The sequence below is a fragment of the Bhargavaea cecembensis genome (genome assembly GCF_001619585.1).
Classification (GTDB): domain Bacteria; phylum Bacillota; class Bacilli; order Bacillales_A; family Planococcaceae; genus Bhargavaea; species Bhargavaea cecembensis_A.
In genome coordinates, this window is the sequence record NZ_LQNT01000009.1 from 748,003 (window position 1) to 805,673 (window position 57,671).

Sequence of the window (57,671 nt, forward strand, 5' to 3'; positions counted from 1 at the left end):
GTGTGCCCAGGGTCGTTTTGCCGTTTTTGACAGTGACCGTGGCATTGGCTTCCGTCTTGCCCGATACGGATTTATCATTGTCATCGACAGCATTGACCTTCGGAGCCGCCGGAGCCGTTTTATCTGCTACTGTGACGGTCGTCGGTTTGCTTTCATAGCCATCCTGATCGGTCGCCGTTGCCTTTATTTTTGTACCGGCTTTTATTGGCTTGATGTTGATCTTGAAGTTACCCTTACTATCCACTTTTTGAGACCCCAGCGTTGTTTTTCCGTTATAAATTTTGACGGTGGAACCTTTTTCCGATTTACCCGTGATCACTTTGTCATTGTCATCAATGGCATCGACCTTAGGGGCATCGATAACATCCAACATCCCGGCCATCATAAAGTAGTACTCTCCCCAGCGCTCCCCGTAATAGTCGAAAGCAAGTATATAATAATCGCCTTTCTTCACGGGGACAGCCTGATAGGAGAGACCATCCTCATATGCATAAAACTCCGGTTCAATGAAATTATAGTTGCTGTCGACAACCCCATAAATCAACTCATTGACGGGAAACTCAAACTCATCGGTCATCCCCAGAACGAGCAGGTACTCCTCAGCAGTGGTCACTTTTACCTTGTATATATCAATGTCTAAGTAGTCCATATTCGCAACCATTAATGATAATAGCGGAAGGTTGTCTGCCAAGTAAAAGTCATCATTGGGTTCGACTTCGTAGTAGACATCATCTTCGGCGGCCTTTTCAATTACGGGACGGCCAGATTCCTGGCTAAATCGGCCTTTGGTGTTGAATTGGTTTAGATTAAATGGCTTTAAATTGATCTTATCCAGCAACTCCTGGTTGGGGTCCACTTCTCCCGGCAACTTAATCTTTTCTTTTAGATCCTGTGGTGCATCCGCATACACACTTCCCCCAAACATACTCGTCATCAATAACGCGGCTGCCATGACACTGACCATTCTCTTCCTCACCATTTCAACTCCCTCTCCAATTTGGTTGCTTGCAATGTAAACAATTACATTCCCTTCATGGGAAATCCTCCCCAGACTTAAACTATATTTCTGGTCCTTTGTTATCATGCCATGCTGTTGTAAAAACAAAAAAATCCCCCCTTCCAAAGACATCGGGTCTTTGGAAGAGGGGGTTAATGCAACAAAATCGGACTGAAGTCAGGAAAAATGTCACAGTTCGACGTTTGCGCCTCCTAAAATTATTTTGCTTTTTGCAATCTCTTCAACGTTTCCCCCCGCTTCGGCATGCCGCCCTGGGCGCCGAACTGTTCGACGGACAGTGACGCCGCAGCGTTGGCGAACCGGATGGCGTCTTCCAACGGCATTTTTTCCGCCAGGGCAACGGCTAGAGCGCCATTAAACGTGTCGCCGGCACCGGTCGTGTCGACCGCCTTCACCCGGATACCCGGCACCCGGACATGCTGCTTCCCGTCATAGTAGCGTGCTCCGTCCCGGCCGAGTGTCACAATCAGCCGGTTCGGATGTGCTTCAAGTGCCCGTTCCCAGTTCTCGCCGAAGATTATCGCTGCTTCGCTCTCGTTGGGTGTCAAAATTGGCTCATATTGCAGAAACTCATCGATGAATCCGTCAGCCGGCGCTGGATTCAGGATGACCGGAATCCGGTTCCTGCGGGCGATTTCAAGTGTACGGAGAACGGCCGGGATGGGAATCTCCAGCTGCAGGACGACAAGGTCGCTCGATGCAATAATCGATTCGCCTTTGTCGATATCTTCCGGCGCCAATTCATGATTGGCACCCGGAACGACGATAATCCGGTTGTCACCTTCCGAGAGCAGGATATTCGCAATGCCGCTCGGACCTTCCACGCGCTTTACACCGCTGACATCAATGCCCTCGTTCTCCAGATTTGCAGCGAGTTCATCCCCGAACGGATCGGTGCCGACCGCCCCGATCATGCCGACCTTGCTGCCAAGGCGCACGGCCGCCACCGCCTGATTAGCCCCCTTGCCGCCGGGAACCGTCGTATGCAGATTCCCGAGGACAGTCTCCCCCTGTTTCGGAAACCTTTCTGCCCCCACCACAAGATCCATATTGATGCTGCCGACAACTGTAATCATGTTGACACCTTCTTTTATACGCTTTTTCTAAGCGTACCAGACCGGCATCGAGGTTGAAATAGTTGGCTGGGGTGCCGTGAATTTATCAGGTGCGGATACGAAATGGACTGATGCGGTCGCGAAATTGAACGATGCTGACGCGAAATTGAACAGTGCCGACGCGAATCGGACTGGTGCAGTCGCGAAACCGAACGATGCCGACGCGAATCGGCCTGGTGCGGTCGCGAAATTCAACGATGCCGGCGCGAATCGTGCTGTGGCGGTCGCGAATTCATCCGTTGCCGGCGCGAACTGCCCCAAAACAAAAAGCGGCTGCATAGACTGCAGCCGCTCCACCCTCATTGTTCCTCTCCCAGCCATTCCCACGCTGCTTCATACTCACCCGGATTGAAATGCCTCGTCTTAAGCCTGGCGATTCCTCCCATTCCAAGTCCCTCGGCAAACTGGAGCCAGTTCTGCTCGCTCATGAGGGCAACCTTATCGAAAGCCATCAGGCGTTCCATGTCGAATTGGCCCCCCCTGAGGGCATCGGGGATGGAGGCGAGGTCAACCGTGCCGACTTCGGCGAAGATATTAAACGAGCCGTCCTCTTCGTATTTTCTTGAAATCGCTTCGTTCAATTTTAACGCATCTTCCTTTGTAAGGGTCCCATCAAACTTCAGCGCGATGGTCCGTTCATCCTGGCTCGGTGTGAATGTCAGCACTTGATCTCCTCCTGATTGGTCCGTTTCCCCTGTTCTTCCCTTCCTTCCTTTTCACTAATCCATTATAGAAAATGTTGTGGCCTTATCCTTTTGGCCCCAATAGAAAACGCCGGCGGGTAGCCGGCGTTCACTTCAATGTTCAATTACCAGACGGCAATGGAGCCATCGGTCCGGGATTCCGTTCCTGCTTCGAGCACGCCGGTTTCCGGGTTTCGCCATATGATCTGGCCGCGGCCGAAGCCGCCTGAGTCTGTCGCAATCTGGATGTCGTGTCCTTTCCGCTGGAGGGCTTGCGCAAGATGGAGCGGGAAGTCGGGTTCCACCTGGACGGTCTTGCCGCCAACCCACTGCCAGCGCGGCTGGTCCAGTGCGGCCTGCGGGTTCAGTCCGAAGTCGACCGTGTTGGAGACCACCTGGAAATGGCCCTGCGGCTGCATATAGCCGCCCATGACGCCAAATGGCCCGACTGCCTCCCCATCTTTCGTTAGGAATCCAGGGATGATTGTATGATATGTCTTCTTGCCTGGCTTCAGGTAGTTCGGATGTTCCGGATCAAGAGAGAAATCGGCACCACGGTTCTGGAGCGCGATTCCTGCACCCGGCACAACAATTCCGGAACCGAAGCCCATGTAGTTGGACTGGATAAAGGAAACCATATTGCCTTCCCCGTCTGCTACTGCTAGATAAACTGTCCCGCCCTTCACCAGTTCTAATGGCTTGGGATCAATCGCCCGTTCACCGATGACGGCAGCACGCTTTTCCGCATATTCAGTCGACAGAAGATGTGCCGCTTCGACCGGCATCTCGTCAGGCTGGGTGATGAACGCCTTGCCGTCGGTGAATGCCAGTTTCATCGCTTCGATCTGGCGGTGGATTGTCTCGGCGTCTCCATAGGCCGGCTGCTGGCCGACTGCCGAGTGGATATTCATCGCCATAAGGGCGACCATGCCCTGGCCGTTCGGCGGAATCTCCCAGACGTCGTAGCCGCGATAGTTTGCGGACACCGGCTCCACCCATTCAGGCTGATAAGCCGCCAGGTCTTCTTTGCTCAGGAATCCGCCGTGTTCCTGTACCGCATCGGCAATCTGCCCCGCGAGCGCTCCTTCATAAAATGCCCGCCCTTCTGTCTCGCCGATCTGGCGAAGCGTATCGGCATGTCCCGGGGAACGCCACATTTCACCGGTCTTCGGCGGACGGCCGTCCGGGGCGAATGTGTCAAACCAGGCCTCGAAGGCTTTCCGCTCTTCTTCACTGCCTTCGGAAAGGTTCTTGAATTTGTTATAAGCGACTTCCCAGTACTTTCCGAGAATCGGCGTTAGCGGGAAGCCTTCCTCCGCCAGTCTTACCGCAGGCTCGAGCGTTTCCGAAAGGCTCAGCTTCCCGAACCGGCGGGAAACTTCCGCCCATGCGGCAGGAGCGCCGGGGACGGTCACCGGAACCGCGCCGAACACCGGCATCTTCTCGTGTCCGAGCCCCTTCACTTTATCGGCAGTTGCGTCCTTTGACGCCGGGCCGGATGCGTTGAGTCCATGGAGATTGCCTTCCGTCCAGATGAGGGCGAATGCATCCCCGCCGATGCCGTTGCTGGTCGGCTCGACGACGGTCAGTGCCGCAGCCGTGGCAATGGCGGCGTCGATCGCATTGCCCCCACGTCGCATGATCTCAATGCCTGCCTGTGCCGCGAGCGGCTGGCTTGTCGCCACCACACCATTTTTTGCGAATACCGTATGCCGCTGCGAGCGGAACGGATGATACAAGTAATCCATGAATCATTTCCCCCTTCTTTAAATGTGCAGATGGCTTAGCCGCCGAGAAAGATCGCGCCGTAGATGAGCGCCCCTAGAACGACCCACGTCGGGCTCACTTTGCGTACTTCAAGCAGGATGTAACCTGCGACAATCAGGATGAGCGTGTGGATCCAGCCCGACCCGGTGAACGAATCGAAGAAGAAATCATAGGTCATCACGCCGAGAAGAACGGCGATCGTCGGACGGACAACCTTTGTCAGCCGCTTTACCTGCGGGGCATCCTTGTGCCGCATGAGGATGCCGAGCAGGACGACCATCAGGATCAGTGACGGGGCGACGGTTGCGAAAGTAGCGATGACAGCCCCCGGAATGCCGGCGACGTCATAGCCGATATACGCGGCCATCTTTGTCGCGATCGGGCCGGGCAGCCCGTTTCCGAGCGCCACGATTTCACTGAATTCTCCATTCGACATCCAGCCATACCGGTCGACCACCTCATGCTGCAGGAGCGGAATGGTTGCCGGACCGCCGCCGTACCCGAGAAGGTTGGACGTGAAATGCGCCCAGAACACCTGCCAGTAGAGCATCATGACGCATCCCCCTTCCTCTTCCATGGGATGAATGCAGACACGATCAGGACCGCGATGATAATTGCCGGATGGACACCCGCAAACTCAGTAAGCGCCAAGCTTGCCACGACAAGGACCACAGTCAGCGGCCAGCCGAGGCCGAGTCCTGCTTTTTTCAGGAAGTCGATTGCGAGTACCCCGATCATGACGCCTGCAATCGGGATGACCCCTCTTGCCATTCCCTGTACCCAAGGTTTGTCCTTGAACGCATTAAGGAGCGACAGGAGGATGACCATCAGGAAAGCCGTCGGAAGGACCGTGGCGGCCAGGCTTGACAGCATCCCCGTCCAGCGGTTCAGCCGCCAGCCGATATATCCGGACAGCTTCGTGTTGATCGGACCCGGGAGCGTGTTGGCCAAGGCCAGGACGTCTGAGAATTCATCATCGTCCATCCACTTGTACCTATCCACGACTTCCCTCTTCATGAGTGGGATGGCTGAAAGGCCGCCTCCGTATCCGAGCATCCCTGCCCGGAAAAAAGCGATGAACAGATCTTTATTCATGTGCAGCATCAACTCATTTCTCCAAACTAGTATTTAGTATAACGAAAAATCAGAGCAATCGGAACATAGGATTGTCGATTTATGCGGACATGTCCTTCCGCTCCGCTTCATAAGATGTCCAATAGCCTGAAGTAAAGGAGCAATCGACGTGACCACCGGCCTCCTGATCATTCTCCTGCTTGTCCTCGTCCTGCCGTTTGCCGTGAAACCGGTCGAGCGGCAGCTGGAACTGTTCCTTCTCGTTATGGGGATCGCTGCGGCCATCACCGGCGGTGTGATGAATCGCGGACTGCTCGGACAGGCATTTTCTGACCCGCTGCCAATCACGCTGACCGTGCTTGTCGCCGGCATCATCTTCCGCCTGTTTTACCGGCAGCTTACGGGAGGGATCCGCCGGCTCCGGACTGTCATGCCCGACCGGCTTCTTTATGCGATGCTTGTCATCCTGCTCGGGCTCATCTCGAGCATCATCACTGCCATCATCGCGGCACTCGTACTCGTTACGGTGACCGGCACGCTCGGTCTCGCCCGGCGCTCCGAGATCCGGCTCGTCATCCTTGCATGCTATTCGATCGGACTCGGCGCCGCACTCACCCCGATTGGTGAACCCCTCTCCACTATTACGGTGCAGAAACTGGATGCCGAGTTTTCGTTTCTATTTAACCTGATCGGACTGGATGTCCTCACTGCCATCCTGATGTTTGGAATGCTCGCGGCTGTCTGGGTCGACCCGCCGGGAAAAGAGGCGGGCGGAACCCCTCCGCCGCCCGAGCCTGTCTCCTCAATCTTCACCCGCTCGTTCAAGGTCTACCTTTTCATCATGGCGCTCACGATGCTCGGTGCCGGATTTGAACCGCTCATCCGAGAGCACCTCACAGATATTGCACCGGGCACACTCTACTGGATGAATATGCTGTCCGCAGTCCTCGACAACGCCACGCTGGCCGCAGCCGAAATCAGCCCGCTGATGCAATTTGACGCCATCCGGGCGATTCTTCTGGGCCTCCTGATCAGCGGCGGGATGCTGATTCCCGGAAACATTCCAAACATCATCTCTGCCGGCAAGCTCCGGATCACAAGCGGAGAATGGGCCAGGTTCGGGGTCCCCGTCGGACTGGTGGCTCTGGTGGTTTACTATATCATCGGGATCTGGTGACCATAAAATGAAACGGATGCCCCAAGCCTGGGGGCATCCGTTTCATCGTTTCTTCTTCTGTTTTTGTGCACGGCGCACAGCTTTGGTCAGGTCCTTGCGCTGCTTTGCGCTGGCCATCCTGGCACGGGCATCGGATTTCTGCTCAATGTAGGCGATTTCCCGCTGAAGCTTGAAGTAGCTTGCGAGCCGATCCTCCGGGAGCCGGCCCTCTTCGACCGCCTCCCGGACCGCGCAGCCCGGCTCCTGTCCGTGGCCGCAGTCGCGGTAGCGGCAGAATTCCGCCAGTTCATCAATATCACTGAAACCGGAATCGAGTCCCTCACTCTGGTCCATCAGCTGAAGTTCCCTCATCCCCGGTGTATCGATCAGGCAGGCGCCTCCCGGCAGCGTAATGAGTTCGCGATGGGTCGTCGTATGTCGTCCCTTTGCGTCATCTTCCCGGATATCCTGCACGGCCATCCTCTCCTTGCCAGCCAACGCATTCGTCAGGGTCGATTTGCCTGCGCCGGATGAACCGAGAAGCGCTGCCGTCAGCCCTTCGCGGAGCAAGGCGCTGACTTCGTCCAACCCTTCCCCGGTCACGGCACTCACGAGCACCGTATCCACGCCAAATGCGATACCTTCCAATTCTTCCAGGTAGCCGGCCGTATTTTCGCACAGATCCTTTTTCGTCAGCACGATCACCGGCTTCGCTCCGGAATCCCAAGCCGCGACCAGATAACGCTCCAGCCGGCGGGCATTGAAGTCCGCATTCAGGCTCATAACGAGAAAGACAATATCCACATTCGCCGCGACAATCTGTTCCTCTGTACGCATCCCTGCTTCCTTGCGCGTAAAGACCGAAATACGGTCAAGCAGCGCATGGATGATGCCTTTCTCCTCTCCGGGCATCTGCTCCACGAGCACCCAGTCCCCGACCGACGGGAAATCCATCCGCCCCGCAGAATGGAACGCATAGCTTCCCGAAACGGTCGAGAGCCATTCCCCCTGCTCTGTCACCACGCGGTACATCCGCTTGTGTTCAAGGATTACCCGGCCCGGGATACACCGGGAAAAATCAGGGGTTGCCATCAGGCTTTCCGCCTGCGCCTTGAACGGATCTTTAAAACCATATTGGGTCATATTCAAATTCGTTTCCTCCTGTTATGTCCGTGACCATAAGAAAAACCTCCGACAGCATACCGGCAATCCGGCGGCTGTGGAGGTTCTCAGGCACGCAAAACAGGAGTACGCGTCAAAACGCGCCCCGCAGGCGTGTGAGTCCAGGCCGACCGGATTGTTTCATTGCAATCTCTACTTTCGCCATCTCACATCACCTGCTTTCCGTTGTTTGGTAAAAACAGAATACCAAGACGAGGCATGTCCCGTCAATCGCTTTTGGAATTTTAATTACTTAAACAATTGAGGGATTCCATTGATCAGGGAATACCCGCCCATTAAGGCCATTGCGATAACCGTGATCACGCCGACAACAGTCAGCCACATCGGGTGTTTGTAATCCCCGACAATCCGTGCTTTATAGGCTGCAACTAGCATGACGCCAAGTGCGAGCGGCAGAATGAGACCATTCAGCGAGCCGACGAGGACCAGGATTTTGACAGGTTGTCCGACAATGACAAAGACGAGTGTCGAAATCAGAATGAATCCGATGATAAACTTCTTCGCATGCCGGTCGATCCACGGGCTAAACGAGCGGATAAAGGAAACGGATGTGTAGGCCGCTCCGACGACGGATGTCACTGCGGCGGACCACATGACGACACCAAAGATCTTATATCCGACGTTTCCTGCCGCATGCTGGAAGACGGATGCCGGCGGATTGCCGGGATCCAGCTTCAGCCCCTGTGAGACGACACCCAGGACGGCAAGAAACAGTAGGACCCGCATCAGCGAGGCGACCCCGATCGCGGTGACCGCACTTCTGGTAACGACGGGCAGGTATTCTTTCCCCTTGATGCCGGCGTCAATCAGCCGGTGGCCGCCCGCGAAGGTAATGTAACCGCCGACGGTTCCTCCGACAAGCGTGACGATGGCCAAAATGTCCAACTCAAGTGGTGCCACGGTCCGCAGCGCCGCTTCTCCATAGGGGGGCTGCGCCGTGAACATCACATAAAGTGTCAGGGCAATCATGACAAAGCCCAGAATTTGTGTAAACCGGTCCATGGCACGGCCCGCTTCCTTGACGACAAAAATGCCGACAGCCAGAATACAGCTGATGATGGCGCCGGTTTTTGGATCAATGCCGAACAGCACATTCGCGCCGAGGCCCGCACCACCGATATTGCCGATGTTAAAGGCGAGGCCACCCATCACGACAAGCAACGCCAGCACATAGCCGAGGCCCGGGAGTACATCGTTTGCGATATCCTGGGCCCGCTTGCCGGAGACGGCTATAATTCGCCAAATGTTCAGCTGCGCGGCAATGTCGATCAGAACGGAAATGAGGATGACGAATGCGAAACTTGCCATGAGCTGCTCGGTGAAGACGGTCGTCTGCGTGAGAAAGCCGGGTCCGATGGCCGAGGTGGCCATCAGGAACGCGGCACCGAGCATCACGCTCCGTAATTGTTTTTTCTCCATTGTCTGATTCATTTATGTCCCCCTGAATGATGTATGATTCTTTCTTCCTCTTGGACGTTCCTGTTCCTATTCATGAAAACCTGTTTCCGATCTTCTCCACCCGGACCCCTTCTTCCGGCAACAGGCCCTTAAGCCGCCGGGCAAACTCGAGTGCGGTCACACCGTCGCCGTGGATGCAGACTGTTTCCGCACGCAGGGCGAAGTCCATATCATCCACCGTTCTCACCTTGCCTTCCGTCACCATGCGGACCACCTGTGCGGCTGCTGTATCGGGGTCTGTGATGAGAGCGTTTGTTTCACGGCGGTTCGTGAGAGATCCGTCGGGCTGATAAGTGCGGTCCGAGAAAACTTCGCTTGCGGTCCGGAGCCCAATTTTTTCCCCCGCCCTGACCAGTTCGCTGCCTGACAGGCCGAACAGGATGAGTTCCGGATTGACGGCATACACCGCTTCAGCGATCGCCTCAGACAGCGAAGCATCCTTCGACGCCATGTTATACAGGGCTCCGTGCGGCTTAACGTGCTGCATCTCGCCGCCCTCCGCCCGGATAAAGGCATCAAGAGCACCGATCTGGTACATTGTCAGGTCATACGCCTCTTCCGCTGAAATGGCCATTGCGCGCCTGCCGAAACCGGCAAGGTCCGGCGTTCCCGGATGGGCACCGATGCCTACTCCTTTTTCCAGTGCCATCCGGACCGTCTTCTTCATCACGGAAGGGTCGCCCGCATGGAAGCCGCAGGCAACGTTCGCGCTTGTGATGAGATCGAGGATTTCCTCGTCATTCCCCATCTTATAGGCACCATATGATTCTCCCATATCGCAGTTCAAGTCCACTTGGTAATCCATTATTTATACCCCTTTCAATTTCAGCTCTATGGACAGTTTTAACTCTGAAAGTTGTTTCTTTTGTTGGGTGAGCTGTTGCTGCGCTTCTTCAACAGATACTTCTTTGAAACGGAGTTTGGCACCCGGCTGCATCTGAGCGACGATCGGGAGGTCGACGGCTGCAGCCTGTCCGATTTTTGGATAGCCCCCGGTGGTCTGGCGGTCGGCCATGAGCAGGATCGGGCTCCCGCCGGAAGGCACCTGGACCGCTCCGGCCACGACCCCTTCCGAAAGAAGCTCGCGAGGCTCTGATAAACGGAGCGTGTCTCCTTTTAAACGGTAGCCCATCCGGTCCGATTCCGAAGATACGGTGAAGATTCCACCGAAGAATGCGGCCAGGCTTTCTTCGTCAAACCAGTGATGCTGCGGCCCCCTCATCATCCTGATTTCTGCTTCCTTTCCGTAAAGGGGGATCAGGTCGTCCGAGACCGACCAGTCCGCAGCACAGAATTGCTTGTCGCCGGCTTGGGATAAGACTGTCGCTGTCCACTGCTTGGCATGAACCGACGGGTTGCCGACCGGCAGGCGGTCACCCTTCTCCAGACACCTTCCATCCAGGCCGCCGATGCGGGCTTTTGTGTAAGTCGACCGGCTACCCATCACTTCCGGCACATCAATTCCTCCGGCGACCGCCACATACACCCGGCAGCCCGAGACCGCCATTCCAAATGCAAGAACTGCACCTGCCTTTACGGCAACCGGCCGCCACATCGGGACTGGCTTGCCATCAATGTTGGGAGACAGGTCACCGCCTGCCAGCGCGATCAGACTGTCTGTCTCAAAGCGGATGGTTGGCCCGGCAAGTGCCGCTTCGATTGTGGCACAGTTTTGGCTGTTGCCGACCAGCAGATTTGCCACCCGGTGTGCATATGGATCCATCGCGCCGCCCGCGACCACCCCATACTGCTGAAATCCCGGGCGGCCCAAATCCTGTACGGACGTCTGGAGGCCCGGCTTGTCAATAATAAGCATGGCGGTCCGCCTCCATCTTTTCGTATTCCTCGGTTGAGATCGGCTTGAACCTGACTTGATCCCCCGGCCGAAGAAGGCTCGGAATCTCTTCTTGAGGCAAAAACAGTTCGACCGGCGTCCTTCCGATCAGTTGCCAGCCTCCGGGCGTTCCGATCGGATAAACGCCGGTCTGCGCACCTGCGATTCCGACAGTCCTTGCGGGAATCTCCAGCCGGGGAGACGACCTCCTCGGGGCAGCGATCCGTTCATCCATCCCTCCAAGGAAAGGGAACCCGGGGGCAAACCCGATCATTTTTACGTCATATGTATTTCCGGAGTGGATCCGGATAACTTCCTCCTCGGTCAGCCCGTTGTGTTCTGCGACAAACGAAAGGTCAGGCCCGAAATCACCGCCGTAGCACACGGGAATCTCTACAATACGCCCTTCTTCTTTTCCGGCCGGACTGATATCCGAGAGAATCTCCCGCAGTTTCTTCTCCATTTCTTTGTACGTGATCCCGGCTTCCGCTTCATAGCAGACCGTGACGGTGACATAGGCCTGGATGATGTCAGTCACGCCGCGGATTTTTTCATGATTGATTCTCTCGGCAATCGCTCGTACAAACGCGGTAGATTCCTCACTGATTGAATCTCCTGCCGTCACTACGATTGCTCCATCCCCGAGCGGGTGAAATTTCAACTCCATAGACATCCCTTCTTTCTACCCTGACTCTTTTGACAATTCGTGTCGAAATTCCTCCCTAAAAACCGAATCCTTTGCATTCCATTTTTAAACAACAAAAACGCCCCGCCGGAGCGGAGCGTTTCAGGTCAGTTACTTTTCTGCTGGTGAAGCGGCGGCGTCATCAGCCAGCCCTTCTGCTTCGTAAGGCGGAGCAGCCTCGCGCCTGTAGTGGCGCGGTCAGCGTGGAATCGTGCAAAATGAGCGGCCACATCTTCCCGGCTGCATTGTCCCATTACCTGGCTGCAGGACACGAGGCCCTGGCCGGCATTGACACCGAGAATTGCAGCAATTTCCTGATCGGAAAACTTGGCACCTGTAGGAATATCCTCGGAAGAGGCTTTCCCGCGTGATGGCAGTGCCGGTGGCGGTGTAACGCCATTTTCCTTAAGAATCTTCTCGATAGGCGTGTTTTCTGCCTTCATCATCTTGATGGTGTCCTCGATCAGGCCGATCAGTTCTTTGTCCCCTGCATGATTCACAAACGCTTCGTACATGCTAATCAGACCATTGTTCGCAGCGACGTAAGCCCAGAGACCGACGACTTCACCGTAATGCAGCGGTTCATTTTTCGGATTGTCACTCATGACACCCATTGGCGAATCCCCCATCCTTTTCGTAATCACAATCAGTATGGGGAGAATCGGCCGCCTTTATGCACACGGAAATCAATCATCCATATTTTTTCTGATGTTCCTTTTTGCGCCCCAGATAGTCCTGGTCTTCACGGATCCGGTCCCAGTATTCCTTGAAGATCGCGGCAGACTCCGCCTTCACCGGGTCTTCGATCCGCTCATGGGTTGTCCCGTCTTCCCTGTATTTCCTGCCGCCCTTATAGTTCGTATAGCGCCGCGCCCTTGTATAGCCCATCTGAATGAATTTGCGCGCCATGTCCATGCCGACAAAGTCATCGTCCTTCCGGTAGTCCTCGAACATTTCATAAAGCGTTTCGGCAGATTTTTTGGCAATATCCGGTGTCCGGAAACGCCAGTGCGGAAGCAGTTCGCTTTTGTAGGGTTCGACGAGGAGCACTCCCTGTTCACCTTTTCCGACCCGGTACAGTTCCGGCCGTTCCCTGAAATCGATGTGGTCGTAATCCAGATCATAGTCAAATGCCATCTTCATTCCCGCCTTTCTCCAGGAAGTCAGTACGGCTTTCTCCAAGCCGTTCTGAACCGCCTTCACCTTGCAAGTGAAGGACACCATCGACCATCTTGTACACTTTATCCACGTAGTCGGTCAGCCGGTTGTCATGGGTGACGACGATTGTTGCGGCATTTTTTGTGACCGCTGCGCTTTTCAGAAGTTTCATCACCTCGAATGCCCGGTCCGAGTCGAGCGAGGCGGTCGGCTCATCGGCCAGAAGGAGGGACGGATTGCTGTAGAGCGCCTTTGCGATGGCCACCCGCTGCCGTTCACCGCCTGACAGATCATTCGGATACTTGCCCGTCAGCTTGGTGATTCCGAGCTCCTCCAGGAGACCGTCCCGCTCGTCTTTGGGCATGTTGCCCTTCTTGACTTGATCCAGCAGTTTCAGCTGATCTGAAACCGTCAGGAACGGGACGAGGTTTGAGGACTGGAGGATGAAGCCGACATGTTCGAGCCTTACCTTTGAGCGGTCCTTTTCCCCGAGTTCAGTGATCCGCTCGCCGGCAATTTGCACTTCTCCCTCGGTCGGTCCCTGCAGGCCGCCCGCAATCGTCAGGAGCGTCGACTTGCCTGAACCCGAAGGTCCGATGATCGCGATCACCTCACCACGGCTTACCTCAAGAGAGGTTTTCTTTAGCGCCCGGACCTCTGTCCTGCCTGAACCGAATGTTTTCGTTACATCTTCCATCTGCAATACATGTTCCGTCATCCCGAGATCGCCTCCAGCGGGTCAATTTTTACAATCGTCCAGACCGAAATCAGCGCCCCCAGAATCGCGACAACAATCAGCACGGCACCATAGATGGCCATCATTCCGTAGTCGAAGGACACCGGCACAGCCGCAGGAAGAAACTGTCCGGTCAGCACCGTCGCGCCAAATCCGATCAGCACGCCGATCACTGCGAGAATGAACGTCTGTGCGATAACTGATCTCGAAAGGTACGCGCTCGAGATGCCCTGCGCCTTCATGACTCCGAACATGCTGATTTTCTGGACCGTCAGCACATAAAGGAAAATCGCCACGACCGCCGCCGAGATGGCAAACAGGAAGTAGATCATGAATGTCAGTGTCAGATTCTGCTCGGTGTAGCCGGGAAGGCTTTCGATGAACGTTTCAGACTCCAGATACTCGAGGTCATCCGGAACACTGTCCGGCTGGGAGCCTTTGACGACGATTGCATTCACCATTTCGGGTCGCTCCGCCGATTCCCCGGATTGTTCCCGGCTGCCCTCTGCAGGCTGCCCGTCAGGATTTTCCGTGCTCCCTTCCTGTCGGGCCGGTGCCGCAGCCCCCGGACGTACTTTCTCATAATCGTCCAGATTCATATATAAAACCGGTGCCGCGTTAAATCGGGCCTCGTCCGTGAACCCCTTGATCGTGAGCGTCTCTTCGGAACCGGAAAGATCCAGCTCATCCCCGATGGAGAATCCTTCCTCCTTGAGACTGTCCGAGGCGATCACCTCGAATTCCTTCGAGAACTCTTCACCTTCCGTCGGCTCCGGCATGATGAACTCATCCGGACGGATGCCAAACAAGGCGACACCGCTCTTTACATCTCCGTTGTCAGCGATCAGATTCATCTGTGCAAGCACCGCTGTCTCCTCCGCCTCTACTTCGCCGGCCAGATCCGCCTCCAACATTGACTGTGTGAGACTCTTATCCGACTCTTCGGTCAGGTAGATGCCGTCCGCCTGCCACTTGTCGACCGCCTCCCGGTTCAGACCGGCAAGGCCTGATGCAAGTCCCGAAAGGAAAAATACGAGATACGACACCAGCAGCAACACGGCAGTCACAAGCGCAAACCGGAGCTTATTTTGTCTGATTTCCCTCCACGCCAAAAACATGTCCCCACTCCTCTGGAAAAACTTTCAACTCAGTACTCCTTATTTCTACCCCTGCCCGCGAAACGGAAACCGGAAAAGATGGAGACTTTGTGTCGGAAGATGCCGGCAATGCTTTGGACTCAGGCCGGAACCTGATAAAATCAGGGCATCCCCATAAACTGTACGGAAAAGAAGGTGCTCACATGTCAAAACGGACAGACGGAGCAAGGCGGGCATCCAATATTGTCCATGCGCTGAAATGCCCGGTCTGCGGAAATCCGGTCCGGGTCGAAGAAGGCGGACGTCTCCAATGCCGGGAAAGCCATTCATTTGACTTTGCAAAACAGGGTTATGTAAATGTACTGACCCGGCCAGCGGCAGGCCACTATAATAAGGAACTGTTTGAGGCAAGACGACGGATTATGAGGGACAGCGGCTTGTATGCTCCGTTCCATGAGGCAGCGGCTGATCTGATCCGGGAATTCCACGTTCCTGCATCCGCGCCATCTGTCATCGCCGACATTGGCTGTGGCGAAGGTACACATCTTCACCGCGTTCTGGAGGAGCTCAGCGGGCTGAATGTGGCCGGAGCGGGTCTCGACATTGCCAAGGAAGGCGTGCAGCTGGCAGCAAGAGATTTTCAGAATGCTGTATGGCTCGTCGGTGACCTGGCCCAGTCTCCGTTTGCGGACGGCTCCATCAACACCATCCTAAACATCCTCTCCCCTTCCAACTATGAAGAATTCACCAGGATGCTCGCACCCGGAGGAAGGCTCATCAAAGTTGTTCCGGGTGCAGGCTACCTGAAAGAACTGCGGGAAACCCTCTATTCAGATGAAAGACGGACCTATTCCAATGAAGAAACAACCGGGCTGTTCGACCGGAATTTTCGCCGCACGGAGACCATTCCCCTCCGCTACTCCGTCCGGCTCGGACGCGCGCAGCTTGAAGATCTGGTGCGCATGACTCCGCTTTCCTGGTCGCCGGACCCCGAAGCGGTCAGAAATTTTCTTGCCCGTGAGTCCGCAGAGATTACCGTTGAGCTGGATCTCCTGGTCGGAGAACCGAACGACTAGGACATTAGAAACGGCACTACGGTATTAATCATTGTTTCACCTAAGATCATCAATAACGACACTCAACGTCTCACCCTTCTCTGCAGACTAAAACCGATTTCTCATATGAAATCGGTTTTTTGCATGAATTTGCACTTTACAGAGTGGGTCTAACAGTCTATAATCATCTCAACGAATAATTATACAAACTACGGAGGTTTTATACATGTTTAAAAAAGCACTCTTTGCATCGGTCGCATCCGCGACACTGTTCCTCGCAGCATGCGGCTCTGGCGGCGATTCGACATCCGGCGACACAGCGGATACATCAGCAGACAGCACAGAAACAAAAGTCCTGAAGATGGGCACTTCCGCCGACTTCCCGCCATTTGAATACCGTGATGAAGCCGGCAAGGAAATCGGATTCGACATCGATCTTGCCAACCATATTGCAGACGAACTCGGATATGAGCTGGAGATTAACGACATGAAATTCGATGGTCTGATCGGCGCCCTCAACACGGGCCGCGTCGACATGGTCCTCTCCGGCATGAGCGCGACTGATGAGCGAAAGAAAAACGTCGACTTCTCGACCGAGTACAACCGCTCCGGTGAATTCTTCGTCACCACTCCGGATTCCGACATCAAGTCCATCGAAGACCTCGAAGGCAAAACGGTCGGCGTCCAGCTGGGAACAATCCAGGAAGACGGTGCAAAGCGTCTGAAGGAGAACGAAGGGATCAACTTCGAACTCAAGTCACTCGATAACTCCCTCCTTCTCATCCAGGAACTGAAGACAGGACGTATCGATGCCGCCTATATGGATAAATCCGTTGCGGTCGGCCACGTGGAAGAACAGGGTCTCGGCGGATTCGACGACCCCACGACAAGCTCTCCGGGCATGGCGGTCGCCTTCCCTAAAGACAGTGACCTTGTCGAGGACGTAAATAAGGTTCTTGCCGAAATGGAAGAAGACGGCACACTCCAGGAACTGAAGGACAAGTGGCTGACCGACCAGGAATAAGCCTTACGGCAGGGGTTGCCCGAACATCCGGCAGCCCCTTTTCCTATCCAAACTTCCCGCCAGAACGGGATGACAGAAAAGAGTTGAATCCATCATGAATCTTGATTTCACACAGATGACCCCCTATATTCCATACATGCTCGAAGGCATCTGGGTCACGCTGAAATTCGTTGCAGTCGCCCTTGTGATCGGTGCACTGATCGGGACACTGCTCGCCCTGTTCAAAATCAGCGGTCCCGCTCCGCTGCGGGCATTCGCAGTGGCCTATACATCCATCTTCCGAGGGACGCCGCTTATCCTCCAGCTGATGCTGATTTATTTCGCGGTCCCTCAGCTCACGGGCTATGACATCACTCCGTTCCTGTCGGCAATCACGGCATTCGGCCTGAACTCCGCAGCTTATATATCTGAGATCATCCGTGCCGGCATTCAGGCAGTCGACAAAGGACAGATTGAGGCTGCACAGGCCCTCGGCGTTCCATACCGCGCAATGATGAAGGACATTATCCTGCCGCAGGCATTTAAAAATATCCTGCCTGCGCTCATGAACGAAGTCATCACCCTCACGAAGGAATCCGCACTCGTCTCGACAATCGGCTACCTTGATCTCATGCGCCGGGCACAGGTCGTCGGAGCCAGCATGTACCGCCAGTTCGAGCCGTTGCTGTTTGTCGGGCTCATCTACTGGGTTCTCGTCATGATTCTCACGCTCATCGGGCGCAAGATCGAAAGGAGGCTGAAGGCAAGTGATATCCGTTAAGGGACTCGTTAAATCATTTGGTGACCTGAAGGTCCTGAAAGGCATCTCCACAGAAGTTGACACCGGCCAGGTGATCGCCGTCATCGGCCCTTCCGGATCCGGCAAGTCGACGTTCCTCCGCTGCCTGAACAAACTGGAGGAACCGACCGGCGGAACAGTCGAGATCGCCGGCTTTAACATCACCGACAAGAAATCCGATATCCGGGCCGCTCGCCAGGAAATCGGCATGGTGTTTCAGCACTTCCATCTGTTCCCCCACCTCACCGTCCTCGGCAACCTGACGTATGCCCCCATGAAAGTGAAGGGGCTCAGCAAAGCTAGTGCAGAGGAAAAGGCACGCACCCTCCTCAAGCGGGTCGGCCTTTCCGACAAGGCGGATTCTTATCCGGCCAGTTTGTCCGGCGGCCAAAAACAGCGTGTTGCGATTGCCCGGGCACTCGCGATGGAACCGAAGCTGATGCTGTTTGATGAACCGACGTCCGCGCTCGACCCGGAGATGGTCAAGGAAGTGCTCGATGTCATGAAGGATCTCGCAAAAAGCGGGATGACAATGATTGTCGTCACTCACGAAATGGGCTTTGCCCGCGAAGTTGCTGATCGCGTCCTGTTCCTTGACCAGGGCAAACTGGTCGAGGAAGGCACACCAGACGAATTCTTCAGCAATCCGAAGACTGACCGCGCGAGGGACTTTCTCGAGAAAGTGCTCTAATAGTGAAGGCGATGCCCGCGAGGCATCGCTTTTTCCTATAATGGCCTGTTGAGGAGGCCACTGTCCCAATATTAGCTCCGGCCAGGTGATGGTTTCGTCATTCATGAGCTCAATTTCATCATTCGTGAAATCAATTTCGTCGTTCACGCCTCCAGTTTCGTCATTCGCCGACGAAATCTAAGCCAATGACGAAACCGGGCTGCCGAATGACGAAACTTTAGGAGCGAAAGAAGAAACCGCTACAGCAACCACATGCCGCGCCACTGAAATCATAAAAAAAAACAACATTCAAAAGCTGTCACTCAAATTTTTGAGCTACAGCTTTTTTGATCGTGTCTGCGATAAATAACCACGCAGCAAAAAAAGACCGGCAGCGATGCCGGCCTTCCGAACACTTACACCTCAACCTGTACGCCATGTCCCCCGGCTTCCGCCTTCCGGTAAACACCCTTGGCCACCGCAAGGTCGTAGTAGGCAGCACCGACACATTTGAAGAAAGTGATTTCTTCATCTTTCTCCCGGCCGCGCACTTGACAGGTCACAAGGTGGACCAGTTCTCCGTGCAGGTCATTAAATGACCAGGCTCCGGAGCGCTCGGCATGGATCAGTTCCCCTGCCTCCTCTTTTACGCCATGGAGGTCATCCGCAATGATCTTTGAACAGCGGCGGATGAACGTTTCGTCCACTTCCCGCATATGGGGCAAGTAGGAGCCGACTCCGTTCACATGCGTGCCCGGACGGGTGGCTTCACCATCGAATACCGGTTTCTCGGACCGTGTCGCGCAGTTGATGATATCCGCGCGCTTTACCGCCTCATTGACATCATCAATGATCTTGACCTTCGCCTCTGCAGAAATCCTTCCTTCTCTGCGAAGCCGCTCGCCGAATGCTTCGGCCTTCGAGCGTGTCGGATTAACCAGCAGGATTTCCCGGATATTCCGGACGGCCAGCACACCGAGCACCTGCTCGAAGGCCATTCCTCCTGTCCCGATCACACAGAGGACCGACGAATCTTTTCTTGCGAGGCGGTCTGTTGCCAGCCCGCTCATCGCCCCGGTCCTGAGCCTCGTCAGATAAGACGCGTTCAGCATCGCCAGGTGTCGGCCGTCAGTTGCATCGGTCACAAGCACAACGCCCTGCGTTGTCGGCAGTCCGTTTGTCTTTGGATTCTCAGGAAAAATGGTCACCGTCTTGTTTGCCGCAATTCCTTCCTCCAGATCTGCACACGGCATGTAGAGGACTGAAGCACTCCGCTCCGGGAAACCGATGACTGTACGGAGCGGGTTGTCGATCTTCCCGCCTGCAAGTGATCTGAGCGTCGCTTCCACATCGGGAATCGCATCGTCCATCCCGTACATGTCCATAATCTGCTGTTCGTTCATGATGATCAATTCTATTCACCCTTTTATGGCAGCCGCATCAGACCAGCTGCTTTTCTGTGATGTTCGCCTTGCTTCCGGCGGCAGGAACTTCCTCATCCAGCTGCTGGTTGCTTCGGTCACGTACGGCCCAGATGGCGACAAGCGAAACGACCGCCGTGAAGATAATGTATAGCGCGACAGGCACGTAGGAGTTATTGAACTGGAGCAGAAGCGCTGTCGCGATGAGCGGAGCCGTCCCCCCTGCAACCGCTGCACCGATCTGATAACCGAGTGTGATGCCTGTGTACCGCACTTCAGCCGAGAAGATTTCAGAGAACATGGTTCCGAGTACAGCCGTGATCGGTGCCCAAATAATCCCGAGCCCGATGATGGTCGCGAGGAACATCATGATATTAGACCCTTCATGGAGCATCCAGAAGTACGGGAATGCAAATAGGATCATGCCGACTGCTCCCCAGATGTACAGCGGCTTGCGGCCGACTCTGTCGGACAGCTTGCCCATAATCGGGATGAGGATGGTCGTGATAATGGTAGCAACCATGACGGCATTCAGCACTTCATTATTCGTGTGGCCGACATTGCTCGTTGCGTACGACACGACGAATGTTCCGAAGATGTAGAACGGTGCGGTCTCAACGACTTTAGCCCCGACCGCGATCAGCACTTCACGCCAGTGATGCTTAAGTGTATGGACGAGCGGAACTTTCGGGGCGGAACCTTCCGCCTGGACTTTCTTGAACGACGGCGTTTCTTCAATCCCTTTCCGGATCCAGAGACCGAAAATGACAAGCAGCGCACTCAACAGGAACGGCACGCGCCAGCCCCAGCTCATGAACGCGTCTTCCGGCAGGAGCGTCATGACCGACAGTGCCAGTGTTCCGAGAACCATGCCGATCGTGACCCCCATCTGCGGCACGGATCCAAAAAAGCCCCGCTGATCCTTTGGTGCATACTCCACCGCAAGCAGCATGGCGCCACCCCATTCTCCGCCGATGCCCAGCCCCTGGATCAGGCGGAGCGTAATGAGAAGAATCGGAGCCCAGATCCCGATTGCATAGTACGTCGGCAGAAGCCCCATGGCGAATGTCGCAATCCCCATCAGGCTGAGCGTCAGGACGAGTGTCTTCTTCCGCCCGATCCGATCACCGATATGGCTGAAGATCACCCCGCCAAGCGGACGGATAAAGAACGACAGTGCAAATGAAGCATAAGCCAGGATCAATCCGATCGACGGATCTTCCGCCACGAAGAACATCGTATTAAAGACGAGCGCAGCAACCGTTCCATACAGGAAGTAGTCGAACCACTCAATGGAGCTTCCGACGAGGCTTGCAATCAGCACTCTCCTCATGTCCTTGTCTTTCAAATGAATTCCCCCTAATCCCCTTATAAAAGTTGAAGCTCCCCTTCAATTGAAGTGCCACTTCAATTATGCTACCATCATAAGTGAGCATGAAAACGTTGTCAATATAGTTATTAGAATATTAGGAGACCTTACATTGGACCATACACTGGGACAGAAAATCAAATCCATCCGCAAGGACAAACAGAAAACCCTAAAGCAGGTAGCGGAACAAACAGGATACTCCATCAGTTTCCTTTCGCAGCTGGAACGCGGCAAATCCTCTGCGACACTTGAATCCCTGAAGAAAATTTCGATAGCGCTGGGCGTCAGTCCCGGACATTTCTTCGAAGAGGAAGACGGAAACCCGGAACCGGACGGTACAAATATGGAAGAACGCATTTCCGCGTACGGCGTACACTACCGTAACCTGGCGCCCCGCTTCAGTGGGTCGGACTTCATACCGATGCAGGTAACGCTCGAACCAGGCCAGAACGGCGGTCGGCCAATCACCCATGCGGGACACGAGTTCGTCTTTGTCCTGGAAGGCACACTGACTGTGGAAATTGGAGAAGAGCTCACAGAACTGACCTCCGGCCAATCACTTTTCTATGACGCCCGTCAACCTCACTACTGGTACAACAGAAGTGTTGATCGTACTGTGTTCCTCTGTATCTCTTCAGATACAGGCAGATAAACTTGCCTAATTCCAGATACTGCTGCTATCCGGAAACAAAAATCTAATGGCTTTAAAAACGAGAAAAGCGATGCCCCGCCGGCATCGCTTCTGTCTGTTTCCCTGCTAGTTCAAGAATTGGAGTACATTCTGTCAGGCCACTGCCTGCTTCCCGCGCCCTCTCAGCGACCAGATCACGACGGGGATCAGCAACAGTGACAGGATACCGCCGCCGAGCGCCATGGCACCAAATCCTGTATAAGCTGCGATGACACCCGAGAGCATCCCGCCAGTAGCGCCGGACAGGGCGATCAGGACATCGACCGAGCCTTGGGTCTTGGCCCTAACCGAAGGAGCGGTCGCATCGACGATCATCGCAGTGCCGCTGATCAGACCGAAGTTCCAGCCCAACCCAAGAAGCCCCAAAGCTGCATACAGACCGAAAAGTGAATCCGGCGGTGAGTAAGCGGCTGCGGCACCAGCCGCAAGCAGCGTGACTCCTGCTGCCGCAGCCATGATGTTTCGGCCGATTCTGTCGACCAGGATGCCCGTCATGAGTGACGGAAGATACATCAGTGCGATGTGAACACCGATCACAGAACCCACTGCGGACAGGGCGTGCCCGTGCTGTTCCATATGCACGGGCGTCATCGTCATGACCCCTGTCATGATCAGCTGGGTGACCACCATGACCGTCGCCCCAGCGATGACCCCTCTCCGGTCTGATTCACCGACCGTTGAAGAATCCCCATTTTCCGCAGTTGCTGCCTGCCGGCTGGCTTCAAGGGCATTGGCAACAAGCAGTGGGTCTGGCCGGAGAAGGGTCAGGAGAACCAGCCCTGCAGCCAGGTAGGCAGCTGCCGCAAGAATGAACGGTCCTGCCAGCGGCGGTATCCCGATTGACGAGGCAAACTCCCCCATGACTCCGACCATGTTGGGTCCGGCAACTGCTCCAACCGTTGTCGAGACAAGGGCAATGCTGACAGCAGTTGCCCGTTGCTTCGGACCGGCGAGGTCAGTCCCCGCGTAGCGGACCTGCAGGTTAGTCGCCGAGCCCGCTCCGTAAATAAACAGTGCTGCAAATAACAGCCAGATGTTTTCCATCATAGTCGCCGTGATCACACCGACAGCACCCAAAGAGCCTGCAAGAAAACCTCCGGCAAGGCCGAACCGTCGACCCGACCTCTGGGAAAGGCGTCCGACGATCAGCGCTGAGAGCGCGGCTCCTAATGTAAACAGCGCAGTCGGCAGGCCGGCCATGCTGTCTGTCCCAAGCATATCCCGGGCGATCAGCGCACCGACCGTAATGCCTGCAGCGAGCCCCGCTCCGCCGAATATCTGGGAGAGGACGACAATAGACAGCGTACGCTTATACAGCCTGCTGACTTGCTCCGGGGACTGTGTGTATTCTTGGTACAGATTTAATCCCTGTCCCTCCGGCTTTCTTTTCCCCTTACCCATTTAAGCCCCTCTTTTCCTTTTACATTTCCCTCACTTTAACGATACGAATGCTTTCTGTCTATGCCATTTAATCATAAGAGGACCGGCAGATGCCGGTCCTCTCTGATCATGCAGTCGTGCCCTGGTGCTTCTTGACCGCTTCGTCTATTCTCTTGAGCGCTTCCTCAAGCGTCTGCCTCGTGCAGGCCAGGTTCACGCGGACGAACCCTTCTCCGCCCGGGCCGAAGATATGCCCCTGGTTCAGGCCGACTTTGGCTTCTTTGGCCATAAATGTTTCGAGTTCTTTATTACTCAGGCCGAGCGCACGTGCGTCCACCCATGCGAGATAGGTCGATTCAAGCGGGTAGACCCTGAGTTCGGAGATATTCGTCTCCGTATAGTCTTTCAAATAGTTGTAGTTGTCCCGGATGTAGTCGAGCAGCCCTTCCAGCCATTCTTCTCCTTGGCGGTATGCCGCAATTGTCGCCGCAGCCCCGATCGGCGATGAGCCGCCGATCGCGTACTTTTGCATCTCCGTGTTGAACGTTTTACGAAGCTGCTCATTCGGAATGATAATGTTGGACGTATGCAGGCCTGCAAGGTTAAACGTCTTGCTCGGCGCCGTGCACGTCACACTGATTGCAGCAAGCTTGTCCGAAATGCTCGCAAACGGTGTATGGGGCTGGTCGCCGAGAATCAGATCCCCGTGGATTTCATCGGAAATGACGGTGAGGCCATGGCGTAAACAGATGTCTCCAAGGCGTTGCAACTCCTCAGGCGTCCAGACCCGTCCTGACGGATTCTGCGGGTTGCACAGGAACAGGAGTTTCGCACCGCTTTCTTCAATTTTCGTCTCCAGGTCGTCAAAGTCCATTTCATAGCGTCCATCCCGGTCAATGAGCGGGTTATGCACGACTTTCCGGCCGTGGTTTTCTGCCGCCTTCATGAATGGGTAATAGACCGGCGGCTGCACGATCACCGAATCGCCCTGCTCCGTGTAGCTGAGCACGGCCATGTTCAGGGCGTTGACGATGCCAGGCGTTTGGGTGATCCATTCCCCATCGATTTCCCAGCCATGGCGCTTCTTCATCCAGCCACTGACCGCATTCTTATACTCTTCAGAGCGGAGTGTGTAACCGAAAATCCCATGGTCCGCGGTCTTTTTGATCGCTTTAACGACCTCGTCCGGTACGCGGAAATCCATATCCGCCACCCAAAGAGGAAGAACATCATCGGAGCCGAAAAGATCCTTCACGGCGTCCCATTTCGCGCTCGCTGTCCCGCGGCGCTCGACAGTCTCATCAAAGTTATAAGTCATCTTTGCTGCCCCCTAATCTAAGTAAAGGAACCGGCCACAGGTCTTCCGGTAACCGGTTCCGCTTACTATACACTTTACCTCTTTTCAGCGCTCAATAGCCACTTCCCACTTCTTCTGAATAAGCCGAAATGGTCAGCCCCTTACAGGGGTCTGACCATTTGTTAATTCCCAAATACTTTCTCCGCCTTTTCCCTGCCGTCCGCAACGCAAAGACCGATGCCGACTCCGTGGAACGATGCCCCGGCGATCTGGACATTCGGATAGGATGCTGAAAGGAACTGTTCCAGTTCTTCCACCGCCGCCCGGTGACCGAGGCCATACTTCGGCATGAGGCCGAGCCATGGCGTGATTTCAACTACTGAAGGCTCCGCGTCCAGACCCAGGCTTTCCTTCAGGTCACGGCGTGCGAGGGCAATCAGGTCCTCCCTGTCCATTGCAGAGATTTCTTCGAATTTCGGATTGGAGTTTTTGTAGAAGAGCCTGACAAGAAGACGGCCCTCAGGCGATGTATGTGTCCATTTCCTGCTTGTCCATGTGCAGGCATCGCAGACGACATGACCGTTTCCGGCATTGATAAATCCGGTGCCGTCGGCCGGGAGCTCAGAATCCGGAAGATCGTAGCCCAGGTACATCGTCAGGATCGAGGCGTTGCTGAAGGTGTCGAATACCTCCTCCGGCGCGGCCTGGCCGAGAAGCCCCCGTACCTGGGAATCCGGCAGTGCAAGAATGACCCCGTCGGCTAAGAGTTCCCCATGGCCTTCAACCGATACGGCATAGCTGTTCCCATCTTTTTCAAGGCGCTCCGCCCTGGCCCCTTTCAAAATCCGGACGCCGGACATTTCCTCTTCCATCCGGTCAATCAGAACAGATAATCCCCCGTCGAACGACAGGAATTTCTTGTTCGCCTGTGACTGGAACTTTTCACGGTTCGCACCGAGCCCGCGGATGATGCTGCCGTACTTGTTTTTGTAGTCCAGCAGGTATGGCAAGGTCGATCCAAGTGTCAGCGAATCAAGAGAACCCGAGTAGACTCCGGAAAGCACGGGTGCCACCTGGCGCTCAACCAGCTCATCGCCGAGGAACGCTCTCAGAAACGCGCCGATGGGGCTGTCCTTTGTGAATTCATGCTCGGTCTTTTCGAAATCCTTAAGCGCCGCCCGCTTCCCTTCCTCGGAAACGAGTGTCGATGCCATGAGAGATTTCTCATCCATCGGGATGCCGAACACCGTATCCGCCGGGATGGCATGCAGTTCCCCGTCCCGGTAAAGATAAGAAATTCCCGTCGCATTATGGACAACACGATCCATGAGACCAAGTTCCTCCACCAGTTTCCCGACCGCTTCGTGGCGTGACACGATCGAATCCGCACCTGCCTCCATGATGAATCCGTCTTCCTGAAGCGTCCACAATTTGCCGCCAAGCCGCTCCTCCGCTTCGATAAGTGTAATTTGGATGTCTTGTTCGGATTCTCCGGCCAGTTTGTTCAGCCTGTGCGCAGCGGACAGTCCGGTGATGCCTCCGCCGATCACGATAAAACGTTTCAAAATCATCCGCTCCTTTAAACGACTCTCTACCAGCAAGTTTACACCGTTTTGCTCAAGCGATGCGACTTGCACACAGACAGTTTTGTGACAGAGACCCGCCATAAAGGGGTAAACTGTAGGTGAACCCAATCTTCAATCCGAAACCCGAAAGGAAGGACTTCATGCGGAATACGTACAAATTAACCATCGGAACCGTCACCCGCGAACTGCCGCTTGTCTGGGTTTCCGAAGAACTCCGGATCGCCAGCTTCGTCATCCTCGGTGACAGCCAAATCGTGGCGGAAGCCGGATCCCTCATCGCAGACAAACTGCCTGAAGTGGATTTCCTCGTGACCGCCGAAGCCAAAGGCATCCCCCTCGCCCATGAAGTCGCCAAGCTCAAGGGAATGCCCCGTTACATCGTGGCCAGAAAAAGTGTGAAAGCGTATATGGAAGAGCCGTTTGTTGCGACCGTGACCTCAATCACAACCCACAAACAGCAGAAGCTCGTCCTGGATGGTCAGGATGCCGCTTTAATCAGAGGAAAACGAGTCGCTCTGATTGATGACGTCATCAGCACCGGCGACTCCCTGCGTGCGCTTGAAGCCCTCGTCACAGAAGCCGGCGCCGAAGTCGTTGCCCGTGCCGCTATCTTGGCCGAAGGAGATTCGGCTGATCGCGAAGACATCATCTATCTCGAAAAGTTGCCGCTGTTTCCGGCTGAATGAATATGCGAAAAAAGGCGGTTCCGACTTTGCGGAACCGTCTCTTTTATTGAATCGTTGATGATTACAAAGTTCAGCCCTGCTCCATCTCGCTGCCCAGATAGCGCCACAGATAAAACGTCGCATAAGCGCGCCAGCCCTTCCACGGTTCAGCGAATGTCTCAACTTCCGGGAGGGTCGGTTTCCGGTCAAGACCTGCGACAAGCTTCAGGGCGTTATGAAGCCCGACATCGGCCGCCGGATAGGCATCGGGAGAGCGCAGGCAACGCATGAGGACATAGTTGGCCGTCCATGGGCCAATGCCCCGGATGGCGGTAAGCCGTTGCTCAATTGCCCGGTCATCACCAAGCGCCAGAAGCCCTTCCTTCGTGAGCTCTCCATCCGCAATCATCCTGGCGACGCCAATGATGTATTCACTCTTCCTGGCAGTGATCTTCAGTTCACGCAGTGCTTCCGGTTCAAGCCCCGCCACTGTCTCCACAGAAGGAAACAGGTAATGGGTCACGCCACCCGCTTCGATGGCTTGTCCGAATGTCTCGACAAACCTCCGCTTCAGCACATAGGCGAATGCAACCGTGATCTGCTGTCCGAGGATCGCCCAGACAAACGTCTCGAATAAATCGGGAATGCCGACGACACGTAGACCCTGATGCCGATGGACAGCATCCCGGAGTAGTGGGTCCCTCTCGCTCAGCTCATAAAACGGTACGAGGTCCCGAGCTAGGTCGAGCCAGTCGCGGATAAACCGCTCCACACCGGCTGCCGCCCCCTCCACTTCCCCGTCAATGTTGACCAGAATACCATCCGGATGCTGCTCCATCCCGAACAGGACCGGATTTCCTCCGACCTCAATAGCACGCGTCACCCTACCATCTCTGATATGGAACATGCACTCATCCGCGGAGCGCGACAGGTACTCCAGGCTTTCGGTAAAACTGAAGTCGTCAGGTGTGTCAATAAGCAAGCAAATGTCTGCCATCCGGCTTCCCCCCTTTTGGCTCATTGTACAGCAAAAGCGGCACTCCGGAGAGCACCGCCTTTCCATCTGCTTATTCCGCTTGAAACGCCACTTCTCCCCGGCAGATTGTAAGCATGACATTCAAGTCATCATCGACAAGAATCAGGTCAGCATCCTTCCCTTCACGGATACTGCCTTTCCGGTCATCGACGCCCAGCTGGCGGGCCGGGTTCCGCGATGCCATCGCCACAACGTCTTCCATTGTGACACCTTCAAACCCGAGCATGCGGCGGGCGCCTTCGTTCATCTTCAGGATACTGCCGGCAAGGGTTCCGTCCGCCAGTTCCGCGCGGTCTTCGGTCACCCTGACAGGCTGTCCGCCGAGTTCGTAATCCCCTGGCGGAAGGCCCTTTGCCCGCATGGAGTCCGTGATGAGGATGAGCCGCTCCGGCCCGATGTTCCTCCAGATCAGGCGAAGCATTTCCTTTTCCACATGAATGCCGTCCGCGATCAGTTCCGCTTTCAGCGCATCGAGAAGGAAAGCCGCTCCAACCACTCCGACATCTCGGTGATGGATGCCAGGCATCGCGTTGCACAGATGGGTCACCTGGCTGACGCCGTGCGCCGCGGCCTCTTCCATTCCGGCAAATCCCGTATCGGTATGTCCGGCTGAGACCACAACTCCCGAATTCGAAAGTTCCCGGATGAATGCGCCGTCCGGGTCATGTTCGGGGGCCATCGTGATGACTTTGATCCGCCCTCCGGCCATCTGCTGCCACTTCCCGAACAGTTCCGGGTCCGGTTCTGTTATGTAGGCTTCCGGCTGCGCACCGGCCCGCTTCTTCTCCACAAACGGACCTTCAAGGTGAACGCCGAGCACTTCCGCCTGTCCCGGCCGGTTCGGGTATTCCGCAACGTTCGTAAGTGCGTTGCCGATAGTTTCATGGGACTGGGTGATGGTCGTGGCGAGGAATGATGTCGTTCCTTCCGCGGGCAGGAAACGGGCCATCGAATCCAGAGCCTCTTCCGTCGCGTCCATAACGTCCGCTCCGTCCGCCCCGTGGATATGGCTGTCGATGAACCCAGGCAGCACGTTCATGGAAGAGCCGTCAATCTCCCTCACCTCTTTCGGAAGCCCCTCCGGGCGCTCGCCGGACACGCTGATGATCTTGCCGTCCCGGACGAGCACATAGCCATCCTCCAGAACACCTTCCTCAGCATAGACACTGGCTCCACTGATCAAAATCGGTTGCATTTCGCTCATCCTTCCCATGTCAGTACAGTTTCCCTGAGATACTGTCGGATACTTCCCGCTTTACCCGTTCAGCTTCTTCATAATTGTTCATCGTGAGGCCGGTGCAGATCAGGTCAACCAAGTACAGCTGCGCCACTTTCGAAACGAGAGATCCGCTGTCCAGCGGGCTTTCTTTCGCGGACGTCACCAGGATATGATCAGCATACCTGGTAAGCGGGGATTTTACATAGTTTGTCAGTGCGATCACCGTCGCCTTTTTCTCCTTGGCGACACTTACGGCATCGACAATATCCTTTGTTCCGCCTGTCAGGCTGATCGCGATCACGACGGATTTCTCGTTAAGAGAGGCTGCGCGCATCATCTGGAAGTGCGAATCCGTCACCACAGTTGTGTGCTTTCCGATCCTCATCAGGCGGTGCTGCATATCCAGACCGGCAATTCCGGATGAACCGATACCGAAGATCACGACATCGGCCGACCGGTCGATCGCTTCGATGCTCGCGGACAGTTCGTCATGGTCGACCACGTCATGAGTGTCCCGGATGGCCTGGACCATATTTTCCCGGATCCGTTCAAGATACGTTTCACCCTGGTCCGTACTGGCCTCTGCAATCTCCCTCGCGAACAGAAACTTAAAGTCCTGGAACCCTTTGTACCCGAGCTTTCTGAGAAAGCGGAGTGCCGTCGCCTCGGCCACCCCACTGGCTTCCGAGAACTCCGTCAGGGAATGATAGATCACCTGCTCAGGATGTTTGAGAATATAGGCATAAATCTTTTGTTCGGACTTGGTAAATTGATGTTTGTGCTGTTCCATGACAACAGACGGCCTTACGTTGCTGAGCGGACTGTTCATCCCCGTACCCCTTTCAGTTTATCCGGTTATCCATGAAATGACGGGCCGCTCCAAGCAGATTTGCCCGGTTGCCCTGTTCCGCCAGGCGGACTTCAAGCGATTCCCGGTGGTTTGGCATGACTTTCTTCCGGAGAGATTCCTCGATCGCACTTCTCAGAATCTCTCCCTGTTCGGAAACACCGCCTCCGATGATGATGCATTCGGGATTAAAAGTATGGACGAGGGACTGGAGGCCTGTCGCAATGTCATCCACCCAGCGTCCGAAAATCTTCAGTGCCCTGTCTTCCCCGTCCTTTACCAGTTCGAAGAAAGTCTGCAGATCCGGCTTATCCTCATACGCTTCACGGATCAGTGCGATCAGGGCAGATGCGGATGCGTATTGTTCGTAGCAGCCGCTGTTGCCACAAGTGCACGGTTTCCCGTTTGGGTAGAGCGAGATGTGTCCGATCTCACCTGCGGAAAAGGCAGCCCCGGTGAAAAGCCGGCCGTCCAAAAACAGCGCTCCACCAATCCCGGTCCCGATTGTCAGGCAGACAAAGTTCTGTACGCCGCGCCCTGCCCCTTTCCAATGCTCTCCGAGTGCGGTGCAGTTCACGTCATTCTCGACTGTCACCGTCAGCCCCGTATGCCGGCTGACCCGATCCGCAACAGGCGTACCCGTATAGCCCGGGATATTGTCCGTGGCGAACACGACTGAGCCGTTCCGGTTGTCGATCTGCCCCGCGGAGCTGATTGCGATTCCTTCTATATTAAATCGTTCCCGGATCCCGTCTGAGATGCTGCACACTTTCTCAACGACCGCCTCTCCTCCCAACCATGCCTCAGTCGGTGCGGAACCATGGTGGATCAGTTCACCAGCCCCGTTGAGAACTCCGTATTTAATGGATGTCCCGCCGATATCGATGACGCCAAGCATCATGATCTTCCCTCTTTTCCACTACTATTGTTATTCGCAATTCTTCCGTTGTCCATTGAAAAAGAGAAAAACCCGTGACAGGTTTTTCCCTTTGTCTGCCTTTCGGCTGTCATTCATTCAGGAATTCAAGATGCGGCTGCCCCTTCGGATCGGCCGAGACAAAGAGCCGGCGATTATACGCCTGGTCTTCATCCGGATAATCTTCACGGTAATGGGCGCCCCTGCTTTCTTTGCGCTCCAGCATCGCCAGCAGCAGGACACGGGAAAGCATCAGGAAATTCCGGGCTTTGAACGCCAGCTGGCGTTTATCCGGCCGGCTGAAGAGCAGCGGCAGGTCCACAGCCTGCTCCAGCTTACGGATTTCATCCAGCGCAGCTGTCAGCCCGCTTTCAGACCGTACGACGTTTGCGTGGTACCAAAGGATTTCCCGTATCTTCTCGGTCGCTTCCCTGGCGCGGTCCGCTGCGGCATCTGCATCCGACTCGGCATCCATGGCCGGATTGCCGAACATCGCGGATAGGCGTTCGGACGCCTGTTGCTCACCGGCAGTTCCGTGGCCGATACCGCCGATGTACCCGGCGCAGTGTTCGGCAGCCCGTTTCCCAAATACCATGCAGGCACCTGTGGAATTGCCGCCGAGACGGTTCGCTCCCTCGATGTTGCAGGAAAGTTCGCCGATGACGTAAAGTCCGTCAACGCCCGTACGTCCGTGCGGGTCAATGAACACTCCGCCATTGCTTGCATGGGCAAATGGGGCAATACGGATTTGATCTTCCGCCAAGTTAACGTTGCGTTCCTTCAGCCAATCCAGATAGACGGTATAAAACTCTTCCTTATTCTCATAGATGGCCGGGTCGAACAGCAGCCGGAACCCTTCCTCGTTACCGGTTTCGGTAATCCGCCTCATCATGGCGATATCGAAATACTTGGATTCCAGAGAATGGGTGAACGGTCCGTGGGTGCTCCGGATCTCGAGGCATTTCCTCAGGCTGAGCCCTTCCGGAAGCATCAGCCGAAGAAGGCTTTCCCCGTCCGCATCTACGATGTCCTTACAATACATCAGGGTGTGCTCGCCGAACAGCGTCTTATATTTAGGTGACGTGATGCCCGGGATGAATTGGATAAATTCCATGTTCACAAGGCGTGCCCCCGCCTCAAGCGCAAGGATATGTCCGGAGCCATCCACGTCATTCGGATTCAGGTTGTGCTTGTAAATCGATCCGAACCCGCCGGTCGCAAGAATGGCCGCTTTGCACCGGACAAGCACCAGATCATTATTTGCGTCAAGCAGCACGGCGCCAGTTACCCGGCCGTCTTCCTTGATCAGTGTCAGGATGACCGTCTTTTCCATTACGGAAAGCGTGTCATAGCGCGCGAAAATCTCGCCGACTTTCCTGCGGATGCGGTCCCAGTCGCTCAGCAGGTAGATATTGCGGGCATTCGGGGCGAAGCAGGCCTTCCGCTCTCCCTCCAGCTTCTTCGCGTCGACTCCGATCTCGGGATATTCTTTGACCCGCTCCGGAATTTCGCGGACGTACACTTCCGCAAGATCTTCCCTGTGCATGCCACGGCTCATCTCTTCAATGTCTTCAAGAAACGTCTGCTCGTCTTCTGCATCCTTCGTTACCTGGGTGCCGAGGGAGGCTTTCAGCGGATAGAAACTGGATCCGGACGCGATTTTCATCTTCGTCACCAAGTGCACCCGGTGCCCGAGATCAGAAAGTTCCTTGGCTGCCTTGATCCCGGCCAGGCCGCTGCCCGCGACAAGCACATCCGTTTCGACCGTTTTCTTGATCTCCACCCTGTTCACCATCCCTTCAGCATTGAATTTAAAATCAGTTGACCGCTTTGTCGTAATACGTCATATCTCCGTCTTCGGCTTTGCTTTTCTCTTTAAACAGCAGGCTGAATCCGTAACCGAAGATCAGAGAAGCGATCAGGTTGATGATCGAATATGCCCACAGAGTAATGTCTGTGAAGTAAGAAATGTAAATGGCAAGTACCGTTGTTGCGATAAATCCAAGAAGTGCGCCTTTGGCATTTGCCTTTTTCGTCATGACGCCGAGCGTGAACGTACCGCCGATGATGCCGAGCGCAAGCCCCATCAGTCCGTTGAACCATTCGTATGCCGAGCTGACATCGGAGTAGGCAAGCACGATGGCGAACGCAATCGAGAAGACCCCGACAAGCGCCGATACGACACGTGCAATCTTCGTGCTTTTCTCATCGCTCATGCCCGGCTTGAAAACATTCTGGATATCAAGTGTCCAGCTGGTTGCGACACTGTTAAGGCCAGTGGAAAGCGTAGACTGCCCGGCTGCGAACAGGCCGGCGATCAGGAGGCCGGAAATCCCGACAGGCAGTTCACTGACGATGTAGTTCGCGAAGATCAAGTCGCCCTTGCCCTCAGGCATGGAGCCGCCCTGCTGCGTATAGAACGTAAAGAGCGCAGTCCCGATAAAGAAGAACAGAGTCGCTGTTCCGAGGGACAGAATCCCGTTCATATACGTCATCTTGCTCATTTCCTTTGGATTATCCGTCGTCAGGTAGCGCTGGACCATATCCTGGCTAGAAATGTACGAGAATGCCGTCGAGAGGCCTGCACCGAAAATCAGGAGCAGGATACTGTTGTTGACGAAGTTCGGGTCAAATAGCGGCATGTCCGTGAAGAACTTCTCGTTTTCCGTGCCGGTCCTGAACACTTCGCCGATACCGCCATCAATCGAGAACAGCAGGAAGATCAGGGCGAAGATGCCGCCGCCGATCAGGACGACGCCCTGGATAAAGTCCGTCCAGAGCACGGATTTGATGCCGCCGAATGCGGAGTAAATCGTCGCGATGACACCCATGAAGAGGATGATCAGGACGGTATTGATCCCGGTGACCGCGCTCAGCGCGATTGCCGGCAGGTACATGATAATCGACATCCGGCCGATCTGGTAAACAATGAAGAGCACACTGCCGATCATCCTCATCTTTACGTCAAAGCGCCGCTCCAGATATTCATAGGCCGTGTCCAGATTCAGCTTCCGGTAGACCGGCAGGAAGAAGTAGATTGCAATCGGAACCGCGATGAACAGGCCGAGCTGCGCAAACCAAAGTTCCCAGGATCCGAGATAGGAGTTCCCTGCAAGAGACAGGAACGAAATCGGGCTGAGCAGCGTGGCAAACAAACTGACGGATGTGACCCACCATGGGATCGATCCATCCCCCTTGAAGAACTCTTTCCCCTGCATCTCCTTTTTCGCGACTGCAATCCCCACGTAAAGGATGAACAGCAGGTAAGCGAACAGAATCACGTAGTCAATGACTGCAAATGTACCACCCATACGATTTCCCCCTTAGCCGATCAGCAATATTTCGCTGCCATCGCTTTCGCGGTTTCGACTTTGTCTTCTGTCAGGCGCTTCATCGGCTTTCTGCAGTAGCCGGCGTCTACGCCCTTTGCCTTCAGGATTTCTTTGATTGTCTGGTAGAGGCCGTTTGCCAGGATTTCCGCGATCAGGTCGTTCGTCACTTTCTGGACTTCGCGGGCTTCATCGATACGGTTTTCCTTGGCAAGCGAGTAGATTTGCTTGGCGCGCTGTCCGTTGACGTTGAATGTACTGCCGATTGCGCCGTCCACGTTGAGGACCGCTGCCGAAAGCAGCATTTCGTCGAATCCGGAATAGATCAGCTTGTCCGGGAACGCATGGCGGATGCGCTCCAGAAGGAAGAAGTCCGGTGCCGTGAACTTCACGCCGATGACTTTCTCGTTCTCGAACAGTTCCGCGAATTGCTCAAGGTTCATGCTGACGCCTGTCAGTGCAGGAATCGAGTAGATGATCATCTTGTTGTCGACGTTCTCAAGGATCGTATTGTAGTAATCTTTGACTTCTTCAAAGTCAAAACGGTAATAAAACGGTGTGACAGCGGAGAGTGCATCGTATCCGAGGTCCGTAGCAAATTGGGCCAGTTCTACCGCTTCGTCGATGTCCAGCGCGCCGACCTGGGCGATCAGTTTGACCTCGTCCTTCACTTCATCCTTGACGATTTCAAACACTTTCTTTTTCTGGTCCGCAGACATCAGGAAGTTCTCCCCGGAGCTTCCGTTCACATAAAGGCCGTCCACTTTCTGCACATCGATATTGTGGCGCACGATTTCCCGCAGCCCTTTTTCATTTACCTTGCCGTTTTCATCAAACGAACAGATCAGTGCTGTATAAATTCCGTTCATTATACTCACCTTCCGATTATGTATTGGACTTGCCTTCATGCTTGGATGTCCATGGCATCCGCAAACTTTTTCGTGATCAGCTGAGGCCGGGTGATGGCTCCGCCCACCACGACTGCATGGGCGCCGATCTCAATCGCCTTCCGTGCTTTTTCCGGTGTGTCGATATTACCCTCCGCGATGACAGGAACAGTCACACGTGAGACGACTTCCTTCAATGCCTCAAGGGGCACATGACCTTCCGTGTAAGGTGTGTAGCCGACAAGGGTTGTGGCGACAATGTCGACGCCCGCCCGCTCTGCTTCAACCGCTTCATCAGCGCTCGAGCAGTCTGCCATAAACAGCTGGTCAGGGAATGCTGCCTTCACTTCCCTGAAAAATTCTCCGAATGTCTTTCCGTCGGGACGTGTCCTGCCGGTTGCATCGAACGCGATGACCCCGACGCCTTCTTCGTGAAGTTCAGCGATTTCCTTCATGGTCGGTGTGATAAAGACAGGGTGGTCACCGTAATTTTTCTTGATGATGCCGATCAGCGGCAGATCCACTTCCTTCTTGATCGCCCGGATATCCTTGACCGTATTGGCCCGGATGCCCGCAGCACCGCCAATTTCGGCCGCCAATGCCATCTTGCCCATGATATAGGAATCATGGAGCGGCTCATCCTCGAGCGCCTGGCAAGAGACGATCAGCCGGCCCTCAAGCCTTTCCAAAATGTCCATCCTGACTCTCCTACCTTCATCTTTAAAAACATTGAGGCCGCCTCATTGCGAAAAAAGCGACCAATAGTAAACGATTTCACGAGAAAAATATATCACTTTTGATAATTGGTTGTCAAAATTAATTATTAACATGACAGTTAATAGTCACATACTAAGCAGGATCGATTATCCCGCGCATGAAAAAAGGACTCTCCGAAGAGAGCCCTTTTAAGACGGTGAATCACAACCAGACAATCGCGCTGAAAAGGATCAGCAATGTTCAGACCAGATAGACGGAAGCCCGATTTTCACGCTCGGAGAATCCCGGCAGGAATAGTAATGGGATGCAATCATTGGATTTTCAGTTCATCTATCTGAGTTGGTCTTTTAAGCTCCTCCTTTCAATTACGAAGTAGGTTCGGCTTTGCGGCGTTGGAACGCCTTCACGATCAGAGGATAGCAAAGCGAAAGTATGATCAGGACAAACAGCGCGATTGATACTCCCGAGCCGAAGAAGATTCCAAGACTGCCGTTCGAAGATGCAAGGGCCATCCGGAAATTCTGTTCCATGTCGCCTCCGACAATTGCCGCCAAAATCAGCGGCGCCAGCGGGAAGTCAAGAATCTTCATGACCAGACCAAAGTAGCCGAACAGGATCAGCAGGAAGAAGTCGAATGCCGTGTAGCTCAGCGTATATGTACCGATAAATGCCAGCATGACGATGAGCGGATAAAGAATCTTCGCCGGTGTATCAAGAATCTTGACCAACAATCCGACAAGCACAATGTTGATGATGACGAGTGCAACGTTGCCGATGAACATACTGTTGACGAGTGTCCAGACCGTTTCCGGCTGATTTTCAAACAGCAGCGGACCCGGGCGGATGCCGAGCATGATCAGCGCTCCGAGCATGACTGCGGTCGTACCGGAACCCGGAATTCCCATCGTAAGAAGCGGAATCATCGCGCCCACCGAGGCGGCGTTGTTGGCTGACTCCGGAGCAGCAAGCCCTTCCGGAGCGCCCTTCCCGAACTCTTCCGGCTTTTTGGATATCTGCTTTTCTGACGAGTAGCTGAGCATCGACGCGATGGTGCCACCGGCTCCCGGCAGTACCCCGATAATAAATCCGAGCGGTCCGCTTCGGAGCATCGGCATCAGGGACCGTTTCCACTGATCTTTCGTAAACCAGATCTTGCCGACCTTTTTCCTCTCTTTTTTACTGTCTTCATCAATGGTCAGGAAGTTGAAAAGCACTTCCCCCAAGGCGTAAATCCCGATGATCACAATAAGAAAATCGAGTCCTTCACTCAGTTCGGTGATTCCGAAAGTGAAGCGGTAAACGCCCGATTGGGTATCAATTCCGATTGTGCCGATCAGAAGCCCCAGACTCATGGCAATGAACCCCTTGACCATCTTGCCCATCGAAAGCGAGACGATCGCGGATAATGTCAGCAGCATGAGCAGGAAATACTCGGCCGGGCCGAACCTGAGCGCAAAGTTTGCCAGCGGCTGGGCAAGGAGTATGAAACCGAATACTGCCATAATGCCGCCTACGAACGAAGCCACTGCGGAAAGCGCCATCGCTTCCCCGGCCTTGCCCTGCCTCGCCATCGGATATCCGTCGAAAGTGGCCGCAATGGCCGATCCGTCACCCGGTGTGTTAAGCAGGATCGAACTTCTTGAACCGCCGTACATGGCACCATAGTAGATGGCCGCCATCAGAATGAGGGCACTGACCGGATCCATCCCGAATGTGACAGGAATCAGGACGGCGACAGCTGTTGCAGGACCCAATCCCGGGAGCATCCCGACAACCGTCCCCAGGAACCCGCCAATCACAATCCACATAATATTGATCGGTTGGAGGGACGTTGTAAGTCCTTCAATAAATGCATCCATGTTGTTTCCCCCTCCTTAAGGCAGACTGACGCCCAGCAATTCGCCGAACGCATACCAGGTCATGAATGAGAATGCGAGTGTCACAATAATATTGGAGACCCATTTCCTCGGACCGTTGACGACGAACAGCAGTGCCCCGAGGAACAGAATCGTCGAAACGAGAAAGCCCAGCGTTTCAAATATCAGTGCATACACGACACCCAGTACAATCGTACTGATGATCAGCACAGGCGTCCGCCCGCTGAACAATTCTCTGATATGATCATTGGACTCACGGGCTTTCCGGAGTTCCTGGATCAGATAAATCACAGAGAGCACAATCAGCAGGATGCTGATGCCGACCGGAAAATAAAGCGGGCCGTTCGGATTCCCCAGGTTTGCTTTCGGCAGATTAATCGCAGAGATCAGGAATCCCAGCCCCACAACCATCAGGAAGATCGGCATCCCGAGTTTAAACCATTTCATATCCGTCCCTCCTTAATCGAAAGGAAAAGCAGGTAAGGGTCATTGACCCATGCCTGCATCCTCTACAAGGCCTTTATACATCGCTGTCTGTTCCTTGAGAAACGCTGAAGTTTCTTCGCTGTTCATGTAATAGCTTTCCCAGTCATTGTTCTCGACGATTTCCTGCCACAGCTCTGTTTCCGCCATGGCTGCCAGTTGCTCATCCCAGTAAGCAATTTCTTCTTCCGTCATACCCGGAGGGCCCATGATTCCACGCCAGTGAGGAAAGACCATGTCAACCCCTTGCTCCTGGTATGTCGGAACATCTTCCAGATCTTCTTCACGCTCCTCGGCGGAAATCCCAAGAATTTTCAGTTTTCCGGCGAGGTGCTGTTCCTTAACTTCGGACATGGAAGTGGTCACAAAATCGACGTGGCCGCCGAGCAGTGCCGTGACGACATCGCCGCCGCCCTCATAGACAAGGAAGTTCAAGTCCTTGGCATCAATGCCGTATTCACCCGCCAATTGAACAAGTGACAGATGGTCGTTATTGCCCAATGCCGGACCTACACCAATTTTGATTGATTTGGGGTCTTCCTTAATTGCATTCATCAGCTCTTCAATGTTTGAGTATGGCGAATCCGGTGCAACTGCGATGGAAAGCCATTCCGTGGAGAGTATTGCCAGAGGGGTGAATTGTTCATGAGTCAATTCACTGGTGCCCAGCAAGTTGTTGGTGATCACCAGACTTGAGTTGACGGCCAAAGTGTGGGCATCTTTCTTTTCAAGATACTTCCATCCCACTTCTCCCCCGCCCCCAGGCTTATTCTGAACGTTAATATTTTCGGTGACGAGGTCATTGTCCTGCAGTGCTTTCTGGACCGAGCGCGCCGTCAGATCCCAACCGCCTCCCGGTGATGCAGGTGCAACAATTTCAATATTCTTATTAGGAAAATCCGATCCATCTTCGGCATTGCTGTTTCCGCAACCGGCCAATACAAGCGTTGCGCCTGCGATAAGCAACCATTTCTTCATATCTGTCATTCCTCCTAATCGCATTCCGATGACTTTCAGAATTGAATAACTAAATCTTAATAGTGCGGTTCACAAGTGTAAACGTTTACAAATTATTGTGTTTTATTAACGTTCTGTAAATAAAGTTCATTAAGTTCAAGGAAATAAAAGAACGGCGGAATCATCCGCCGTTTGGAAAATATCGTCTTTCGGGCCTTCCCACGATGCCATATACACTCTCTGAACGCACCCTGCCGACCCCTGTCAGGTACTCCAGATAGCGCCTGGCTGTCGTCCGGGATGCCCCAAGCAAACTCCCGGCCTGTTCGGAAGACAGCCCTTCCGGATGGGTTTCAATTAATTCGATGACTTTTTTCAAAGTCACGGAATCAACGCCCGAAGGAAGGTCTTCAGCGGGGCTGGACCCGATTCCGAACAACCGGTTCAACACAGCAGGTTCAACCCGCTCGCCTTTAAGCAACGTCCGCTTTTTCTTGACCTCATTCAGGGCTTCCTTGAATTCTCCTATATCCACGGGCTTGATCAGATAACGGAAAACCCCGTAATCCAATGCTTTCTGGATAAAGGCTGTTTCGTCAGCAGCCGTAATCATGATGACATCGACTCCAGGATGGTATCCCCTTATTTCAGACAGCAAGTCAGACCCGAGTTGGTCCGGCATATATACATCGAGCAGCACAACATCTATTCCGCCGTTTTCCAAGAACTTCAGAGCCTCTCCTGCATCGCGTGCCTTTCCTGCCAGGCTGAATCCGGGAACCTGTTCCAGAAAACCTTCATGAATCTGTGCAACCCGGAAATCATCCTCGACAATCAGAACATTAAACATTTCCAGTCCTCCTATCTGATTTTCGGAAGAAATACTGAAAAGGTCGTTCCTCTGGGATCTGATTGGACTTCAATCTCTCCTCCAAGCAACTTCACTTCCATTTGTACATTTGCCAGTCCGTATCCTCTTCCCGGCCCTTTTCCTGAAACCCCTCGTTCGAATAATTTAGGAAAGCATTCGTCCGGGATGCCTGGCCCATTATCCGACACTTCAAAAAGGATATCCGTTCCCAAGTCGCTTACGAATAGGACAACCTCTCCATGATCCAGCTGCTTCACTGCTTCCATTGCATTGTCAATCAAGTTTCCGAGTATCGTGACCAACCCGTTTAAATCAACAGATTCGGGAAGCCTTTCCAGTGAAGAGCCGGGGTCCACCATAAACGAAACATGCTGTTCAGACGCCTTCGCCATTTTGCCGAGGATAATCGCTTGCAGCTTTTCATCCCGGACCGATGATGAAACAAATTTAGCGTAGTTTTCCTGACTTTGTGTTTCGTCACGAATAAATAAAATGGCCTCTTCATTTTTATTGAGCTGTATCAGCCCCATGATGACATACAGTTTGTTCTTGAATTCATGCGTTTGGGCACGAAGATCTTCTGAAACACGGCGAATTTCGGAAAGTGAGGCAGACATCTTTCTGAGATCTGTTTTATCTCTGAACGTAAAGATGGTTCCCGATCTCCGGCCATCGGTCCGGAGATCCTGCCTACTGGCAATAATCGCCTGCTCTCTAATCTCAAGTTCCTCATCTCCCCGAAAATCATCCTTGAGAAATGGGTATCCCGGTTCACCGATCACTTCCTTCAGAGACTGTCCTCTAACGCTGCCTGTGACATGGAAAAGGCTTTTCGCTGCCGGGTTCATCATGCGTACACGCCCCTCCGCGTCCGTCACAATCATTCCGTCTTTAAAAGAAGAGAAAACGGTCTTCCGTTCTTTGTATAAGAATGCAATCTCTTTTGGCTCGAGGCCTAATGTATCCTTCTTGATATTTTTTGCGAGCAGGAGACTTCCGGCCAAGCCGACGACCAGCGCGATTGCTGAAACGGTAAGAATAGGGATGGAATCTCTGATCACGCTTCTGATGATCAGTGCCCTGTCATAGATGACCATAATCGTGCCGTCGACCTTCTTGTAATCCCCGTAATCGACCAAAAGGGGCGACACGCCCACGAGTGCCATCTCTTCTGCCTTCCCAACCCTCTCTGTGTAAGAACTGCCGAAAATAAGCGCTTTTTCTATCGGGGGGTGATCGAAAACTTTTAAAATCATGTCTTCATCTCCCATGGTGACAAAGAGCCGCTCTCCTTCGGTCATGACCACTGCAGAAGCATCTGTATCACGGAGCAGGTTATCCATCATGTTTCTGAGTTCCGGTATGACATCCTGGTCTTGCAGGGCTTCCCGCGCTGTCGGCATATAAGACAGCGTTTTTGCTGTCTGATAAGCCATCTTTTCCGCATCCGCCACGTCTTCCCTATATTCAAATAATATGTAAATACCAGTGATCGCCACAACGATGAACAAGATCAGGGCAGTTACCAAACCCAAGATCTTCAACTGGATTGTCATGACATTTCGGTTTGGGTTCGATATTTTTTTCATTAAAAATTCAACCAATTCTTTTTTCTAATCATATCATATTTGCCCAAAAAGAAAGGTCGGACTATTGAGCGGCATTACAAGTGCCCCCCCTCCAAAAGACCCCATTCAGAGGGTCTATTGGCCTGTTTTTCTTTGCGACCTCTCCTTTTACTGATCCAAATCGAATAGTTTAATAGAATCAAAAATCTGAACTTTAGCAAAAGGCATTGTCACATCTTTTTGCCCACGCCATGATAAGCAGGAAGGGAGGTAAACTGACTGAATCATAAGGCCCGTGTAAAGTTTCTGTAAGCTTTGCTAAGTTTCCATTGATTCTATTGAATTGCCCCTGATTCTCCTCCACGATTCTATTGGATCTCACACAAAAAGGAGCGAACATTACATGAACCAAAAGCGTTGGCGCAGACCGCTGAACGGCCTGCTGTCCGCAAGCCTGATACTGAGCCTGATGGTTCCGGCGATTCCGGCAGCCGCAAATGCTGAAACTGCGGCAGAAGACCTGCTGATCTCGGAATACATCGAAGGAAGCAGCTTCAACAAGGCACTCGAACTCTACAACGGCACCGGAGCGGAAGTGGACCTCGGGGCCTACTCCCTCGAACTGTATGCAAACGGCTCCACATCACCGACCAACTCCCTTAAACTCTCAGGGACACTTCCGGCAGGCGAGACCTATGTCCTGGCCCATAACCAGGCGGCCTCCGATATTACTGGTAAAGCCGACCTTTTGAACCAGACCGTCATCAACTTCAACGGTGACGATGCGGTCGTCCTGAAAAAGGACGGGCAGGCAGTCGATTCATTTGGCCAGGTCGGAACCCGCGCAAATTTCGGAACGGACCTTACCCTTATCCGAAAAGCGGCCGTGACATCCGGCGACAAAGTCATCAATGATCCGTTCGACCGGACAACCGAATGGGACGCGCTCGGAAAAGATGATTCCTCGAATCTCGGAATCCACCTTCAGGAAGGCGGACCGTCCGATCCCGAAGAACCGATTGACACCATCTCCATCGCAGATGCCCGCGCTCTCCCTCTCGGTGAGACCGTCACCATCAAAGGCGTGGTCGCAGCCAACCTGAAGAATACGATTTCTGTCCAGGACGGGACCGGCGGCATTGCCGTCCGTCCGACTTCCCTCGGCCTTGAAGTCGGAGAAGAAGTGACACTGACCGGAACACTTGCCGATTACCGCGGTCTCCTGCAGCTGGATGGCGCGACCGTCGTCAGCCGTGCGGACTCGGATGTCCCCTCTCCGCGAACAGTCACGGGCGACCAGATCGGCGAAGCCCTTGAGTCGCAGCTGGTCACTGTCAGCGGCGTGACGCTCGGCGACATGTCCGGCGGCGGATCATGGGCGAACTTCACGGCGACCGACGGCAATGGTGAATTTATCGTCCGTGATGAAACCAACCAGCTCGGCCTCGAGAAAGGCATGGCCTACGAATCGGTCACCGGCATCGTCCAGCAGTTTGATCATGGCTACCAGATCATCCCGCGCGGCGCCGAAGACATCATTGCCGACAGCACCATTCTTCGTCCGGCATCTGCAACTCCGGGGTCCGGCACATACGTGGGCCCTCAGGAAGTGACACTGACGACGACCACAAAAGATGCTGATATCCTCTATACCATTGACGGATCCGACCCGGTCGAAAACGGTACGGTCTATGAAGGACCTATCACAGTCGACGAAGACACCGTTCTGAAAACGGTTGTCCGTAATGCAGACGGCGAATCCAGCGAAGTGTCCTCTTTCGAATACACGATCACTGAAGCGCTCCAGATCCATGACATCCAGGGCGCCGATCACTTCTCTTCGTTCGACGGCCAGCGTGTCGAAGGCGTGGAAGGAATCGTCACGTACCACTACGAGCTGAACGGCTCGCATTATTATCACATCCAGACGCCGGATGAGCTTGCGGATGAAGACCCGCACACCTCAGAAGCAATTACCCTATATGCAGGGCGCAACGGCTGGCCGGTCCAGGTCGGCGATCTCGTTTCTGTCTCGGGCGAGGTAAGCGAATATGCCATCGACGGCTACTCCGACCGCCAGGAAACCGATCTCCCGATCACCCAGATCAACGTGCGCGATGACCGCGGCGGACAGGTAGCCGTGCTCGAACGCGGCCTCGAACTTCCGGAACCGGTCGTGATCGACGAGTCGAACCTCCCGACCGAGACGGTTGACGATGACCAGCTCACCGTCTTCGATCCGGAATCGGATGCCATCGACTTCTGGGAAAGCCTTGAAGGCATGCGCGTGACAGTCGGCGATGTGCGCGCGGTCGGCCCTCAGGAACACGGCGATCTTGTCACCGTACTTGAGAACTGGCCGGAGGAAACGATCCACGGAGGCATCCTCTATAAGGAAGGCGATCAGAACGCGGAGCGCATCCAGTTCCGCCTCGAGCCAAACGGACCTGCGCGTGACTTCGAAGTCGCAACTGGCGACCGCTTCGAAGGCCCGAACACCGGCGTCGTCGGCTACTCTTACCAGAACTACAAGATCTTCGCTTCCCTTGATGACATGAGGGCGAACCACGTGGGAGGCGATACGGAGCCGGAACAGACCACTCTCGTCAAGGACGAGGACAAGCTGACGATCGCCTCCTACAACCTCGAGAACTTCTCGAACAACAAGAAGACCACAACCGATGATAAGGCCCGGAAGCTTGCCCGTGCATTTGCAGTGGACATGCAGAGCCCGGACATTGTCGGCGTGACAGAAGTCCAGGACAATAACGGTCCGGACGCAGGTGACTCCGATGCATCCGAGTCATACGAGCGCCTGATCGACGCCATCGTCGAGGCCGGCGGTGTCCGCTATGAATACGCGAACATCAACCCGGTCAACAACGAAGATGGCGGGCAGCCGGGCGCGAACATCCGCGTCGGCTTCCTCTACAATCCCGAACGCGTCTCACTGACTGACGGCATCCCTCACGGTGACGCAACAACTGCTGTCGGCTATGAAGACGGAAAACTGACGCTGAACCCGGGCCGCATCGCGCCGAACGACCCGGCGTTTGAGGACAGCCGCAAGCCGCTCGCTGCCCAGTTCGACTTCCAGGGCGAAAGCGTCGTCGTCATTGCGAACCACTGGAACTCCAAAGGCGGCGACACACCAATCTTCGGCAAGATCCAGCCGCCGGTCCTCGGCAGCGAAGCGCAGCGCATCGAGATCGCCAAGCTCGTCAATGGTTTCGTTGAAGACGTCAAGGCGGACAATCCGGATGCGAATGTCGTCGCGGTCGGCGACTTCAACGACTACCAGTTCGCAGAGCCGCTCAAGATTCTGGAAGGCGACATCATGACGAACATGATCAACCACGTCGAAGCGCCTGACCGCTACACCTACATTTATCAAGGGAACTCGCAAGTGCTCGATCATATCGTCGTCTCGAATAACCTCGTAGAAGATACGGAGATTGATATCCTGCACATCAACGCGGACTTCACCGACATGGCGGGCCGCGCGAGCGACCATGACCCGCTCATGGTTCAGCTCGACCTTGTCAAAGGCATGGAATTCGAACCAATTGTGCCGGAAGACCAATATGTCTTCGACAAGCCCGACAAAAAGAAAGTAACGATCGGCAAACAGAGCGTTTCCGTTACGATCAATGAACGCGGTGTCATCCCTGACGGCCTTCACCTGAACGGCCGCTACGCAGAGCTTCACGGTGAAGGCTTCAAGAACCAGACCGTTTATGTAAAGCCAAAACAAGACGGCACAATCATCGATGCCAAGGGCACCGAAGTGAAAGAACTGATCATCGAAGGCGCGAAGCTGCTTGAAATCCGCGGTGCTGAAAACATTCAATCGATCAAATTTGAAAAGAAAGCCTCTCCGGAATTTCTGACCCTATATGATTCCAAAGGCCGGCTGATCGGCCTTCCTGGTGAAGAGGAGCAGGCACCGGAAACAAACCGGGCGCCTGAAGTGTCCACTTCGATTGAAGACAAGGCTGTATCCGAAGGCGAAACAGTTTCTATCGATCTGTTAAAACACTTCACAGATCCCGATGGGGACTCCCTCACCTATTCGACGACAAAAGGTACCGTCTCCGGAAGCACTCTGACGCTTGATCTTGAGGCCGGCACGCATCTTGTAGCGGTGACGGCGACAGACGGAAAAGCCAGCGTGACCGCCCGTTTCGCGGTGTCAGTGGAAACAGCAGAGCAACCTGGAAATCCTGAAGAACCGGTTGGTCCTGAAGGCTACTATAGCGGCGCGGAAGGCCTTGAAGGCGAAGCCCTGAAGGCTGCCCTCCACGACATCATTTCGGAACAGGAAGTCCTTTCCTATTCCGAAGTCTGGGAAGCGCTGCGTCTGACGGATGAGGACCCTGATAATCCGAACAACGTCATTCTGTTCTACTCCCAGCAGTCCCGTTCCAAAAACCTGAACGGCGGCATGGTCGGAGATTGGAACCGTGAGCATGTCTGGGCAAAATCCCACGGTGACTTCGGTACTTCCCGGGGACCCGGTACGGATATCCATCACCTCCGTCCGACAGACGTTCAGGTGAACAGCTCCCGCGGCAACCTTGACTTCGATTACGGCGGCAACCCGGTCAACAACTGCAGCGGATGCCTGCGCGACGGCGATTCATTTGAAGCGCCTGATGAAGTGAAAGGTGACGTTGCACGGATGCTCTTCTACATGGCGACCCGCTATGAGGAAGGCGACCGCGTTGACCTCGAACTGAACGAACAGGTGAATAACGGCAAAGCCCCGTTCCATGGCAAGCTGTCCGTGCTGCTCGAATGGCATGAGATGGACCCGGTCAGCGAATTCGAACAGCACCGAAACGAAGTCATCTTTGACATCCAGGGCAACCGCAACCCGTTCATCGACAATCCGGAATGGGCGGAATCAATCTTCGGTAACAGTACCGCTGAGAATAAACTTGATGAGGCTTCATAAACAGCGCAATCTAGTAAACTAACGAGAGAGAGGGATATCTACCTTGAAATCCAAGTGGATCAAATCATCTGCCGCCGCTGTACTATTGGCACTCGGTTTCTCCAGTGTTCCAGGGAACACGTTCGCCGCTGAAGGCGATTTCGACCTTACCGTCATGCACACAAACGATACACATTCACATGTAGACACGATTCCAAAACGGGCAACGATTGTCGAACAGATCAGAAGCGAGCATCCGAACAACCTTCTGTTGGATGCAGGAGATGTCTTTACCGGCACCCTTTATTTCAACGAGTTTAAGGGCGAAGCGAGCCTGAAACTGATGAATATGCTTGGCTATGATGCCATGACCTTCGGCAACCACGAATTCGACCTGGGTTCCAGCCCTGAAGGCCATCAAAAACTAAGTGAATTCGTCTCCGGCGCGCAGTTCCCATTTGTTTCGGCGAATACCGACTTTTCCGGAGATGGCCTCTTCGACGGGCTACAACATGATGTCTACACGTCCGATTTCAGTGGAGGAGGCATCTACAAGGGCATCATCAAGGAAATCGACGGTGAACAGGTCGGCATCTTCGGACTGACAACGGAAGAAACACCGGACATCTCGAGCGTAGGTTCGGTCACATTCAGCAACTATATCTCGGCGGCACAAGAAGCCGTCGACGCTTTCCGGAACCAGGGTGTCGACAAAATTATCGCCCTCACCCATATCGGCTTTAACGATTCACCCGTGTATGACAACGACCAGCTTCTGGCGAAAAACGTGGAAGGCATCGATGTCATTGTAGGCGGACACACCCATGTGGAACTCAGCGAGCCAGCGGTCTATCAGGATGGACGAAACGAGCCGACGGTCATCGTCCAGGCCTCTGAATACGGCAAATTCCTCGGTCAGCTCGATGTCACATTCGACGATCGCGGCGCCATCACATCCTACTCCGGACAGCTTCATGACACATCTGCTGCTGAAGCAGACGAGGAGTATGCTGCAATTCTCCAGCCATACACAGACCGGGTCAAAGAGATTGAACAGGAGTCGACCGGTGTTACAGCCCTCACTACTCTTGATGGCGAGCGGCCAGATGTACGCACAAGGGAAACGAACCTGGGCAACCTGATCACGGACGGCATGCTCGCAAAAGCCAAGACAATTGATAGCGCGACTACAATTGCCCTGACGAACGGCGGAGGCATCCGTGCTTCCATCGACGAAGGGGATATCACCGTCGGCGAGGTCATGAAAGTCATGCCTTTCGGAAACTCCCTGGCCATCATGGAACTGAGCGGAGCCGAAATCCTGTCCGCTCTTGAGCACAGCGTTTCCGCCTATCCGACGGCTTCAGGCGGATTCCTCCACGTAGCCGGCATGAAATTCAAGTTTGACCCTGAACAGCCGTCCGGCGAACGGGTATTTGACGCAAGCGTGGTCGGTGAGGATGGCAAGACAACTGAAATCGACCCTGCAGCCATGTATAAGGTGGCAACCAACATTTTCACCGCAAAAGGCGGAGACGGCTATGACATGTTCGGACAGGCCTATGCAGAAGGCCGGGTCAGCGAGCCGGGCTTTGCCGACTGGGAAATGTTCATCGACTATATCCAGTCCCTTGGTACTGTGGATCCACAGGTTGAAGGCCGGATCACTGTAGATCCGGGCGGCCTTGAACCGATCGGCTGGACGGTTCAGAAGAACGGCAAACTGTCCTACCTGGACTACAAAGGAAATGAAGTGACCGGCTGGCTGGAAGCGGATGGGGAAACCTTCTACTTCCACAAAAACGGCGACCTCCGCACAGGGTGGACGAAGGTCGATGGAGACTGGTATTTCTTTGACGCAAAAACAGGAGCCATGAAAACAGGCTGGCTTGAAGACCCGAAAAACGGCAAGACCTATTATCTCCATGAGGACGGCAAGCGCCAGAGTGGAGGCCAGCTGGAAATCGGCGGAACGGTCTACCACTTTAAAAACAATGGTGAGCTAAAGAATTAATCGCGGAATCAAACAAATCGGCATCAGCCCTGTCAGGGGCTGATGCCGATTTTGTTTTAGTAGTAATCGCTGATTCCGAGGAAAACGGCTTCAGCCGCCCGTTGCCGATAGATGGCCTGTGCCAGCTTTGCGGAATCCTGAGGGTGATCGAGGAATCCGATTTCAATCAAAGAACTCGGGATTTTTGTTTCCCGGATCACGTGGAAATTCCCTTCCGCCACCCGCCTGTATGACATCCCCATCTTGGCAACCAATTGGTTCTGCAGGGCGTGTGCGAGGTTTATGCTTCTTTGTTTTTCAAATTTTCCATACCAGAACGTTTCCACACCTTTTGCTTCGCCGTTAAACTTGTTGGCGTGAATACTGACAAATAAGTCCGCACCTGATGTGTTCGCGATTGCCGCGCGCTCTGAGAGTTCGAGGAAAACATCTGTCCTTCTCGTCATGATCACGCTGGCACCGGCATTCTTCAGAAGACGCTCTGCACGCAGAGCCGTATCAAGGACGATTTCCTTTTCAACTAAACCAAGGGCCACGGCACCCGGGTCATGTCCCCCATGCCCTGCGTCCAGTACAACCTTTTTGCCTTGCAGACTTACGACGTCGGATTCGTGTATGTAACCTTTCCGCGCTTTGCCATTCACATAAACGGTCGCCTCGTACCAGCCGGGAATGAACGAGTGGTAAATGAGCCGGTGGCCGAACGAATAGTTTTTCAGACTCGCACTATCGCGGGAAGCTCTTGAATAGACATGTACCCTGGATTTCGCAGCTGCACCCTGGATTCTTGTTTGCGGGGTAGCGACATTGGTCACATGGGATCGGTGAATATACCCGGTACGCGCCTTGCCGCTTACATATACCTTTGCCTTATACCAGTCCCCTGCAAATGTTTCATACTTTAGGACGGTCCCCTCGGAATAGGTTTTAAGGGAAGATGCACTCAGGGAAGCTGTTGAGTACACCGGAGTCGGCTGCTTTTTCGCAACGCCTGTTAACGGACTCGGCCGGTCCGTAATATTGGCAACATGGCTTTTGTGGATAAAACCGGACATTGCCTTGCCATTGACATATACAGTCGCCCGGTACCAATCTCCGTCTGCGGAACGGTAGGACAGGATTCTGCCTTCTCCATAAGACTTCAGTTTTTTGGAGCTCAGATCCTCACTCGAAAACACATGGGTCGGGGACTTAAGTGCGATTCCCTTGAGAGGCAGCCCCTCAACTTTTTGATCGGATACATCGCCTTTGCGGATATATCCTTTTTTCTTTTGACCTCCTACATAGACATTGGCGGAGTGCCAGTTCTCCGAAAGGGTACGGTAAGAAAGCCGATGATTTAGCGGGTAGCTCTTAAGTATGGCAGAACCGGAATCCGGACCTAAATAGACATGGACCGTCTGCTTGGCCGCATATCCGGACCCTGACGAATCCCCGACCAGCAGATCGACATCTTTTTTGGCGATCAGGCCTTCTTTGGCCTGACCGGCTATGTAGACAGTAGCGGTGTACCATTCCCCATCAGCTTGGGTAAATTTCAAAACCTTCCCCTGGCGATAACTTTTCAACACTTCTGATGGATTCTGCCGATCATAGACACGGGTCGGAGACTTCAATGCCAAGCCTTGCAGTGTGGCATTGCTTGCCGTTGCCGTGCTCTGCAAGCTCATCATTAAAGATGCCGGCTCCGGCTCCTGATTGGCCGTTTCTCCGCTTTGCTCCTGAGTTTCATCAACCTCAGCAGGTTCACCCTTTCTGTCGGTCGACTCTGGAGCTGCCTGCTCTTCAACAGGCTCCGCTTCCTCTTCTGCCCCGGCAAGGTCAACCTCTTCCGCTTCTGCAGTTTCCACTCCGTCTGCTGCTGAATTCAGGTTCTCTGCCGGATCTTTAACAGTATCCTCTTCTGTTTCAGGGAGATTCTCTTCTGAAATCATTTCAAGAAATTCATTATCAACAAATCGTTTGATAGGCTCGGAAAGGTCTTCCCCATTAGATCCGACTTCCTCCAAAACCTGAACTTCAGAGCGCCGGTCCCCTATTTCCAAAACAGCGACTTTCTCCCCGACTTCCACCTCACCAACTGCTTCTTGGCTGTCGGTATCAGAATAATACGGCACAAGCTGCTCCTCTGTCTCAGCAGAAGTGATGAGGGCATATAATTCGACTATTTCCGGATCAGATCCATCCATGGTTTCTGCGCCTGCTGCCGGCATACGGAAATTCATAGCCAGCATCAATACGATTACGATAAAAACAATTCTTCTTTTCATGTTACCCCTCTTTATCTATTATTCCTTCAAAGTCGGTCATCTTTATTTTGAGATAAACCTGAATAGATGTCCATGGTACTTTTAATGCAAAAAAAGGAATGCACCTATTCAATCGGGCATCCCTTTTTCGACTTTATGCGGTTTCGCTGCTACTGACCTTGGCGCCGACTATGACTTTGCGGAACCAGTAGATAACCACTGCACCGATGAGAGCGAATCCGAGGTAGCCTGTGATCGGATAAAGCGTGCCGACCAGGCTGACAAATCCTACAAAGCTGAGAGCGAATCCGCCGATTCCAAACAGGACAACATATGCCCTGAAACGCTTCGTGCCCGCCTCCGACACACGCGCAGTGAAGGAATACAGCATACCAACGGCAGTATTATAGATCATACAGAGCAGCACGACCGCCATGATATTGGCGAGCATCGGCGAGATTTCAGCAGCAAGTGCCAGTGTCGGCATGGCCGCTCCGCCAACCGCATCCAGTTTGGTCAGCATGGCCACGTTCACAAGCAGGATGAGTACACCGAGAAGCCCCCCGCCGATTGCGCCCCCGAGCGCAGCCGTCTTTCGGTCTTTAACCGTCCCGCCCATGACTGCAAGCATCGAGGCGCTGCATGCGATATTAAAGGATACATACAGGAGGGCACTAAGCAGCCAGTGAGGCGCTGCCGCATCCTGCTCCTGTGCCAAGCGTGCAATCTCGGCACCTGACACATCAGCCGTAAGGACCGAATAGCCCGCCAAGATGATGATCATGGCAACCAGGAACGGTGTGACGGCCCCGATCACCGTGATGATTTTCTGGACATTCAGCAGAACGGTCACCATTGTCGCCACTACCATGAACAAACTTCCGACAACCGCAGGAATCCCGAACTGCTCCTCAAAAAGCGAACCTGCACCGGCATACATGATGACCGCCACGCCAAAAAGGAAGAACGTAATGACGGCATCCACGAACATGCCGATCGGCTTTCCGCAGATTTTATAAATGATTTCTTTATGAGACTTCGATTTGAGTGAACTTCCGATACTCGCCAAATTCATTCCGATAAAAGCAAATATGGCCATGGCGGCTATTCCGCCGGCAATCCCCCACAAACCGAAACTTGTGAAAAACTGAAGTATCTCCTGGCCCGAGGCAAAGCCTGCCCCTACCACTACCCCTGCAAATGCTGCGCCTAACCGGATACTCTCTTTCAACTTGCATTCCCCTCCGTTTTCGGGAAGGTTTACCTGTCCGTAAAACAGTCCATTCCCCGGTTGTTTTTCTGTGTTGTGAATGAATCCGCGAATAAGAAAGCGTTTTCTTGGATGTAAACACAATACACCGAAAACTCTCAACATTCAAGTCTATCGGGAAATTTGAACCATATCAGTTCAAATTACCTACAATATTTATTCTCTGCTTCTTCCAACTATGGTTGTGTCTTGACGGAATATTCAGTTGAGTATTGCGAGAGAAAAGCGGTGCCTGAAAGCACCGCCGATTTGCTCGGACCGCTCGCCCCCCTCAGCGGGCAGTCTCTGCACCCTCGGCCCGGAATACTTCTTCGCCGATTGTGTACTTATTCATTTTTTCCAGATCCGGCTCATAGCCGATTCCATAACCGGAAGGAACAGTGATCTCACCGTCCACAGCCTCAACAGCTGGTGTGATGATGTCTTCTTCCCAGTACCGGTCGGAACCTGCCGTATCCCCCGGATGCGTGAAGCCCGGAAGCGTCGTCAGTGCCACATTATGTGCGCGTCCGATGCCTGCTTCCAGCATTCCCCCGCACCAGAGGTCGATGCCTTTACCGACGCAGTAGTCGTGGATCTTTTTTGCTTCGGTCAGACCGCCGACCCGGCCGATTTTCACGTTGATGATCCGGCAGCTGCCAAGTTCAACCGCCTTGCGGGCATCCTCCAGTGAGTGGATGCTTTCGTCGAGGCAAACCGGCGTCTCGAGCTCTTCCTGCAGCTTTGCATGATCGATGATGTCATCATGCGCAAGCGGCTGCTCGACCATCATGAGATCAAAGTCATCAAGCATCTTCAGGAGCTCGATATCAGCCAGTGTATAGGCGGAGTTGGCATCAGCCATAAGCGGGACGTCAGGGAAGGCTTGCCGCACCGCCTTGATAATCTCAATATCGGCACCCGGCTTGATTTTCATCTTGATCCGTTTATAACCCTGTTCGATAAAGTCGCGGACCGACTCGACCATCTGCTCCTTGCTGTCCTGGATACCGATCGAGATGCCGACATCAATCTTCTCCTTATTACCGCCAAGCGCTTCCGCGAGCGACAGTTTGTTGCGTTTTGCATACAAGTCCCAGACGGCACCCTCGACCGCTGATTTCGCCATATTGTTCCTGCGGATCGGCGCGAAGATTTCACTTACCTCGTCGGGATGGCTGATTTCTTTGCCGAACAGAAGCGGAACGAGGATGTCACGGATCACGTGTGCATTCGTTTCGACCGTCTCTTCCGCATACCACGGGTAAGAAAACGCGACCGATTCCCCCCAGCCGGAATTCCCTTCCTCATCAATCGCTTCAATCAGAAGGAACGGCTTATCCTGCATCGTCCCGAAGCTCGTCGTAAATGGATGCTTCATGCGCATCTCCATGCGGCGCATGCGAATTTCACTGATCTTCAATATTCCCATCTCCCTTTCAGCTGTCAGAGCGGAACATGCTCTTTTTTGACCAGAACGTACTCATTCAGGCGCCCGTCTTTTCTCCGGACGTCCGCCAGCACATAGCCGGTGCGGAAGGCCTGTGTGAAAACCTTCCTCGTCTTCTCCCGCCAGTCAATGGCAAGTGCCATGTCTTCCTTGCGCAATCCTTGGAAATCGGCCGGAACCGGGATGGCGAAGGCCGCTGTATCCGGCACCTCCCCGGGCGGTTCCAGGACAGGCTGCCCCGATGCGCTGAACGACAGCCTGTACGGTTTCTCCTCGTCCAACCCCGGCTGGCGGACGCCGTCTGTCACGCGCGGGCTTTCGATCCACCAGTCCAGCCGGAAGCGGTCCGACGGCAGGCCTGCGTTCAGCGGGTCCTTCATCTCTCCGTAGCAGTTTTCCCAGTAGGTACTGACCACGCCGCCAAGCTTCCGGATGTTCAGGTAGGCATTGCGGCTCTCAAGCGGGTCGAATGTCCACTGTATCCAGTCATAGCCGATTTCCCTTGCCAGTTCCGCCTGGTGCCGCTTCATCGCCGCACCCAGCCCCAAATGCCGGTATTCCGGAAGGAGCGCTAGCATATGTGAGCACAGGTAAGGACGCTTGCCGTCAAAGCCTGCAAAGCTATACTGGAAGCCCACCGCACGGTCCCCGATAAACGCGCCGATCAGGAGGCCTCCGTTTTTCATTGCGGTCATAAACTGCTGGGGCGGCGTGGCACTTCCCCAGACGGCTCTCTCCAGTTCCGATGCCTGGTGGGTTTCTTCTTTTTCAAACGACCGGATCACCGGTTGCTCCATGCTTATTCCCCTCCCCCGCGTGTATCAGATACCTTCCACATAATAGAACCCATTTTCAATCTCCCGAGCCGCTTCCTGCTTCTTTTTCACCGCTGCCGGATTCTTTACGCAGGCGTCCGCCACGAGCGCATTCAGGAATGAAAAGAGAGGCGCCGCCTTGTCGACCGTAGAGGTGCCTGACTCGATGGAAAACAGCACGTCACAGTACGCCGATATTGGCGCCGACAGTGAATCGGTGATGCCGATGACAAATGCGCCCCTCTTTTTCGCAACGCCAGTAATCTCAAGTGTTTCTTTCAGATACCGGTGGAAGCTGAAGACGATCAGCACGGAGCGGCTGTCCGTCCGGGCCATTGAAAGAGCCGGATCTTCCGCCTGAGGGTGCATCACATGGACGCCATCGTGCACGTACCTGAGCATAAGTGACAGCCATGATGCAGCAGGGTAAGAAGCACGGAGGCCGAGCACAGATACGTTCTCGGCAGTGAGGATCTCACGGACAGCCCTGTCGAACTGAACGGGGTCAATGCCTTTGGCCGTCTCGGCAATCGCCCGCTGATCCCGCTCCATGACCTTCTCATAAACAAGGCTTTCTTCTCCGATCATCAGCTTGTCATCCTGATAATCAGAAAAACTGCTTTCAGGTGTATACAGCTCTTCCCGGATCGCCTTTTGCAGCGCCGGGTAACCGGTGAATCCCATATTGTAGCTGAAGCGGATGACCGTCGACTCGCTCGTCCCGGTCCGCTCCCCCAGCTCCGAACCTGAACAGACTGCCACCTCATGGGGCCGCTCCATCACATATTCCGCCACTTTCCGCTGTCCCCTGGGGAGCTTGAGAATCTCCCGGTGGACCAATCCCTTCAACATCATCCCGTACACCCCATTCGACTTTATGTAATGACCGAAACATCAAGAAGCCCGCAAGCGGGCGGGACAAGTTTGATTCGGACGTGCAATGGCCGTCCGAACTGCTATGAAGGAATTCCTGCATAACTTTTCCATTTTTGAAGGGAATCCTTCAACCTAATTTTTACACTATCATGATTAATAGAGGTCTGCAATATATTTCTGAATATTTATACCCTGCCTATATGAAATATATGGCGAGTTGTGTTCTCAACACATCCAAAAACCGGACAGGCGGTGCAGATTCCTGCAAAGCCTGTCCGGTTGGAGTATCGGTGAATGTGTAACTTCCCTGGTTCAACCTGTCATGACTGGGGCGGAAGCAATCATCAACGGCGCCTGTCATCCACCGCTCTTTACTTCATCCGCCAGCTGCCTGAGGAGGGTTCGGTTCCGCTCTTTAAAGCGTTCGTTGTGCGAAGAAACCATGCCGCGGTCATGGGCATCGGGTTCAATGTAGGTTTTGGCACGGTTGGCGGCATTAACTGCATCATTGAACGCACCGACCAGAAGGTTCACCTTGCCGGAATAAGACAGGCAGTCACCTGCCGCAAAAATGCCCGGAACAGAAGTTGCGGCATCCGCACTTCCTTCGAAGAAATGCCCGTCTTTCCGGAGCGGTTCCGATCCGGCACCAAACTCAAGTGCCGCATCCCGCTCATATCCATGGCTGACGACGACATCATCCACTTCGACGCGGGTAAGGGCGCCTGTTTCCGTATCCTTCAGTTCCACCATCTCGATCCGGGTTTTCGCGCCATCGGCAAGCAACCGGTGAATCGCCACATGCAGCAGGATGTCCGTGCCGCTCCGCTTCACCTTCTCCACCTGCGCCTCATGCGCACAGAAATTGTCCCTGCGGTGGACAAGGATTACTTTTGCCGCGATGCCGGACAGCTCGTCCGCCCAGTCGACCGCTGCGTCCCCTCCTCCCGAAATCAGCACGGTTTTGCCGGTGAATGTTGCAAGCGACGGCATCGTGTAATGAAGGTTGTCCATCTCCGCCACGGCAGCTCCCTGAAGTCGGAGCTTCTGGGGCGAGACAATGCCGCCTCCGTTAGCCATGATGATGGTCCTCGACAAATGGACCTGCCCAAGGTGGTCCTCCACCTCAAACAGTCCATGGCCGTTTTTCCGGATTGCAGTGATCTTCGTACCTGTCAGAACTTCAGGATTGAACGTCTTCCCCTGTTCAATCAGCTGTCTCCGGAACGTCTCTCCCTGAAGCGGAGGCTGGCCGCCCGCATCCCATATCATCTTCTCCCGGAACAGGCATACCTTGCCGCCCAGTTCTTCCCTAGCCTCGATCAGCCGCACGTCCATACCGCGGAGCCCGGCGTAAAACGCCGAGTACAGCCCGGCCGGTCCCCCGCCGATAATCGTCACGTCCCGGATTGGTTCTGCCATGTCATTTTCCTCCCTCTCCTGCTTCAGAAAACAGTTGACACCTTCATGCTTTGGCTATATCATCTGAAATTGAAAATCATTCTCATTGATAATCATTTTCATCGAGAATAACACGATTCACTCCAAAAAGAAAGGAGAAACCAGATATGCAACTGCTCGCCGAACAAATCCGGGTCGGCTACGGAGAAACCCCCATCGTCCACGGGATGGACATTACGTTCCCGCAGGGCAAGATTACGACCATCATCGGTGCGAACGGATGCGGCAAATCGACGCTCCTAAAGGCGCTCACCCGCATCATCCCCCACCAGGGCGGTGCCGTCCTGCTCGACGGTACCAATATCCGATCGATGGATACAAAGGCGCTCGCGAGGAAGATGGCGATCCTTCCCCAGACTCAGGACAGTGCAAACGGACTCATGGTGGGGGAACTCGTCGCCTACGGCCGATTCCCCTATCAGAAAGGTTTCGGACGACTGAGCGCAGAAGACCGCCGCATGGTCGACTGGGCGCTGGAGGCGACCCGCATGGACGAATTCCGTGACCGGCCGGTGGATGCACTTTCCGGCGGGCAGCGGCAGCGGGCATGGATTGCAATGGCCCTCGCCCAGGATACCGGGATCATTTTCCTGGACGAGCCGACTACTTATCTGGACATGGCCCACCAGCTCGAGGTCCTGGAGCTTCTTCAGAAGCTGAACCGGGAAGAAGGCCGAACGATCGTCATGGTGCTCCATGATCTTAACCAGGCCGCCCGCTTCTCCGACCATCTGATCGCCCTATCGTCCGGGCGTCTCATCAAAAGCGGACCGCCGGAAGATGTGCTCGTCCCTGACGTGCTAAAAGACGTGTTCCGGATCGATGCCGTCATCGGAAAGGACCCGAGGACAGGGACCCCCTTCTGCATGACCTACGATCTGATCAAATAATTGACCCATCCGAAGGAGAATCCATATGAACAAGAAACTGCTCCTGATCCTCACCCTTTTCATTACACTGGCACTTGCCGCATGCGCGTCCGGCTCCCCGGACAACAGCAAGGAGGAAGCAGAAG

General features: G+C 54.2%; 50 protein-coding genes (2 of these 50 only partly in view). 11 read left to right on the forward strand and 39 right to left on the reverse strand.

Annotated features, from left to right (window positions below; all coding sequences use genetic code 11):
• The 6 genes from AV656_RS07300 to AV656_RS07330 all read right to left on the reverse strand — a co-directional run.
• A protein-coding gene (locus tag AV656_RS07300; RefSeq protein WP_063180361.1) for an Ig-like domain-containing protein crosses the window boundary here: on the reverse strand, positions 1 to 1,105 show its 5' portion. 371 nt of this gene lie to the left of the window's left edge; only the first 1,105 of its 1,476 coding nucleotides appear in the window; its start codon is at positions 1,103 to 1,105; its stop codon lies off the left edge, out of view.
• A gap of 110 nt (positions 1,106 to 1,215) precedes the next feature.
• Positions 1,216 to 2,094, reverse strand: coding sequence for a ribokinase (rbsK, locus tag AV656_RS07305; RefSeq protein ID WP_063180364.1), 879 nt, complete (start codon positions 2,092 to 2,094; stop codon positions 1,216 to 1,218).
• 338 nt (positions 2,095 to 2,432) lie between these two features.
• Positions 2,433 to 2,798, reverse strand: a complete 366-nt coding sequence (locus AV656_RS07315; protein WP_063180370.1) for an STAS/SEC14 domain-containing protein — start codon at positions 2,796 to 2,798, stop codon at positions 2,433 to 2,435.
• Positions 2,799 to 2,941: 143 nt separating this feature from the next.
• A complete protein-coding gene (locus tag AV656_RS07320; protein ID WP_063180373.1) occupies positions 2,942 to 4,564 on the reverse strand; it encodes a gamma-glutamyltransferase family protein in 1,623 nt (540 codons plus the stop codon).
• A 35-nt stretch (positions 4,565 to 4,599) separates the two neighbouring features.
• A complete protein-coding gene (locus tag AV656_RS07325) occupies positions 4,600 to 5,133 on the reverse strand; it encodes a chromate transporter (protein ID WP_063181305.1) in 534 nt (177 codons plus the stop codon).
• A complete protein-coding gene (locus AV656_RS07330) occupies positions 5,133 to 5,687 on the reverse strand; it encodes a chromate transporter (protein WP_063180376.1) in 555 nt (184 codons plus the stop codon). Before AV656_RS07330 ends, AV656_RS07325 begins: the two co-directional genes overlap by 1 nt.
• A 139-nt stretch (positions 5,688 to 5,826) precedes the next feature.
• Between AV656_RS07330 and AV656_RS07335 the strand changes: the two genes are divergently transcribed.
• Complete coding sequence (locus AV656_RS07335; RefSeq protein ID WP_063180380.1) at positions 5,827 to 6,834, forward strand: DUF1646 family protein; 1,008 nt, start codon at positions 5,827 to 5,829, stop codon at positions 6,832 to 6,834.
• Positions 6,835 to 6,876: 42 nt separating this feature from the next.
• On the opposite strand, the gene rsgA is transcribed toward AV656_RS07335, so the two are convergent.
• The 9 genes from rsgA to AV656_RS07380 all read right to left on the reverse strand — a co-directional run bounded on the left by rsgA (position 6,877) and on the right by AV656_RS07380 (position 14,984).
• Complete coding sequence (gene rsgA, locus AV656_RS07340) at positions 6,877 to 7,962, reverse strand: ribosome small subunit-dependent GTPase A (RefSeq protein WP_063180383.1); 1,086 nt, start codon at positions 7,960 to 7,962, stop codon at positions 6,877 to 6,879.
• Positions 7,963 to 8,223: 261 nt separating this feature from the next.
• Positions 8,224 to 9,426, reverse strand: a complete 1,203-nt coding sequence (locus AV656_RS07345; protein ID WP_419865550.1) for an NRAMP family divalent metal transporter — start codon at positions 9,424 to 9,426, stop codon at positions 8,224 to 8,226.
• Between the two features lie 58 nt (positions 9,427 to 9,484).
• Complete coding sequence (locus AV656_RS07350) at positions 9,485 to 10,258, reverse strand: LamB/YcsF family protein (RefSeq protein WP_063180385.1); 774 nt, start codon at positions 10,256 to 10,258, stop codon at positions 9,485 to 9,487.
• A gap of 3 nt (positions 10,259 to 10,261) precedes the next feature.
• Positions 10,262 to 11,269, reverse strand: coding sequence for a biotin-dependent carboxyltransferase family protein (locus AV656_RS07355; RefSeq protein WP_063180388.1), 1,008 nt, complete (start codon positions 11,267 to 11,269; stop codon positions 10,262 to 10,264).
• On the reverse strand, positions 11,256 to 11,954 hold the full coding sequence (gene pxpB, locus AV656_RS07360; RefSeq protein WP_063180391.1) for a 5-oxoprolinase subunit PxpB: 699 nt from the start codon (positions 11,952 to 11,954) through the stop codon (positions 11,256 to 11,258). The genes AV656_RS07355 and pxpB overlap by 14 nt, the downstream gene beginning before the upstream one ends.
• A 125-nt stretch (positions 11,955 to 12,079) precedes the next feature.
• On the reverse strand, positions 12,080 to 12,586 hold the full coding sequence (locus tag AV656_RS07365; protein WP_063180393.1) for a DUF3231 family protein: 507 nt from the start codon (positions 12,584 to 12,586) through the stop codon (positions 12,080 to 12,082).
• A 76-nt stretch (positions 12,587 to 12,662) separates the two neighbouring features.
• On the reverse strand, positions 12,663 to 13,109 hold the full coding sequence (locus AV656_RS07370) for a DUF4385 domain-containing protein (RefSeq protein ID WP_063181307.1): 447 nt from the start codon (positions 13,107 to 13,109) through the stop codon (positions 12,663 to 12,665).
• Positions 13,099 to 13,848, reverse strand: a complete 750-nt coding sequence (locus AV656_RS07375; protein WP_063180396.1) for an ABC transporter ATP-binding protein — start codon at positions 13,846 to 13,848, stop codon at positions 13,099 to 13,101. Before AV656_RS07375 ends, AV656_RS07370 begins: the two co-directional genes overlap by 11 nt.
• Entirely contained in the window at positions 13,845 to 14,984 is a 1,140-nt protein-coding gene (locus tag AV656_RS07380; RefSeq protein ID WP_063180399.1) for an ABC transporter permease, read from the reverse strand. The genes AV656_RS07375 and AV656_RS07380 overlap by 4 nt, the downstream gene beginning before the upstream one ends.
• A gap of 182 nt (positions 14,985 to 15,166) precedes the next feature.
• On the opposite strand from AV656_RS07380, the gene AV656_RS07385 reads away from it, so the two are divergent.
• The 4 genes from AV656_RS07385 to AV656_RS07400 all read left to right on the forward strand — a co-directional run bounded on the left by AV656_RS07385 (position 15,167) and on the right by AV656_RS07400 (position 18,511).
• Entirely contained in the window at positions 15,167 to 16,039 is an 873-nt protein-coding gene (locus AV656_RS07385; RefSeq protein ID WP_156484813.1) for a putative RNA methyltransferase, read from the forward strand.
• 205 nt (positions 16,040 to 16,244) lie between these two features.
• Positions 16,245 to 17,042: an ABC transporter substrate-binding protein gene (locus AV656_RS07390; protein WP_063180405.1), complete on the forward strand. Its 798-nt coding sequence runs from the start codon at positions 16,245 to 16,247 to the stop codon at positions 17,040 to 17,042.
• Positions 17,043 to 17,136: 94 nt separating this feature from the next.
• Positions 17,137 to 17,802: an amino acid ABC transporter permease gene (locus AV656_RS07395; RefSeq protein ID WP_063180408.1), complete on the forward strand. Its 666-nt coding sequence runs from the start codon at positions 17,137 to 17,139 to the stop codon at positions 17,800 to 17,802.
• Positions 17,789 to 18,511: an amino acid ABC transporter ATP-binding protein gene (locus AV656_RS07400; RefSeq protein ID WP_063180412.1), complete on the forward strand. Its 723-nt coding sequence runs from the start codon at positions 17,789 to 17,791 to the stop codon at positions 18,509 to 18,511. The genes AV656_RS07395 and AV656_RS07400 overlap by 14 nt, the downstream gene beginning before the upstream one ends.
• A 395-nt stretch (positions 18,512 to 18,906) precedes the next feature.
• Here AV656_RS07400 and AV656_RS07405 read toward each other — a convergent pair whose 3' ends face one another.
• Together AV656_RS07405 and AV656_RS07410 are read right to left on the reverse strand one after the other, a co-directional pair.
• Positions 18,907 to 19,902, reverse strand: coding sequence for an ornithine cyclodeaminase family protein (locus tag AV656_RS07405; protein WP_063180415.1), 996 nt, complete (start codon positions 19,900 to 19,902; stop codon positions 18,907 to 18,909).
• Between the two features lie 28 nt (positions 19,903 to 19,930).
• Complete coding sequence (locus tag AV656_RS07410) at positions 19,931 to 21,244, reverse strand: MFS transporter (protein WP_197462233.1); 1,314 nt, start codon at positions 21,242 to 21,244, stop codon at positions 19,931 to 19,933.
• A gap of 148 nt (positions 21,245 to 21,392) precedes the next feature.
• Here AV656_RS07410 and AV656_RS07415 point away from each other — a divergent pair, with 148 nt between their 5' ends.
• Complete coding sequence (locus AV656_RS07415; RefSeq protein WP_063180422.1) at positions 21,393 to 21,932, forward strand: helix-turn-helix domain-containing protein; 540 nt, start codon at positions 21,393 to 21,395, stop codon at positions 21,930 to 21,932.
• Between the two features lie 132 nt (positions 21,933 to 22,064).
• Here AV656_RS07415 and AV656_RS07420 read toward each other — a convergent pair whose 3' ends face one another.
• The 3 genes from AV656_RS07420 to hemG form a co-directional block, all read right to left on the reverse strand.
• On the reverse strand, positions 22,065 to 23,372 hold the full coding sequence (locus AV656_RS07420; protein WP_063180425.1) for an MFS transporter: 1,308 nt from the start codon (positions 23,370 to 23,372) through the stop codon (positions 22,065 to 22,067).
• Between the two features lie 106 nt (positions 23,373 to 23,478).
• Positions 23,479 to 24,669 carry a MalY/PatB family protein gene (locus AV656_RS07425; RefSeq protein WP_063180428.1) on the reverse strand — a complete coding sequence of 397 codons (1,191 nt, stop codon included), beginning with the start codon at positions 24,667 to 24,669 and terminating at the stop codon, positions 23,479 to 23,481.
• Positions 24,670 to 24,830: 161 nt separating this feature from the next.
• A complete protein-coding gene (gene hemG, locus AV656_RS07430; protein ID WP_063180431.1) occupies positions 24,831 to 26,213 on the reverse strand; it encodes a protoporphyrinogen oxidase in 1,383 nt (460 codons plus the stop codon).
• 161 nt (positions 26,214 to 26,374) lie between these two features.
• Here hemG and AV656_RS07435 point away from each other — a divergent pair, with 161 nt between their 5' ends.
• Positions 26,375 to 26,920 (forward strand): phosphoribosyltransferase family protein, encoded by a 546-nt coding sequence (locus AV656_RS07435; RefSeq protein WP_063180432.1) that lies wholly within the window; start codon positions 26,375 to 26,377, stop codon positions 26,918 to 26,920.
• Positions 26,921 to 26,990: 70 nt separating this feature from the next.
• Here AV656_RS07435 and AV656_RS07440 read toward each other — a convergent pair whose 3' ends face one another.
• The 13 genes from AV656_RS07440 to AV656_RS07500 form a co-directional block, all read right to left on the reverse strand.
• Positions 26,991 to 27,896, reverse strand: coding sequence for a DNA-3-methyladenine glycosylase family protein (locus tag AV656_RS07440; RefSeq protein ID WP_082818649.1), 906 nt, complete (start codon positions 27,894 to 27,896; stop codon positions 26,991 to 26,993).
• A 70-nt stretch (positions 27,897 to 27,966) separates the two neighbouring features.
• Positions 27,967 to 29,130, reverse strand: a complete 1,164-nt coding sequence (nagA, locus tag AV656_RS07445) for an N-acetylglucosamine-6-phosphate deacetylase (RefSeq protein WP_063181308.1) — start codon at positions 29,128 to 29,130, stop codon at positions 27,967 to 27,969.
• A 19-nt stretch (positions 29,131 to 29,149) separates the two neighbouring features.
• Complete coding sequence (locus AV656_RS07450) at positions 29,150 to 29,983, reverse strand: MurR/RpiR family transcriptional regulator (RefSeq protein WP_063180434.1); 834 nt, start codon at positions 29,981 to 29,983, stop codon at positions 29,150 to 29,152.
• A 13-nt stretch (positions 29,984 to 29,996) separates the two neighbouring features.
• Positions 29,997 to 30,902, reverse strand: coding sequence for an ROK family protein (locus tag AV656_RS07455; RefSeq protein ID WP_063180436.1), 906 nt, complete (start codon positions 30,900 to 30,902; stop codon positions 29,997 to 29,999).
• 106 nt (positions 30,903 to 31,008) lie between these two features.
• Positions 31,009 to 32,700, reverse strand: coding sequence for an FAD-binding protein (locus AV656_RS07460; protein ID WP_063181309.1), 1,692 nt, complete (start codon positions 32,698 to 32,700; stop codon positions 31,009 to 31,011).
• A gap of 34 nt (positions 32,701 to 32,734) precedes the next feature.
• On the reverse strand, positions 32,735 to 34,228 hold the full coding sequence (locus AV656_RS07465; RefSeq protein ID WP_063180438.1) for a sodium:solute symporter: 1,494 nt from the start codon (positions 34,226 to 34,228) through the stop codon (positions 32,735 to 32,737).
• A gap of 20 nt (positions 34,229 to 34,248) precedes the next feature.
• Positions 34,249 to 35,115, reverse strand: a complete 867-nt coding sequence (locus tag AV656_RS07470; protein WP_063180440.1) for an N-acetylneuraminate lyase — start codon at positions 35,113 to 35,115, stop codon at positions 34,249 to 34,251.
• 35 nt (positions 35,116 to 35,150) lie between these two features.
• Positions 35,151 to 35,831 carry an N-acetylmannosamine-6-phosphate 2-epimerase gene (locus AV656_RS07475; protein WP_063180442.1) on the reverse strand — a complete coding sequence of 227 codons (681 nt, stop codon included), beginning with the start codon at positions 35,829 to 35,831 and terminating at the stop codon, positions 35,151 to 35,153.
• A gap of 384 nt (positions 35,832 to 36,215) precedes the next feature.
• Positions 36,216 to 37,709, reverse strand: a complete 1,494-nt coding sequence (locus AV656_RS07480; RefSeq protein ID WP_063180444.1) for a tripartite tricarboxylate transporter permease — start codon at positions 37,707 to 37,709, stop codon at positions 36,216 to 36,218.
• Between the two features lie 15 nt (positions 37,710 to 37,724).
• Positions 37,725 to 38,174, reverse strand: coding sequence for a tripartite tricarboxylate transporter TctB family protein (locus AV656_RS07485; protein ID WP_063180446.1), 450 nt, complete (start codon positions 38,172 to 38,174; stop codon positions 37,725 to 37,727).
• Positions 38,175 to 38,213: 39 nt separating this feature from the next.
• Positions 38,214 to 39,188 (reverse strand): tripartite tricarboxylate transporter substrate binding protein, encoded by a 975-nt coding sequence (locus tag AV656_RS07490; RefSeq protein WP_063180448.1) that lies wholly within the window; start codon positions 39,186 to 39,188, stop codon positions 38,214 to 38,216.
• 160 nt (positions 39,189 to 39,348) lie between these two features.
• On the reverse strand, positions 39,349 to 40,017 hold the full coding sequence (locus AV656_RS07495) for a response regulator (RefSeq protein ID WP_063180450.1): 669 nt from the start codon (positions 40,015 to 40,017) through the stop codon (positions 39,349 to 39,351).
• Between the two features lie 11 nt (positions 40,018 to 40,028).
• Positions 40,029 to 41,642 (reverse strand): sensor histidine kinase, encoded by a 1,614-nt coding sequence (locus AV656_RS07500; RefSeq protein WP_156484814.1) that lies wholly within the window; start codon positions 41,640 to 41,642, stop codon positions 40,029 to 40,031.
• Positions 41,643 to 42,009: 367 nt separating this feature from the next.
• On the opposite strand from AV656_RS07500, the gene AV656_RS07505 reads away from it, so the two are divergent.
• Positions 42,010 to 46,563 (forward strand): endonuclease, encoded by a 4,554-nt coding sequence (locus AV656_RS07505; RefSeq protein WP_063180454.1) that lies wholly within the window; start codon positions 42,010 to 42,012, stop codon positions 46,561 to 46,563.
• Positions 46,564 to 46,606: 43 nt separating this feature from the next.
• On the forward strand, positions 46,607 to 48,556 hold the full coding sequence (locus AV656_RS07510) for a 5'-nucleotidase C-terminal domain-containing protein (RefSeq protein ID WP_063180456.1): 1,950 nt from the start codon (positions 46,607 to 46,609) through the stop codon (positions 48,554 to 48,556).
• Between the two features lie 56 nt (positions 48,557 to 48,612).
• Here the strand turns inward: AV656_RS07510 and AV656_RS07515 are convergent, their stop codons facing one another.
• From AV656_RS07515 to AV656_RS07540, 6 genes are all read right to left on the reverse strand, one after another.
• Positions 48,613 to 50,826, reverse strand: a complete 2,214-nt coding sequence (locus tag AV656_RS07515) for an N-acetylmuramoyl-L-alanine amidase family protein (RefSeq protein ID WP_063180458.1) — start codon at positions 50,824 to 50,826, stop codon at positions 48,613 to 48,615.
• A gap of 133 nt (positions 50,827 to 50,959) precedes the next feature.
• Positions 50,960 to 52,036: a hypothetical protein gene (locus AV656_RS07520; protein ID WP_063180460.1), complete on the reverse strand. Its 1,077-nt coding sequence runs from the start codon at positions 52,034 to 52,036 to the stop codon at positions 50,960 to 50,962.
• Positions 52,037 to 52,346: 310 nt separating this feature from the next.
• A complete protein-coding gene (gene menC / locus AV656_RS07525; protein WP_063180462.1) occupies positions 52,347 to 53,477 on the reverse strand; it encodes an o-succinylbenzoate synthase in 1,131 nt (376 codons plus the stop codon).
• A gap of 23 nt (positions 53,478 to 53,500) precedes the next feature.
• Positions 53,501 to 54,301, reverse strand: coding sequence for a GNAT family N-acetyltransferase (locus tag AV656_RS07530; protein WP_063180464.1), 801 nt, complete (start codon positions 54,299 to 54,301; stop codon positions 53,501 to 53,503).
• A gap of 24 nt (positions 54,302 to 54,325) precedes the next feature.
• Positions 54,326 to 55,171 carry a MurR/RpiR family transcriptional regulator gene (locus AV656_RS07535; RefSeq protein WP_197462219.1) on the reverse strand — a complete coding sequence of 282 codons (846 nt, stop codon included), beginning with the start codon at positions 55,169 to 55,171 and terminating at the stop codon, positions 54,326 to 54,328.
• 381 nt (positions 55,172 to 55,552) lie between these two features.
• Positions 55,553 to 56,617: an NAD(P)/FAD-dependent oxidoreductase gene (locus tag AV656_RS07540; protein WP_063180468.1), complete on the reverse strand. Its 1,065-nt coding sequence runs from the start codon at positions 56,615 to 56,617 to the stop codon at positions 55,553 to 55,555.
• A 146-nt stretch (positions 56,618 to 56,763) separates the two neighbouring features.
• On the opposite strand from AV656_RS07540, the gene AV656_RS07545 reads away from it, so the two are divergent.
• Together AV656_RS07545 and AV656_RS07550 are read left to right on the forward strand one after the other, a co-directional pair.
• On the forward strand, positions 56,764 to 57,546 hold the full coding sequence (locus AV656_RS07545) for an ABC transporter ATP-binding protein (RefSeq protein WP_063180470.1): 783 nt from the start codon (positions 56,764 to 56,766) through the stop codon (positions 57,544 to 57,546).
• A gap of 25 nt (positions 57,547 to 57,571) precedes the next feature.
• On the forward strand, positions 57,572 to 57,671 hold the start of the coding sequence (locus AV656_RS07550; protein WP_063180471.1) for an iron-hydroxamate ABC transporter substrate-binding protein. 830 nt of this gene lie beyond the right edge of the window; only the first 100 of its 930 coding nucleotides appear in the window; the start codon lies at positions 57,572 to 57,574; its stop codon lies off the right edge, out of view.

Excerpts from the sequence above, each read along its gene's own strand:
- AV656_RS07440 (WP_082818649.1), bottom strand. The coding sequence starts at position 27,896 with ATGGCAGACATTTGCTTGCTTATTGACACACCTGACGACTTCAGTTTT.
- AV656_RS07425 (WP_063180428.1), bottom strand. The coding sequence starts at position 24,669 with ATGACTTATAACTTTGATGAGACTGTCGAGCGCCGCGGGACAGCGAGC.
- AV656_RS07485 (WP_063180446.1), bottom strand. The coding sequence starts at position 38,174 with ATGAAATGGTTTAAACTCGGGATGCCGATCTTCCTGATGGTTGTGGGG.
- AV656_RS07345 (WP_419865550.1), bottom strand. The coding sequence starts at position 9,426 with ATGAATCAGACAATGGAGAAAAAACAATTACGGAGCGTGATGCTCGGT.
- nagA (WP_063181308.1), bottom strand. The coding sequence starts at position 29,130 with ATGCAACCGATTTTGATCAGTGGAGCCAGTGTCTATGCTGAGGAAGGT.
- rbsK (WP_063180364.1), bottom strand. The coding sequence starts at position 2,094 with ATGATTACAGTTGTCGGCAGCATCAATATGGATCTTGTGGTGGGGGCA.
- AV656_RS07320 (WP_063180373.1), bottom strand. The coding sequence starts at position 4,564 with ATGGATTACTTGTATCATCCGTTCCGCTCGCAGCGGCATACGGTATTC.
- AV656_RS07515 (WP_063180458.1), bottom strand. The coding sequence starts at position 50,826 with ATGAAAAGAAGAATTGTTTTTATCGTAATCGTATTGATGCTGGCTATG.
- AV656_RS07395 (WP_063180408.1), top strand. The coding sequence starts at position 17,137 with ATGAATCTTGATTTCACACAGATGACCCCCTATATTCCATACATGCTC.
- AV656_RS07475 (WP_063180442.1), bottom strand. The coding sequence starts at position 35,831 with ATGGACATTTTGGAAAGGCTTGAGGGCCGGCTGATCGTCTCTTGCCAG.
- AV656_RS07545 (WP_063180470.1), top strand. The coding sequence starts at position 56,764 with ATGCAACTGCTCGCCGAACAAATCCGGGTCGGCTACGGAGAAACCCCC.
- AV656_RS07420 (WP_063180425.1), bottom strand. The coding sequence starts at position 23,372 with ATGGGTAAGGGGAAAAGAAAGCCGGAGGGACAGGGATTAAATCTGTAC.
- pxpB (WP_063180391.1), bottom strand. The coding sequence starts at position 11,954 with ATGGAGTTGAAATTTCACCCGCTCGGGGATGGAGCAATCGTAGTGACG.
- AV656_RS07375 (WP_063180396.1), bottom strand. The coding sequence starts at position 13,848 with ATGACGGAACATGTATTGCAGATGGAAGATGTAACGAAAACATTCGGT.
- AV656_RS07385 (WP_156484813.1), top strand. The coding sequence starts at position 15,167 with ATGTCAAAACGGACAGACGGAGCAAGGCGGGCATCCAATATTGTCCAT.
- AV656_RS07350 (WP_063180385.1), bottom strand. The coding sequence starts at position 10,258 with ATGGATTACCAAGTGGACTTGAACTGCGATATGGGAGAATCATATGGT.
- AV656_RS07450 (WP_063180434.1), bottom strand. The coding sequence starts at position 29,983 with ATGAACAGTCCGCTCAGCAACGTAAGGCCGTCTGTTGTCATGGAACAG.
- AV656_RS07505 (WP_063180454.1), top strand. The coding sequence starts at position 42,010 with ATGAACCAAAAGCGTTGGCGCAGACCGCTGAACGGCCTGCTGTCCGCA.
- AV656_RS07410 (WP_197462233.1), bottom strand. The coding sequence starts at position 21,244 with ATGAGGAGAGTGCTGATTGCAAGCCTCGTCGGAAGCTCCATTGAGTGG.
- AV656_RS07495 (WP_063180450.1), bottom strand. The coding sequence starts at position 40,017 with ATGTTTAATGTTCTGATTGTCGAGGATGATTTCCGGGTTGCACAGATT.
- AV656_RS07455 (WP_063180436.1), bottom strand. The coding sequence starts at position 30,902 with ATGATGCTTGGCGTCATCGATATCGGCGGGACATCCATTAAATACGGA.
- AV656_RS07540 (WP_063180468.1), bottom strand. The coding sequence starts at position 56,617 with ATGGCAGAACCAATCCGGGACGTGACGATTATCGGCGGGGGACCGGCC.
- AV656_RS07380 (WP_063180399.1), bottom strand. The coding sequence starts at position 14,984 with ATGTTTTTGGCGTGGAGGGAAATCAGACAAAATAAGCTCCGGTTTGCG.
- AV656_RS07480 (WP_063180444.1), bottom strand. The coding sequence starts at position 37,709 with ATGGATGCATTTATTGAAGGACTTACAACGTCCCTCCAACCGATCAAT.
- AV656_RS07470 (WP_063180440.1), bottom strand. The coding sequence starts at position 35,115 with ATGAACGGAATTTATACAGCACTGATCTGTTCGTTTGATGAAAACGGC.
- AV656_RS07465 (WP_063180438.1), bottom strand. The coding sequence starts at position 34,228 with ATGGGTGGTACATTTGCAGTCATTGACTACGTGATTCTGTTCGCTTAC.
- AV656_RS07370 (WP_063181307.1), bottom strand. The coding sequence starts at position 13,109 with ATGGCATTTGACTATGATCTGGATTACGACCACATCGATTTCAGGGAA.
- AV656_RS07530 (WP_063180464.1), bottom strand. The coding sequence starts at position 54,301 with ATGGAGCAACCGGTGATCCGGTCGTTTGAAAAAGAAGAAACCCACCAG.
- AV656_RS07435 (WP_063180432.1), top strand. The coding sequence starts at position 26,375 with ATGCGGAATACGTACAAATTAACCATCGGAACCGTCACCCGCGAACTG.
- AV656_RS07355 (WP_063180388.1), bottom strand. The coding sequence starts at position 11,269 with ATGCTTATTATTGACAAGCCGGGCCTCCAGACGTCCGTACAGGATTTG.
- AV656_RS07365 (WP_063180393.1), bottom strand. The coding sequence starts at position 12,586 with ATGGGTGTCATGAGTGACAATCCGAAAAATGAACCGCTGCATTACGGT.
- AV656_RS07535 (WP_197462219.1), bottom strand. The coding sequence starts at position 55,171 with ATGTTGAAGGGATTGGTCCACCGGGAGATTCTCAAGCTCCCCAGGGGA.
- AV656_RS07390 (WP_063180405.1), top strand. The coding sequence starts at position 16,245 with ATGTTTAAAAAAGCACTCTTTGCATCGGTCGCATCCGCGACACTGTTC.
- AV656_RS07325 (WP_063181305.1), bottom strand. The coding sequence starts at position 5,133 with ATGCTCTACTGGCAGGTGTTCTGGGCGCATTTCACGTCCAACCTTCTC.
- AV656_RS07330 (WP_063180376.1), bottom strand. The coding sequence starts at position 5,687 with ATGCTGCACATGAATAAAGATCTGTTCATCGCTTTTTTCCGGGCAGGG.
- AV656_RS07490 (WP_063180448.1), bottom strand. The coding sequence starts at position 39,188 with ATGAAGAAATGGTTGCTTATCGCAGGCGCAACGCTTGTATTGGCCGGT.